The sequence below is a fragment of the Mycobacterium sp. 1274756.6 genome (assembly GCF_001668625.1).
Classification (GTDB): Bacteria; Actinomycetota; Actinomycetes; order Mycobacteriales; family Mycobacteriaceae; genus Mycobacterium.
This window is the reverse complement of record NZ_LZLJ01000083.1, coordinates 56631-113060: the sequence shown is the minus strand read 5'-3', so window position 1 is coordinate 113060 and position 56430 is coordinate 56631. Positions and strand designations below refer to the sequence as shown.

The window sequence follows — 56430 nt, the reverse complement described above, 5'->3', positions numbered from 1 at the left end:
CAGCCCGGCGGTCGGCAGCTGCTGGAACATCATCGATCGGTTGCTGGCGTACCCGGTGTCGTCCCCGCCCCACCACGGCGACGACGCCGACAGCGCCAGCAGGTGCGGGTAGTAGTTGAGCAGCGCGGAGATGATCGGCATCGCCTTGGACGCCGAGCGGATGCCGACGTGCACGTGCACACCCCAGATCAGCATCTGTCTGCCCCACCACTGGGTGCGCTTGATCAGCTCCGCGTAGCGCGGCGCGTCGGTGAGTTCCTGCGACGACCAGCGCGCGAACGGATGCGTTCCCGCACTGAACAATTCCATCCCGCGGTCGCGCACCACCTGCCGCGCCGTGCGCAGCGTCTCGCGCAGATCGGCCATGGCCTGCGGGGTGTCCTCGCAGATGTCGGTGACGATCTCGACGGTGTTGCGCAGCAACTCCTTGTGCACGCGCGGGTTCTCACCGATCTCGGCGATCACCTCGGCGGCCTCGTTGGACAGGTCGCGGGTGACCGCGTCGACGAGCGCGAACTCCCACTCCACCCCGATCGTGGGCCGCGGCGAACCGAGGAACCCGATCCGGGCGGGCGTGTGGTCGTCGGGAGTGTCAGCTCCCCGGGCTGATGACACCGCAGGCCACCCGCTGGCCGGCGTCGCCAGTCTTCATCGTGGTCTCGTCGGGGCCGGGGGTGCCGTCGATCTGGACGTACCGGTCGGCGGGGATGTTGGCGAAGTTGTCGTCCCCGGCGTGGATGATGATCGAGGTTCCGGCGCCGGCTTCCAGGTCCGCACGGCTGAACGCGTCGGTCGTGGTGACCAGCAGGCCCTGCCCGTCCTGGCGGATCTGCAGCGAGGTCAGGTCACCGCTGGCCGGGTGGCCGTGGTGGTCCGGAACCCGGAAATGCCCGCCCGCGGAAAGGAAGTCGCCCGGCTCCCCGCCGGCGGGAGCCACCGAGTCGGCCTCACATTTACCCACCTCGTGCAGGTGCAGGCCGTGGAAGCCCGGGGTCAGCTGCCCCTCCCCGGTGGTGCGGACGGTGATCTTGACGAAGTCCTCGGTGAAGTCGAACTGGGCGGTCGCGATCTGCGCGCCGTCGGGCCCGCGCAGCTCGGTGGTCACCACGTCGGACTGCGCCGCCTGCTCGTCGGGGGTCTCCGGCGCCGGTGACCCGGTCCAGATCGACGGCGCCGGCCCGGGGCCGTCGGCTTCCGGCTGGTGCGGGCTGCAGCCGCTGAGCAGCACGGCGGGGACCGCCAACGCGGCGGCGGCAAGCGGGGCAACTGTGTGACGACTGGGCTTAACCATGGGGAGAGCTTAGCGGGTCAACCGGCCACCACGACGATGACGCCCGGTGGTTGATCGGCCACGTCGGGGTCCTCGATGCGCGGCTCGACCGGCGCGTCGAGCAGTTTGCCGATCGCCTCGGCGGCCCGCTGCTCGTCGGCGTCATCGGGGGTGAAGTACACGGTGGTCTGCGACACGTCGGTCAACACCAGGTTGGTGACGTCAGTGACCTTGTAGTGCTCCTCACGCAACCGGTCGGCGGTGGCGCCGGCCAGCCCCTCCTGGTCGGTAATGTTGTACACCCGCACGTCGACGTCGGGGATGGCCGCTTCGGTCGTGGTGGTGGTGGTCGTGACGCTGCTGGTGGTGGTCGAGACCGCGTCCTCGTCGCCGGAGTCGCCCGACGTCAGCCACTGGAAGCCCAGCAGCAGGAAGATCACGCCGAGAAACAGCAGCACCATCACCATGGCGCGCAGCGGCAATCCGGAGGAATCCGGGACGTGGTCGTTCATCGCGCCCACTGTAACGGGGCGCGGGTGCGGCGGCGCAAACCTGTCCGCCGTCGCGGCGCGCTAGGGGAGTTCAAAGCCGAGCCGTCGGGCCGCCTTCGCCTTGAGTCGGGTGGCCCGCATCCGGCGCAGCCGCTTGACCAGCATCGGGTCGACGGCCAGGGCGTCGGGGCGCTCCACCAACGCGTTGAGCACCTGGTAGTAGCGGGTGGCCGACAGCCCGAACAGCTCTTTGATGGCTTCTTCCTTGGAGCCGGCGTACTTCCACCACTGCCGCTCGAAGGCCAGGATGTCGTGTTCACGGCGGGTCAAGCCGTCGATGGTTTCCGAGTCGTCTGCTGATCGATTAGTCCGCGCCATGGCGCCGTCCATCTCGTTGACCGGACCCTTCCCCACACTGGAATGACAACACTGTGTTTCGGCGCATATTCAATCACGTCCGAGCGGACTGGCCGGTAACCCGACCCCGCGAGTCGCCCGCGCCGGCGCGATTTAAGCTTGCGGCTCATGGCCGTCGTACCCATCCGCATCGTGGGCGATCCCGTCCTGCACACCCCGACCCGCCCGGTGCCGGTCGGCGATGACGGGGCGCTGCCCGCCGAGCTGGCCGACCTGATCACCGACATGTTCGACACCATGGACGCCGCCAACGGGGTCGGCTTGGCCGCCAACCAGATCGGCGTCGACCTGCGGGTGTTCGTCTACGACTGCGCCGAGGACCGCGGCCGGCCGACCCGCCGCCGCGGCGTCGTGGTCAACCCGGTGCTGGAGACGTCGCCGATCCCGGAGACCATGCCCGACCCGGAGCACGACGACGAGGGCTGCCTGTCGGTGCCCGGCGAGTCGTTCCCGACCGGGCGCGCCGACTGGGCGAAGGTGACCGGCCTCGATGCCGACGGCGCCCCCGTCGCCCTGGAGGGCAGCGGGCTGTTCGCCCGGATGCTGCAGCACGAGACCGGCCACCTCGACGGTTTCCTGTACCTGGACCGGCTGATCGGCCGGCACGCCCGCGCCGCCAAGCGCGCGGTGAAGAAGAACGGCTGGGGGGTGCCGGACCTGTCCTGGCTGCCCGGCGACGTGCCCGACCCGTTCGGCCACTGATGAGCGAGCTGCCCAGCGTCGGCACCCGGGTGGCGGTGCGGTTCCGGTTGCCGGCCGGCTCCGAGCCGCCGCTGAGCGACGCGGTCGGGCACCTGCTGGCGGTGGCGCCGGTGGTGCGGGTGCGCACCAAGACCGGCGAGGTCGTCGAGTTCTCCCCCGACGACGTGCTCACCGTGCGCCGACTGACCGATGTTCCGGTGCGCAATTCACAGATCCGCGCGGTGGAACATGCGGCGGCGCTGGCGTTTCCGGGAACCGAGCAACGTTGGCTGGACGGCTGGCTGCTGCGGGTCGGCGCCGGCGCCACGTTCCGGGCCAACTCGGCGATCCCGCTGGAGATGGGGGCGTCGTTCGCGGCGGTGCCGGCCATCGTCGACTTCTACGTCGAACGCGGCCGCACCCCGCTGTTCGCCGTCCCCGACCGGCTGGTGTCGATGCGCGACGACACCCCCGTCGAACGCGAGAACCGCACCTTGGTCACCGAGTTGCCCGCGACCCTGCCGCACCGCCCCGAGATCGCCCTGGCCGCCGACCCCGGCCCGGACTGGCTGGCCGGCTACGACCGCGACGTCCCGGTCGGCGAGCTCACCGCGGTGCTCGACGGGCAGGTCTGTTTCGCCGTCGGCCCCGCCGGCGCGGTGGCGCGGGCGGCGATCACCGCCGCCCCGGACGGCACCCGCTGGGTGGGGCTCTCCGACGTCCGCGTCGACGCCGGGCAACGCCGCCGCGGGCAGGCCTCGGCGGTCTGCGCGGCGCTGCTGGCCTGGGCCGTCGAGCACGGCGCAACCGACGGCTACGCCCAGGTCCGCGACGGCGACGACGCCGCGCTGGGGCTGTTCACCGGCCTGGGCTTCACCCCGCAGCACCGCCTCCGGTATGTGCGCACCGAGGCGATCTGGGCCGGGCCGACCACCCGGCGGCGCTGACATGACTCCCGACACGCTGCGGCTGGCCACCTGGAACGTGAACTCGATCCGCGCCCGGGTGGGCCGGGTGACCGACTGGCTGGCCCGCGCCGAGGTGGACGTGCTGGCCCTGCAGGAGACCAAGTGCACCGACGGCCAGTTCCCGGCGCTGCCGTTCGTCGAGCTCGGCTACGAGGTCGTCCACGTCGGGGTCAACCAGTGGAACGGGGTGGCGATCGCCTCCCGGGTGGGCCTGGCGGACGTACAGGTGGGTTTTCCCGATCAGCCGGGTTGGGCGGCCAAGCCCGACACCGACCCGGCCGTGGAGGCGCGGGCGCTGGCGGCGACCTGCGGCGGGGTGCGGACCTGGAGCCTGTATGTGCCCAACGGCCGCACCCTCGACGATCCGCACTACCGCTACAAGCTGGAGTGGCTGGCGGCGCTGCGCGCCAACGCCGAGCGCTGGCTGGCCGAGGACCCGTCGACGCCGATCGCGCTGGCCGGGGACTGGAACATCGCCCCGTTCGACGACGACGTGTGGAGCATGGAGTTCTTCGCCGGCGCCACCCACGTCTCCGAACCGGAACGCCGCGCCTTCCACGCGTTCACCGAGGCGGGGTTCACCGACGTGGTGCGCCCGTTCACCCCCGGCCCCGGCGTCTACACCTACTGGGACTACACCCAGCTGCGGTTCCCCAAGCGGCAGGGCATGCGCATCGATTTCATCCTCGGCTCCCCCGCCCTGGCCGCGCGGGTCACGCACGCCGAGATCGTGCGCGAGGAGCGCAAGGGCAAATCGCCCAGCGACCACGCGCCGGTCCTGGTGGAGCTGCGCCGCTGACACTCGCGCCGACCGGCTCCCTGCGCCGCAGGTGCAGCACGGTCGCGAATGAAGCTGTGCGGCGGTGTTTTCGCATTTTTCCGCCCTGGCTCTGCACTCGCGGCGGATAGGTCCCGCCTGCGGCGGCACCGGTGCGGCGCGCGAGAGTCTCGCGCGATGTCGCGAACCCGACTAGGCTGGATGGTCTTGCAGCTGAAGGGGAGCGTGATGGACATCCAAGGCGCACTGCGCAAGGTGGCCCGAACGGCGGGTCGGGCGGCGGACGCGACCACGATGGCGGCCGGAGCGGTGGGCGGCGCCGTCATCAACGGTGTCGTCGGCGGTGTCCGGGGCACGGTGAAGGGCACCGTCGCCGGGGTGCAGAGCGGGGTGGACAAGGGCAGCCATTCCACCCCGGTCGCCGCGGCGACCCTTGGCGCCCTCGGGGTGATCGGCTTGGTGGAGTGGCCGGTGCTGCTGGTCGTCGGCGGCGGCGCCCTGGCGCTGCGGCAGATCAAGCAGCAGCGGGCCGCGCAGGCCGCGGTGTCCTCGCCGTCTCAGCTGCGTGCGGTGCCCGGCGGTGACGCCGCCCCCCGCGCCGGCAACAGCGCCGCCCCGGCCAAGGCCGAGGGGCGCAAGGCAGCCGGCAGCAGGGCGCCCTCGGCCACCAAGGCGGCGGCGAAGGCCCCGGCCACGAAGACCGCCGCCAAGAAGTCGACTGCGCGCAAGTCGGCGGCGAAGAAGGCGCCCGCCAAGAAATCGGCGGCCAAGAAGTCCGCCGCCGCGAAAACCACCGCACCGGCGAAGACAACGGCGCCGGATAAGACCGACCCTCGGTAGATTTTGGCCATCAGTCGCTCATCAGCCGGCTCCGTTCCGTTTCGACTGGCCTTCTGGGGCTTCCAGACCTCGCTTCGACTCGCCGGCGCCTCGGTGACCGCCGCCGCGACCGCCGCCGCCACCGGCTTCGACCTGGCGACCCGGCCGGCCCGCGAGGCCGTCGACACCGTCTCGCGGGGCCTGACCGATGTGCTGGTCGGGCGGCGCAGCTGGCGGGGCAACGGCCGGGCCTGGATCGAGGTGCGCGGCCTGCACGGCAACCGCGGCCGCGAGCTGGGACCGGCTGTGGTGGCCGCGGTGCGCGAGATCCCCGGCGTCACGGCTGTGACCCTGAACTACCCGCTGTCCCGGCTGATCGTCACGCTCACCGCCGACGCGTCGCTGCGCCGGATCTGCGCGGTGATCACCGGTCTGGAACAGCAGTACCGCACCGCCACCGATGCCGACGTGCCCGCCACCAGCCTGCCCGGCGACGGCCTGCTGGCCGCCGCGCAGGCGGTCACCGCCGGCGCCAACACCGTCGGGTTCGGCGCCGCGTTGGCCGGCACCGTGCTGCGGCTCAAACCCCTGCCGCCCAGTGTGGAGGCGGCGGTCGCCGCCGTGGTCTACCAGCCGCGGCTGCGCGGCATGCTCGAGGACCGCATCGGCACCGCGGCCTCCGACGCCGTGCTCAACGTCGCCATGGCCGCCGCACACACGGTGACGTTGGCCCCCGCGGCGCTGCTGCTCGACGTGGCGATGGAGGCACTGGCCATCGGCGAACACCAGGCCGGGTTGCGGGCCTGGCACCGGCACGAACCGGCCCTGGCCCGCCACGGCGGCGACAGCCGGTCGCACCGGCCGGTCCGCCCGGTGCCCGAGCCGCCGGGACCGGTGGAACGCCACGGCGGGGTGGCCGCGCTGGTGCAGGCGCTGGGCACGGTCGCGGTCGCCGCCACCACCCGCAACCCCGACATGGCGGGCACGGCGGTGCTGGTGGCCGCGCCGAAGGCGGCCCGGGTGACCCGGGAGGCGTTCGCCGCCACCCTCGGCCGTGAACTCGCCGACCGGCACGACGTGCTGGGTTTGCAAGCCGACGCGCTGCGCCGCCTCGACCGGGTCGACACGCTGGTCATCGACCCGCGGGTGCTCTGCACCGACCGGCTGAAGGTCGTCGGGGTGCGCGGGGTCCCCGACCGGGACCTGGCCGCGGCATGGGATCGCGCCCAGGCCCGCCTCGACGACCCCGACCTGACCCCCGGCTGGCACTCCCTGGATCCCGACACCGCGCTGGAGGCGCTGTACCGGCCCGCCCACGACCCGCTGGCCGCCGTCCTGGTCGCCGAGGCGCGCAGCGCCGGCCTGGAGGTCGTCTCCGTCGACATCGACGTGCTCGACGACCTCGCACCCGCCTTCGACGAGATCGAACCGGCGGGGACGCGTCCGGTGGGCGATGCGCTGACCGACGTGGTGCGCGACCGCCAGGGCGCCGGTCGGCACGTGGCGGTGCTGTCGACCGAGGCGATCCGCGCGCTCTCGGCCGCCGACATCGGGCTCGGCGTATGCACCGATGCCGCGCTGCCGTGGTACGCCGACCTGCTGGTCGCCGACCTCGCCGGGGCGTGGCAGGTGATCCACGCCATCCCGGCGGCCCGGCTCGCCAGCCGCCGCGGCACCGAGATCGCCACCGGAGCCAGCGCGTTGGGCGCGCTGCTGATGCTGCCCGGGGTGCGCGGTTCCGGGCCCGGGCCGGTCACCAGCGGCGCGGCCGTCGGCTTCCTGTCCGGGTTCCTGCTGGCCCGGCGCACCGCCGCGGAGCCCACCCCGCAGCCGCCGCCGGTGCACGAGTGGCACGCCATGTCGGTGCAGCAGGTCCGCAGGCTGCTGCCCCCGCCCGAGCGCGGCGGACCCGACGACGCTCCCGGCTCGACCCTCGCCGGGCGGTTGCAGCCCGGCCTGGTGGCCGGCCGGCGGCTCATCGAGGCGAGCTCGCGGCCCCGCCGCGCCGCGTGGCAGTTCGCCGGGGCGGTGCGCGCCGAACTCGCCGACCCGCTGACCCCGATGCTGGCACTCGGTTCGGCGGCCAGCGCCATCCTGGGCTCGCCGGTCGACGCGATCATGGTGGGTTCGGTGCTCACCGGCAACGCGTTCCTGGCCGCCGGTCAACGGCTGCGCGCCGAGTCGAAGTTGAATCAGCTGCTGGCCCAGCAGATCCCGGCGGCGCGGCTGTACACGGCCGGCCCCGGCGGCGAGCCGGTCTACACCGAGATCGCCGCCGAGGACCTGCGGCCCGGCGACGTGATCGAGGTGCGTCCCGACGAGGTGGTGCCCGCCGACGCCCGGCTGATCGAGGCCGACGAGGTGGAGGTCGACGAGTCCTCGCTCACCGGCGAATCGATGCCGGTGGACAAGCAGGTCGCGGCCACCCCCGGCGCCGAACTCGCCGAACAGCTCTGCATGCTTTTCGCCGGCACCACCGTGATGACCGGCACCGCGCTGGCGCTGGTGACCGCGGTCGGTGCCGACACCCAGGTGCGGCGCGCCGCCGACCTGGCCGGTGACCGCAACGAAACCGTCGGCCTGCAGCACCAGCTGAGCCGGCTGACCAACCGGGCCTGGCCGGTGAGTCTGGGCGGAGGCGCCGCCGTCGGTCTGCTGGGGATGTTGCGCGGCAAGGGTTTGCGCCAGGCGGTGGCCTCCGGCATCGCGGTCACGGTGGCCGCGGTCCCCGAGGGCATGCCGCTGGTGGCCACCCTGGCCCAGCAGGCCTCGGCCCGGCGGCTGACCCGGCTCGGCGCGCTGGTGCGCATCCCGGGGTCGGTGGAGGCGCTCGGCCGCGTCGACGTGGTCTGCTTCGACAAGACCGGCACGCTCAGCGAGAACCGGCTGCGGGTCACCCGAGTGCACCCGGTCAACGGCAACGACGACGCCGAGGTGCTGCGCTGCGCCGAGGCCGCCACCCCGGTCCTCAACGGTCGTGCCCACGTCCACGCCACCGACACCGCCATCACCGACAAGGCGGTGTCGGTCAACGGCGGTGCGCCGCACACCGAGCCGCTGGCGCACCTGCCGTTCCGGCCGGGGCGGTCCTTCTCCGCGTCGGTGTCGGGCCGGGAGCTCACGGTCAAGGGCGCCCCGGAGGTGCTGCTGGCCGGGTGCACCACCCGCAGCGGGTCGCTGGCCGACATCGTCGACGGGATGGCCGCCGACGGCCTGCGGGTGATCGCGGTGGCCCGCCGCGAACTCGACGACGCCGGGCTCCGCGCCGCAGCCGACGACCCGGACAACCTGGTCGAGATGTGCGCCGAGGGGTTGGAGCTGACCGGGTTCCTCGGGCTGTCCGACACTCCCCGCCCGGAGTCGGCGGCGCTGCTGGCCGACCTGCGCGAGCACGGCCTGGGCATCCGCCTCATCACCGGTGACCATCCGATCACCGCCGCCGCCATCGCCCGCGACCTGGGCATGCCGGTGCGACCCGATCAGGTGATCAGCGGGGCGCAGTGGGATGCGTTGTCCCGCAAGGACCAGGAGCGCGCGGTCGGCCGCACCGTGATCTTCGCCCGGATGACCCCGGCGAACAAGGTGCAGATCGTCCAAACCCTGGAGCGCACCGGGCGGGTCTGCGCGATGGTCGGTGACGGCTCCAACGACGCCGCGGCGATCCGGGCCGCCACCGTCGGGGTCGGGGTGGTCAGCCGGGGCAGCGACCCGGCGCACAGCGTCTCCGACGTGGTGCTCGTCGACGGGCGGATCGAATCCCTGGTGGCCGCCGTGGAGGAGGGCCGCCAGCTGTGGCAGCGGGTGCAGGCGGCGGTGGCGGTGCTGCTCGGCGGCAACGCCGGGGAGGTCGCGTTCGCGACGCTGGGCACCGCGATCACCGGCAACTCCCCGCTGAACACCCGCCAGTTGCTGTTGGTGAACATGCTCACCGACGCGCTGCCGGCCGCCGCCCTGGCGGTCAGCCCGCCGCGCCACCCGATGTCGCACCAGACCCGCGGGCCCGACGAACGCCGGCTGTGGCGCGCGGTGGGGGTGCGGGGCGCCACCACCGCGGTGGCCGCCAGCTCGGCCTGGGCGTTGGCCTCGCTCACCGGGCGGCAGCAGCGAGCTTCGACGGTGGCGCTGGTGTCGCTGGTCTCGGCTCAGCTGGGCCAGACCCTGCTGGACTCCCGCGCGCCGCTGGTGGTGCTGACCGCCGGTGGCTCACTGGCGGTGATGGGGACGCTGATCAGCGTCCCCGGGCTCAGCCAGTTCCTCGGCTGTACTCCGCTGGGACCCATCGGGTGGGCGCAGGCCCTCGGGACGGCCGGGGTGGCTGTGGGTGCTGCCGCGGTGGTGCCGCGGCTGATCGGGCTGGCCGATCTACCCGCATCACCCCCGCCCGCCACAGCAGCGCATACGCGTGCTGCAGCGGAACGGTCAGAATCTCCGCAATCGTCAGAACCGCACGGTCGGCCGGGAGATCGGTCGTCGCCATATGTCCGACAATGACCGCAGTAGCCGACCCGGCGGCGAATCCTCCGTTACTGAAAGGCAAACGATGGTGGACAAGCAGTCGCGCCGTGAGGCGTCACACCGAGACGCGGTGCAGGAGATCCGCGAGGGCGAGTCGTTCGCGCTGAACCTGCCCGTGGTGGGCGAGGTCGCAGTGCCCCCGCCGGAGCAGTTGGCCTACTACGGCGGGTTGGCACTGCTGGCCACGTTCGAACTGATCGAATGGCCGGTCGCGCTGGTGATCGCCGCCGGCCACCTGATGGCCGCCAACCAGCGCAGCCGGATCCTGGAGGAACTCGGCAAGGCGATGGAAGAGGCCTGAGCCGCGCGGCTACCGGACGGTGAGGATCCCGGCCCGCCACGCCAGCGCGTACACCTGACGCAGCGGCACGCTGAGCAGCCGGGTGGCACCCTCGACCAGCGGGTCGCCGTCGCGGCGGTGCAGTTCGGCAAAACCGTTCACCGCGGCGCGAGCCGGGGTGGTTACGTCGCTGTATGCAATGGTCGCCATGATTGCCTCCTGGCCGGGAAAAACTGTGGGACGAGGTGGCGATGGCGTTGCGTTCCGGCGGTCAGCGCCGAGATGCGGCGGCCGAGCGCGGGGACGTAACGATCGCCCTGGGTCGGGATGGACTATCACCGGAGCTCATTTCGCCCCTCACCTCCTCTCGGCCATGGCACCGTGGTGCCGTCCGCGTGCGGTGCACATCAGGAGGCGAAACCCGGCTCACACCGGAAGAACCGCACCCCACTCGTTCGGGCTTTGGCACTGCACGGCGTGTCCGGAGACCGGAAGCCACTTGGGCTCAACCCTTAAGCCGGGAGGAGCTGTCCTGACCCGCGGCGTCTCTCGACGTTCAGGGTCAGTGGCCTATGTCCGTGCAGACGCCTCGCTTAACGAGGTGCTTGCGGTACCCATGGTGCACCAGGGCTCCGACCGGGGTCAACTACACCCCCGTTCACGCGGCTAATCCGCAGGTCGGCGGCGTGTCGGCGGGCGCGCCTCGCCGGGTCGCGCCGATCCCTGGGCAGCGGGCCGGCACTGGGATAGCGTGGGGCGTGCGCTCGGCACGTCGTCGGCGCACCACAACCGCACACCGCACGGGAGCGTCCAACGGAGGGCGCTGAGAGGACGGCTAGAGCCGTCGACCGTCTGAACCTGACCGGGTAATGCCGGCGTAGGGAGATGAAGATGACCGATCTGTCTGTTTCCGTGGACCCGGCCGTGACCACCGGCCCGATCCCCTACAGCACCAAGCACTACCGCGACCTGGACGGCGTGCCCGGGGCGAAGGTGCCGTTCCGTCGGGTGAACCTCACCAACGGGGAGCACTTCGACCTCTACGACACCTCCGGGCCCTACACCGACACCGACGCCACCATCGACCTGCACGCCGGCCTGCCGGCCCGCCCCGGGGTGGTCACCGACCGCGGGACCCAGCTGCAGCGGGCCCGCGCCGGGGAGATCACCGCGGAGATGGCGTTCATCGCCGCCCGCGAGGGCATGCCCGCCGAGCTGGTGCGCGACGAGGTCGCGCGCGGGCGGGCGGTGATCCCGGCCAACCACAAGCACCCCGAGATCGAACCGATGATCATCGGTAAGGCGTTCGCGGTGAAGGTGAACGCCAACATCGGCAACTCCGCGGTCACCTCCTCCATCGGCGAGGAGGTCGACAAGATGGTGTGGGCGATCCGGTGGGGCGCGGACACCATCATGGACCTGTCCACCGGCAAGGACATCCACGAGACCCGCGAGTGGATTCTGCGCAACTCGCCGGTTCCGGTGGGCACGGTGCCGATCTACCAGGCGTTGGAGAAGGTCAACGGCGACCCGGCGAAGCTGACCTGGGAGATCTACCGCGACACCGTCATCGAGCAGTGCGAGCAGGGCGTGGACTACATGACCGTGCACGCCGGCGTGCTGCTGCGCTATGTGCCGCTCACCGCCAAGCGGGTCACCGGGATCGTCTCGCGCGGCGGGTCGATCATGGCGGCGTGGTGCCTGGCGCATCACCAGGAGTCGTTCCTCTACACCAACTTCGCCGAGCTCTGCGAGATCCTGGCCCGCTACGACGTCACCTTCTCCCTGGGCGACGGGCTGCGCCCCGGCTCGATCGCCGACGCCAACGACGAGGCCCAGTTCGCCGAGCTGCGCACCCTGGGCGAGTTGACCAAGATCGCCAAATCCCATGGCGTGCAGGTGATGATCGAAGGTCCCGGGCACGTCCCGATGCACAAGATCGTCGAGAATGTGCGGCTGGAGGAGGAATGGTGCGAGGAGGCGCCGTTCTACACCCTCGGTCCGCTGGCCACCGACATCGCGCCGGCCTACGACCACATCACCTCCGCGATCGGCGCGGCGATCATCGCCCAGGCCGGCACCGCGATGCTCTGCTACGTCACCCCCAAGGAGCACCTGGGCTTGCCGGACCGTAAGGACGTCAAGGACGGCGTGATCGCCTACAAGATCGCCGCGCATGCCGCCGATCTGGCCAAGGGCCACCCGCACGCCCAGCGCCGCGACGACGAATTGTCCAAAGCCCGCTTCGAGTTCCGCTGGTATGACCAGTTCGCGCTCTCGCTGGACCCCGACACCGCGCGGGAGTACCACGACGAGACGCTGCCGGCCGAACCGGCGAAGTCGGCGCACTTCTGCTCGATGTGCGGCCCCAAGTTCTGCTCGATGCGGATCACCCAGGACGTGCGCGACTACGCCGCCGAGCACGGCCTGGAGACCGAGGAGGACATCGACGCCGCCATCGCCGCGGGCATGGCGGAGAAGTCGGCCGAGTTCGCCGAACACGGCAACCGGGTGTATCTGCCGCTGTCGCAGTGAGTTACCTGCCGCTGGCTGCGCCCCGGGCCACCCCGGCGCGGATCCTGACCATCGCCGGGTCGGACTCCGGTGGCGGCGCCGGGATCCAGGCGGACCTGCGCACCGCCGCGATGCTGGGCGTCCACGCCCTGGTCGCGGTGACCGCGGTGACGGTGCAGAATTCCGTCGGGGTGCGGCGGGTGCACCGGGTGCCCCCCGAGGTGGTCGGTGAGCAGATCGACGCGGTCGTCACCGACATCGGGCTACAGGCCGCCAAGACCGGCATGCTCGCCGCCCCGGAGATCATCGACGCGGTGGCCGCCACCTGGCGGCGCCTCGATCCGGGGGTGCCGCTGGTGGTCGACCCGGTCTGCGCGTCGATGCACGGTGATCCGCTGTTGGTGCCCGAGGCGCTCGATAGCCTGCGCGACACGCTGTTCCCGCTGGCCACGCTGGTCACGCCGAACCTCGACGAGGTGCGACTGCTGGTGGGCATCGACGTCGTCGACGCCGGCACCCAGCGGGACGCCGCCCGGGCGCTGCACGCGCTCGGGCCGGCGTGGGTGCTGGTCAAGGGCGGGCATCTGCGCTCGGCGACCGACAGCCCCGACCTGCTCTACGACGGCCGCGAGTTCGTCGAGTTCCCGGCCGCGCGGGTCGACACCGGCGACGACCACGGCGCCGGGGACACACTGGCCGCGGCCACCGCGGCCGCCCTCGCCCACGGCTTCACCGTCCCGGATGCGGTGGGCTTCGCGAAACGCTGGGTGACCGACTGCCTGCGCGCCGCCTATCCACTGGGCCACGGTCATGGCCCGGTCTCCCCGCTGTTTCGGTTGCAGCCGTGAACCTCTCGGCGATCGACGGGATCGCCCACCGTCCGGACCGAGCCCCCGCCGGCGTGGTCCTGTTGACCCACGGTGCCGGCGGGAATCGGGATTCGCCACTGCTGCAGCGGGTCTGCGAAGCGTGGGCCGCGTGCGGCTGGCTGGCCATCCGCTACAACCTGCCGTTCCGGCGGCGCCGGGTCAGCGGCCCGCCGTCGGGAAACGGGCAGGTCGACCGTGACGGCATCCTTGCGGCGACCGCGCTCGCCCGCGACCTCGCCGACGGCCCACTGGTGGCCGGGGGGCACTCCTACGGCGGCCGGCAGACCTCGATGGTGACCGGGGCGGTCCCGGTGGATCTGCTGACGTTATTCTCCTACCCACTGCACCCGCCGGGAAAGCCGGAGCGGGCCCGCACCGCCCATCTGCCCGACATCACCGTGCCGACCGTGTTCACCCACGGCGGCCGGGATCCCTTCGGCAGCCTGGCCGAGCTGCGCGAAGCGGCGGGTTTGATTCCTGCGGCGACCGAGATCGTCGAAATCGCCGACGCCCGACATGATCTGGCGTCGAAGACCCTCGACGTTCCGGAGCTGGCGGTCTCCGCCGCGCTGCGGTTACTGGGCCGCTGAACCCGGGTGCAGCCGCACGCTGCCGGCGATCACCTCGGCGGCGACCTTGGCGAGCTTGACGTTGGTCTCCTGGGAGACGCGCCGCAGCATGTCGAAGGCCTCGACATCGCTGACGCTGTTGAGCAGCATCAGCATCCCGATGGCCTTGCCGATCTCGCGATTGCTGTCCAGGCCGCGCTGCAACGTGGACACGTCCTCGCCGCGGATCACCGCGTTGACGGTCACCGAAGCGAACGCGGCCAACATGACGGCGCGTTCAGCGGCCGCGGTGTCGAAGGCATTCGGGGTGTCGCTGAACAGGTTCAGCGCCGCCTCCTTGCGGTCGTCGACCAGCAGCCGGAAGCCCATCGCCCCGCGCACCGGCGTCTCGGCCAGGATCCGCGTCGCCAACCGGGGCCAGGTGCTGTGCACCGCCAGGTCGGTGTCGATCTGGGCGGCCTCGTCCTCGATGGCGTCCAGGCAGGGCCCTTCACCGAGTTCGCGTTCCATCTCGTCGATGCGGCGTGCGATACCGTCGCTGGCTGCCGCGATCCGGTAGCGGCCGCCGCGGCGCATCAGGATGCTGGCGTGGTCGCAGGACGGCACCAGCAGGGTGGCGGCCACGCAGATCGCGGAGTAGACCTCGTCGATGCTGCTGCCGCGGTAGACGATCTCGGCCAGCGCTGCGAACACACCCGCCGGGTCAGCCCCGGTCGGTGCGCCGGGAACGGGTTCGCTCATCGACCGCCTATCCGCTGGGGTAATCGTCGTCGTCGAGGGGGACGCTTTGGTGCTGGTCGTAGACATCGGCCGGATTGGCTTCGGCGGAGCCCGTGTCGGGGTCGAACACGTCGTCGTGCTCGTCGTCGACGGCCATGGCCTGCTCGGCGATGTCGAGGTCGCTGGCGCTCGGAATCGGCTCGGTCATGGCTCCTCCCCTGCTCGGACTGCGTCGGCCCGTCCAGGTTACCCGGTCCCGACGACTACAAACTTACTCATGAGTAAGGTATCGTCGGCTTATGAGTGCCGAGCACGTCGATGCGGTCATCGTCGGCGCCGGGTTCGGGGGAATCGGGGCGGCGATCCAGCTGAGCCGGCTGGGCTACCGCGACATGGTGATCCTCGACCGGGAGAGCGATCTCGGCGGAACCTGGCACGTCAACCGCTATCCCGGGTTGGCGGTCGACATCCCCTCGACCACCTACTCCTACTGGTTCGAACCCAACCCGTACTGGTCTCGCCTGTTCGCCCCGGGCGAGGAGTTGAAACGCTATGCCGAGCATGTCGCCGACAAGTACGACGTGCGCGGGTACATGCGGTTCAACACCACCGTGGCGGGGGCCCGGTGGGATGAGGAGACCCGCCGGTGGCAGGTGAGCCTGGCTAACGGCGACGTGATCTCCACCCAGTTCCTGATCACCGCCACCGGGTTCCTCTCCCAGCCGCACACGCCGGAGATCGACGGGATCACCGATTTCGCCGGCCGCGTCATGCACACCACGGCGTGGGATGACGCGTTCGACTTCACCGGGAAACGGGTGGGGCTCATCGGCACCGGCGCCACCGCGGTCCAGCTGATTCCGGAGTTGGCGCGGCGGGCGGCGGACCTGACCGTCTACCAACGCACCCCGATCTGGGTGGTGCCGAAGATCGACTTCGCGATCCCGCCGGCGCTGCAGCGGCTGTTCGCGGCGGTACCGGCGGTCCACCGCGGATTCCGGTTCGTCACCGACACGCTGCTGGAGTTGTTGATGGTGACCGGGGTGCTGCGGTTCCGGCGGTTCCGCCGGTTGAACATCGCCGCCGCCGACGCCGCGAAACTGTTCCTGTTCGCCACCGTTCGCGACAGACGGTTGCGCGCCGCGCTGACGCCGGACTACGACTTCGGCTGCAAGCGTCCCACCTACTCCAACGACTACTACCGGTCGTTCACCAGGGCGAACGTGCATCTGCAGACCGCACCGATCCAGCGGATCGAATCCGACGGCATCGTCACCGCCGACGGGCAAAAGACCGGCATCGACGCGCTGGTGCTCGCGACCGGCTTCGACTTGTGGGACGCCAATTTCCCGGCCATCGAGATCATCGGGCGAGGCGGCCGCAGCCTGGGCAAGTGGTGGCGGGACAATCGGTTTCAGGCCTACCAGGGGGTGTCGATCCCGGCGTTCCCCAACTACCTCAGCCTGGCCAGCCCGTACGCGTTCTCCGGTCTGTCGTTCTTCAACACGATGGAGTACCAGATGCGTCACATCGACCGGCTCTTCGCCGAACTGCATCGCCGGGGTGCCGACACCTTCGAGGTGACCGAGGAGGCCAACGCCGCGTTCCTGGAGCGGATGACCGGGCTGCTCGACGATTCGGTGTTCTACGCCGGGGATTGCGCGACCTCACGCTCGTACTACTTCAACCACGACGGCGAGGCGACCCTGCTGCGGCCCACCTCCACCGCCGACGCGGTGGCCGACGGGTCCCGGTTTGCGTTGAGCGACTACCGGTTCGGCTGACCCGGCACACCGTCATTGACCCTGCGGTCATGGCGCTGCCCACTCGCGGTTTGACGAAAAACGGCGCCAACGATGCAGAGTCAACGCCGCGGTGCAGCCGGGTGGGTTCCGCGGTACCAGGCCTGCATATCCGCCAGCCGGTGGAGCGCACCGCCGTTGGCGAGCTCACCGCGGTTCCAGGGGTGCTCCCAGTAGAACCGCACCCAGTCCCGGAACGCCTGCGGTTCGGCTTTCTGGCCGGCGTAGTAGCGCAGGTCCTGAATGTACGGTGTTCTGCCGTCGGCGAGAACCAGGGTCAGCGGGCACATTCCGTTGGCATTCCAGGTGGTCAGCGGGGCTTCTTTCAAGCCGACCTGGATTTCCGGTGTGGAGTCGCGCAGGTCGCGGACCTCGGCCCACCGGCCCTGTTTGTCGAGGGTGCCGTCGGCGAAGACGAATCCCTCCGGGGTGAACAGCAGGTGGTGGCCGCCCCGCCGGTTGTTCTGAACGACGAAGAAAACCCAGAAGCCGATGGCACCGAGCGCCCAGAACACGCCGATCGCGCGGAGCGGTCCGGCATCCTCGGAGAAGAAGTCCAGCGATCCGGGGTCGAAGAACGCCACCGCCCCCGCGCCCACTCCCAGCATCGAAAAGCCCGAAATCATCAAGTTGCCGAAGGTGTTCGCGCCCTGCGGCATCCGCAATACCGTTCCGCGGCCATCGACGGACCAGCACGGTTCGAACAGCGACGGAACGAAGGTTGCGCCCAGTCCGACGATGAAGAACACCGCGCCGCCGACCAGCAGCACCGCCAGGCCGCCGCGACCGGAAAGCGCGGCGGCGACCGCGCCGATGAGCAGGCCGACGATGGTCGGGATCCCGCAGGTGACCAGAATGACCCATTTGGTGGTCTGTAAGGACTTGAGCTCACTGCCCGGCGGGCGAATTTGGGCGGCGGGATCGAACTGGGTCACCGGTGTAGTTTAACCGCGGGCTCGCGGGGCGTCGGGCGCCGAATTCGCCCGTCCGCTTCGTGTCCCTTGGGTGCGGTCCGCCGCGATACGCTCAGCGGATGCTCCCGCACGCCACGGAGAACCCAGCATGATGCCGACCGGTGGCGGTCCGGGCCCCGGCTACCCCGCTGTCGGCGAGCCGGCCACGGTCCGGCTGCCGCGGGTGGGGCCCGGCTATCCGCCCGAGGAGACGGCGACGGACGGGGGTCACCTCGGCAGCACACTGCTGGCATTGGGTCGGCCACTCATGGTTGTGGTCACGTTCGTGCTGGTCGAGCTGATGTTCATGGTCCTCGCGTTCAAATACGGCGAATACCTCGCGGGTTTCATGGTGCTGTTCCTCAACGCCGCTGTCGCCGGGATGGTCGCCATCGCATGGGCCCGGCACACCTCCGTCGCGCGCAGCAGTGTCGGCAGCGCCGGCCTGACCCTGCGGCCCGCCACCCGCGTGGATGTCTCGGTGCTCGTCGCCCTGGCGAGCGGGGCGCTCGGCTCGGGGCTGTTCGGCTACCTGCAGCTGACCACCGATCCGCAGCCCCAACTCGACAACATCGTGCTGCACTCCATCATGTTCGATACGTTCTCCCCGGCGCTCGGCACGGCCGTCCTGGCGGCGGTGACGGCGCCCCTGCTGGTCGCCCTGGTGACGGTTGCGGTGCGCGGCGGGGTCGGTGGGATCCGGTTCAACGCGGAGGGGTTCGCGTTCGACTCGGTGCTGCGGTCGGTGACGGGTCGCTGGGATGAGATCTTCGACATCACCGATTCGCCGTCCGGCGGGTTATCGTTCGCGCGGCGGCCGGTGACTGTGCAGCTGGTCGACGGCACATACCGCACGCTCCGCTCGCCCGGGCTGTACACCCCCGACGGCGATGTGCTGCGCGAAATGATGCGGTTCTATTGGCGAAACCCGGGCTACCGGACGGAATTGACCGACGTCCGGGCGCTCGACCGCTTCCGTGCCGCCACTGCGGCCGCGTCACACTGACCTGGCTCTACACCGGCGGGGTGCCCGGCAGCCGCATCACCAGTCGGGTGCCGCCCAGCGGGCTGTCCTCCAAAGCCGCGGCGCCGCCGTGCAGTTCGGCCTGCTGCGCCACCAGGGCGAGGCCGAGGCCCGAACCGGACCGGGACGCGGTCGAGCCACGGGAGAACCGCTCGAAGACCACTTCGCGTTCGTCCTCGGGCACGCCAGTCCCGTTGTCGTCGATCGTGATCTCCACACCGGCGGAAGAGCTCACCGCGTCCAGCTGGATCTCGGTGGCGTGGCCGTGCTTGACGGCGTTGGTGATCGCGTTGTCGATCACCAACCGCAACCCGGCCGGCAGGCCCAGCAGGAACACCCCGGCGGTGGGCACCAAGGTGACCTGCACATCCGGGTAGGAGCGCATCGCGTCGTGGGCGGCCCGGTCGAGCAACTCGGTGATGTCCAGCGGCACATAGTCTTCGTCGGTGGTGAGCTCCCCCTGAGCCAGCCGCTCCAGGGCGGAGAGGGTGAGCTCGATGCGGGTCTGGGTCCGCATGACGTCGCCGACCATCTCCTTGCGCTGTTCGATCGGCAGGTCCATGGTGGCCAGCACCTCGAGGTTGGTGCGCATCGCGGTCAGCGGGGTGCGCAGTTCGTGGGAGGCCACCGCGGCGAAGTCACGCGCCGATTCCAGTGCGGCCTTGGTGCGCTCCTGCGCCGTTCCGATGCGGGCCAGCATGCCCTCGACCGCCTCGCCGATCTCGACCGCCTCACGCACCCCGCGCACCTGCAGGTCGTCGGGGACCGACTGGGCGCTGATCGCGCGGGCCTGCTGGGCGAGCAGCCGGAACGGGTTGATCATGATCCGCCACATGATCCAGCCCACGATCACGGTGCCCACGATCACCCCGCCGCAGATCAGCAGCACCCGAAGGTGCAGTTCGTTGATCCGCTTCTTGGTGGCCGCCATCGGCGCACCCACGGCGACGGAGGCCTGGCCGGCTGCGAAGGTGCGCACCCGGTATTCGACGCCGTTGATGGTGGTGTTGTTGTAGCCGTTCTCGAACGCGGGCAGCACCACGTCGGCGGGCACCGACACGGTGATGCCGCCGATCCGGGCGGTGCGCACCACGCTGCCGTCCGGGGGTGGCAGGTCCGCGTCGTGGCGCTGACCGCTGCGCAGCAACGAGGAGATGTCGCCGAGGCTGCTCACCGAGTCCAGCCGCCGATCCAGTTGGTTGTACTGGTCGTTGGTCACCCCGACCCACACCCAGGCGCCCAACAGGATAACCAGCAGCACCACCGACAGCGCCGCCACGATCACGATCGTGCGCAGCGAGAGCACCGCCTGCATGGGCCGCAGGAAGCGGGTCATGGCGTGGCGAGGGTGTGCCGGGTCCGATTGTCGAAGGTCGCGACACCGTTCTTGCCGGTCACGTCCATCGCGTAGTGACCGACGACGTAGCCGACGCCGGGCCCCAGGATGCCCAGCGCGGTCTTGTTGATGTTCTCCAGCGTGTCGCCGGCCTTGTGGTAGTTCGGGTCGTAGGGCTCGCCGGCCTTGCCGCCCCACAGCTTGGCCTGTTCCTCGGTCATCTCGCCCTCGGCGCCGGAGAACAGCCCGCCGGACGGGATTCCGGCGCGGGTGAAGCCGTCGTAGTCCGAGCGGCCGTCGAAGGAGGTGTCGCGCGCGGCCTTGCCGGTCGCCTCCAGGTATGCCACCAGGGTGCGCTCGATGCCCGCCGAGCCCTCCGGCACGATCGGGCGGCCACGCTGATCCAGCGGCAGCGACTGATCGCCGTCGTAGGTGAAGTAGCCGGGGTTGGGGGAGGCGAGCATGTCGAAGTTGAGATACAGCGCGATGTTCTTCAACTCGGTCAGTTCCAGGGATTCGACGTAGCGCCGTGAACCGATCAGGCCGAGTTCCTCCGCGCCCCAGAATCCGAACCGCACCGCGTTCTTCACGTCGGGTGTCGCGCCCAACTGCACCGCGGTCTCCAGCACGGCAGCGACCCCGGATCCGTTGTCGTTGATGCCGGGCCCGTCGGGAACGCTGTCGAGGTGGGCCCCGACCATCACCACGTCGTCGGAGGCACCGGTCTGGGTCTGCGCGATGATGTTGCGGGAGTGGATCTCCCGAGTTTCGGCTTTCAGGGTGAGGGTGACCGGCCCGTGGTGGTCGCGCAGCTTGGCGCCCTCGGATTTGGTGACGCTGACCACCGGCAGCTTCACCTCGGTGTCCTCACCGAGGGTGCCGCCCATCTTCTCCTCGTCGACGTTGTCGGCGATGATGACCGCGATCGCACCGCGTTTGGCCGCGGCGGCCTCCTTCTCCGAGAATGGGCATTCGCCGCGGTCGACGAGCACCAGCGCACCGGTCACCTGCAGGCCGTCGTAGTCGGATTCGGTGCAGCCGGGCGAGTCGTCGTCGGCGCGCAGCGCCACCAGCGGCCCGGTCAGCCCCTTCTCCGGCGTGGGCAGGCTGAACTCCAGGGCGCGGACCTCGATCGGGGTTTCACCGACCGCCAGCTTGCCCGGCTCGGACTCGAAGACGCGGGCGTCGAACTCGGGGGTCTGAACCTGAAACCCGTTGTCTTTCAAGACTTTGACCACGTAGTCGACGCTGGCGTCATAACCGGGCGTGCCGGCGGCACGGTTGCCGTCGTTTTGGTCGGCGATCTCCTGCAGCTTGGTCAGGTGCGCCATCATCGCGTCGGTGGTCACCTGTTCACGCAGTTGGTTGGCGAACTGTTCGGACACCGATGCCGGTGGCACGGCGGCGCGTTGGCAGCCGCCGACCAGCGCGGCGACGGTGGCCACTCCGAGCACGGCGGTGAGCAGCTTCGACCTGGTGTTCATCGTGACCACGTTAGACGCTCCCGCTTCCCCTGCCACACATCAGCCACCCGCGCCGCGGTCGCACCGCTAGCTGGCGACCGAATTGAGCATGCTGTCGAGCAGGGTGGCGGCCTCGTCGGTCATCCCGTTGCCGCAGACCAGCGCCTCGAGCGCGGCGTTGCCGCGCGAGCCGATCGCGTGGGTGCACGCCCAGCCTTCGCCGCCCTCCTGATAGGCGATGGTGCGCGCGGTGTCTTCGCCGGTCTCGGTGGAGCCGATCATCCAGGTCTCATCGTCGTCGTTGCCGGAGAAGTACCGGTTCAGCGATTTGCGGGCGCAGCCCTGCCACTGCTGGGTGATCTTCTCCCGGAACTCGGCGGCGTCCGCGCTGGTCGGGAACGTCGCCGCCGCGGTGTCGATGATGACGTCCTTCTTCTCCATCCGGCGGGCCCGGATCGCGGTGTAACCGCTGCCCTCATAGACCGCGCCCTGGGAGACGTACGGGACGCTGATGCAATCCATGTCGGAGACCCGGTCGTCGTTCTCGAGCACGTAGACCGCCTGCCGGGTGTCCCTGATGTCCAGTCCGCTGATGTGCAGCGCGGTGTCGACGGTGCTGGCGGTGGGCAGGAGCCCTTCGAGGGCGGTGACGGCCACGGTAGGCGCCGGGGAACTGCTGGTGGTGACGTCGACGAGCGGCGCTGCGGTGTCGTCGTCACCGCCGGAACGTTTGGTCACCAGCACCACACCGACCACCAACGCGACAACCACGGTCAACGCGAGACCGACCAGCGCCGCGATCTTCCCGGTGGATCTGCCGCCCCCCGGTGGCGGACCCCACGGTGAGCCGGGCGGGTTGGTCGGCCAGCCCGCCGCGCCGGGCTGCGACGGCGACCAGCCGTAGGACTGCGACGGCGACCAGCCCGACGAACCCGGCCCCCACCCGGAGCCCTGCGGCGGGGCGTTCCAGCCGGGCGGCGGCGATGGCTGCGGGGGCGGTTGCGTCGGCGGCTGGGGCGGCTGCGGTGGCATCCCGCCGGAGGGCGACCAGCCGATCGGGGCGACCATCGTCGGGTCCTGCGGGGCCGCACCCGGTCCGGCGCGCCACTGCTGGGTGGGGTTGAATCGGTCGGGATCACCGCCGGGCCGGTTGCCCCCTTGCGGGGTGTGTTGGTCGGGCATCCTCACCGCCTTCCCCACGATGTCGTCAGATGTGCCGTGCCTTGAATTCAATCACGGTATACAGGGTGGGCCACACACGGGATTTTCCGCGCCACCGACCCACGTCAGGGGGTTTGTCACCCGATGCGTCAGTTGCGGCGTGTCCTCACCGGGCTCGGCGTGGCCTTGCTGATCGCCGGCTGCACCACGATGATCGACAGCCGGCCGGTCTCGGTCTACGCCGACCCGTTCAGCGTCGGCGGGCTGCCCGCCGTCGACGGGCCGAGCGGACTGCGCTCGGAGGCCGAACGACCGCTGGTGCAGGCCACCGGCAGCGACGGCGGCCCGGTGGACATGATCGCCCGTCAGGCCATCAGCGACATCGAGACCTTCTGGGCCGGCGCCTACCAGCAAACCTTCACCGGCACGTTTGAGCAGGTCGGTCAGCTGTTCTCCTGGGACGCGCGTCAGCCGCGCCCGACCCGTTTCTGTATGCACCCGACGTTCCGGTTCGCCAACGCCGTCTACTGCCTGCTGGACAACACCGTCGGCTGGGACCGCGGGATCATGATGCCGGTGTTGCGCGGCGCCTACGGCGACATGGCGATCACCATGGTGCTCGCCCACGAATACGGGCACGCGATCAGCCGGATGGCCAAGCTCACCACGCTCGACACGCCGGTGCTGGTGCGCGAGCAGCAGGCCGACTGCCTGGCCGGGGTGTACATGCGCTGGGTTGCCGAGGAGGACTCGCCGCGGTTCCGGCTGTCCACCGGCAACGGCCTCAACGACCTGCTGGCCGTGCTGGTCGGCATCCGCGACCCGCTGCTGATCGAGGGCGACAGCGTCGACGACGAGCACGGGTCGGCCTTCGAGCGCATCTCGGCGTTCCAGTTCGGGTTCAGCGAAGGCGCCCGCTCGTGCGGGCTGATCGACACCGACCAGATCGAGTCGCGTCGCCACGGGCTGCCGGTCGCGCTGCAGGAGGACGACACCGGCGAGTGGCCGGTCACCGCGGAGTCGGTGGCCACCATCGTCGACGAGCTCACCGCACGCCTGGCACCCGCCGAGCCCCCGGCGCTGAGCTTCGACACCGAACGGCCGTGCGGGGACGCCCGACCCAGCCCGCCGGCGTCGTACTGCCCGGAACGCAACGAGATCGTGGTGGACCTGCCGGAGCTGACCGAGTTGGGCACCCAACCCGAACCGGATGAGATGTCGTTCGAGTCGGCGCTGTCGCTGGCCGGCGACAACACCGCCTACTCGGTGCTGATGTCGCGCTACATGCTCGCCCTGCAGCACCAGCGCGGCGATCTCGCGCTCGACACCGCCCAGGCCGGCCTGCGCACCGCGTGCATGACCGGGTCGGCCACCGCCATGCTGGCTGAACCGTTCACCCGCGACGACGGGGTCACGATCACCTTGTCCGCCGGCGACCTGGACGAGGCGGTGACCGGGCTGCTCACCAACGGCATCGCGGCCAGCGACGTCAACGGCGATGCCGTACCGGCCGGCTTCGCCCGCATCGACGCGTTCCGTACCGGCGTGTACGGCGACATCGACCGTTGCATCCAGCGCTACCCGTGACGAAAGGCCGCCGATCGTGACCCGCCAAGACCCCGACGCCTCGCCGCCGATCTCCACCCGGCGCTCCCGGCGCGCACTGGTGCTGCTGGGGGTGGCGATCGGGCTGTTCATCGAGGTCGTGGCCGCCGTGGTGTGGCTGGTCGGGTTCCGCACCCCGGGCTACTTCGTCACCAACCGGGTCGACATCCACGACGTGCAGGACGGTGTGCAGCAGATCCTCACCGACACCGTCACCGGCTACGGCGCCACCAACGTCAAGGACATCACCTGCAACAAGGGTGAGAACCCGGTCGCGGAGAAGGGCGCCTCGTTCGGCTGCACGCTCACCATCCACGGGGTGCCGCGCCAGGTGGTGGTGACCTTCCTCGACGACGACGGCACCTACCAGGTGGGCCGCCCCACCTAGCGCTATCCCCAACCGGGGCGGGCGCTGAATTGTCGCCTCGGCATCGACTCACGATGCTTCTCGGCCATGGAGATACGACCCGTCCTGGGCAGTGAGGCACTGGCCCGCGGCCAGCTGACCCGCCACGGGCTGCGCACCCGCTTCCGCGCGGAGTTTCCCGACGTCTACGTGCCCCGCGACGCGCGGTTGACGCTGGTGCAGCGCACGCTGGCGGCCTGGCTGTGGTCGCGGCGCCGCGCCGTGGTCGCCGGCCGCGCCGCCGCGGCACTGCACGGCGTGAGCTGGCTGCACCCGGCCACCCCGATCGAGGTGTTCCACCACAACCCGTCGGCGCCGCGCGGGGTGATCGTGCGCCGGGAGAACCTGCCCGCCGGGGAGGTGCAGACCCTGGCGACGAGCTGCGGGCCGCTGCAGTTGACCACCCCGGCGCGCACCGCGTTCGATCTCGGCAGGCACCACCCCCTGTTCCCCGCGGTCGCGGCGATCGACGGCCTGCTGCGCGCGACCGGACTGGCCGTCGACGACATCTGCGCGGTGGCCGGCGGTCATGTCGGGGTGCGCGGATTGCGGGCGCTTGGCAGTGCGCTGCAGGTGGTGGATGCCGGGGCGCAGTCGCCGCGCGAATCCTGGCTGCGCCTGGTGCTGATCCGCGCCGGTCTGCCCCGCCCGCAGACCCAGATCCCGGTGGTCGCCCGCACCGGCCGTCGTCTCTACCTCGACATGGGCTGGCCGGTGTTCAAGGTCGCGGCGGAGTACGACGGCGACCACCACCGCAGCGACCGCGACCAGTGGGCGTATGACATCTGGCGCGCTGAGGAACTGAAATATCGGGGCTGGAATGTGGTCCGGGTCATCGCCGGCCATCGCGCCGAGGACATCGTGTTCCGGGTGTGCCAAGAACTCAAGGAGCGCGGCTACAAGCCGTAGCACTCTGGCCTGCCCGCGTCCCTGCCTCCGCTCTCGCCCCCGGCTCCCGCTTCTCCGCGAATGCAGTCCTGTGGCGGAAAATTCGCGGTTTTTCCGCCTTGGAACTTCACTCGCGCAAGCGTTTTCAGGCCAGATGCAGCTTCGGCCCCAGGGCGGGACAGCGTTGCACGAGCAGGTCGGTGGATTGCAGGTACAACTCCTGCGAACGTTGCAGTTTCGCCATGACGTCCGGCGGCGGCAACTCGCCCCAGGCGGTGGAGTCTTCGCGCTGAACCTCGAGGTTCAGCGCCGTGCTGTCGGCCCAGACGTCGAGGTGTTCAGCCAGCTCCGGCGACGACACGTCCCGAGCAGCCGAACGCAACGCCGCGACCATTTTGGCCTCCATGTCGGCGAGTGCCTGAAACTCGGCTTGGTAGAAGGTGCCCCGGTCGAACGAGTCGTTGGTGGCCGCCATCAGCGCGGCCCACTGCTGGCCGGCGTCCTCGATGATCGCGCAGTCACTGCGATGCCACAGCAGCCAACCGCCGGCCCCCAGACCGCTCACCACCAGCACCGCGGCGAGCACGGGCCGCAGCCGGTTCACCAATTCTTCTCCGGTGAGGACGCCCGCGCCCAGAACCGTTTCGGGATGCGCCCGGCGTGGCGGGCCAGGTGGCCGGCGTGGACGGCGCTGGCCATCGCCGCGGCCATCGCGGCGGGATCCGCGGCACGGGTCACCGCGGAGGCGAGCAGCACTGCGTCACAACCGAGCTCCATCGCCAGCGCGGCGTCGCTGGCGGTGCCGATCCCGGCGTCGAGGATCACCGGGACGCCGGCAGCGGCGACGATCATCTCGATGTTGTGCGGGTTGGTGATGCCCAGCCCGGTACCGATCGGGGAGCCCAGCGGCATCACCGCCGCGCACCCGGTGTCCTCCAACCGCTTGGCCAGCACCGGGTCGTCGTTGGTGTAGGGCAGCACCACAAATCCCTCGTCGACCAACTGCTCGGCCGCGCGCACCAATTCGACCGCGTCCGGCAGCAGGGTCCGCTCGTCGGCGATCACCTCGAGTTTGACCCAGTCGGTGCCGAGCGCCTCGCGCGCCAACTGCGCGGTGAGCACCGCTTCGGCGGCGCTGCGGCAGCCGGCGGTGTTGGGCAGCGGGGTGATGCCGAGCCGCCCCAGCAGATCGAGCATGCCGGTGCCGCCTTCGGCGTCGACGCGGCGCAGCGCCACCGTGGTCAGCTCGGTGCCGGAGGCGATCAGGGCCTCCTCGAGCGCGGCGAGGTTGGCCGCTCCCCCGGTGCCCATGATCAGTCGGGAGGAGAAGCTGCGTCCGCCGATCGTGAGTTTGTTGTCAGCCACCTTGCACCGCCGTGAGGATCTCGAGCCGCGCACCGTCGGAAAGGGTCTGGTGCCAGTCGGCTTTGGGTAACACCGAATAGTCCAGCGCCACGGCGATACCGCGGTCGGGGTAGCCCAGCGCGGACAGCAGGTCGGCGATCGTGGTCGTCGCGTCGACCTCGACCTGTTTGTCGTTGACCGTCACGATCATCACCGGACTCCCAGGGGAAGTAGTTCGGTCACCACGTGTTCGGCTGTCCACGCCGCCAGCAGGAAGCCGTTGCGGCCGTGCCCGGCCGCCACCACGGTGGTGTCGTCGAGGCGGTGGACCAGCGGCATGTTGTCGGCCGTCATCGGGCGCAGCCCGGCCGCACATTCGGCCAACTCGTATTCTCCCAGACCCGGCGCGACGGCGCACGCATCGTCGAGGAGGTCCCGCACCCCGGAGACCGCGGGCGCGGTGTCGCGGCCGTGCTCGTACTGGGTGGCGCCGACGACCACACCGTCGTCGCGCGGCACCAGATACACCTGCCGGCCGTGCACCCGAGCACGAATCACCCGCTGCGGCACCGGCATACACCCCTTGCGCCAGCGCAGCCGCAGCACCTCGCCCTTGACCGGACGGATCGGCAGCCCGGGCCACAGGGTGGGCGCGTCGATGCCGTTGGCGATCACCGTGGTGTCGGCGGCGACCTCCGACAGCGCCGCGACCGGGCCGGCGAACCGCACGCCCAGCTCACGGCAGGCGCTGCCCAGCGCTTCGACGAGGGCGCGGTTGTCGACGGCGAGTTCGGTGGGGGCGTGGAAACCGTGCCGGATGCCGCGGGCAAGCAGCGGCTCGACGTCGCGTGCAGCGCTCTCCCAGGTCACCGGGTGCCCCTGGGCGGAGAGCCAGTCGGCGACGGTGCGCAGGTCGGCCACGTCGGCGCGGTCCACCGCCACCACCAGCGATTCGCGGGCGGTGACGACCTCGGCGGGCAGCCCGTCGAGGAATTTCTCGTGCCACAGCGTCAGCGAGTCGAGTCCGAGGCGCAGCAGCCGGTCCTCCCCCGGCCAGCCCTCGCTGTGCGGGGTGAGCATGCCGCCGGCGACCCAGGATGCGCCGTGCCGCCCGTCGTGGTGCACGGTCACGGTGTGGCCGGCTTGGGCGGCGCGGCGGGCTACGGCAAGCCCGATGACGCCGCCGCCGATCACGGCCAGGTCGGTCATCTGCTGCTCCCTTCGCCGGCATGATCCGGATCAGGTGTGACGGTCAGGGCAGGCCGGCCTTCCGGGTGTGCCCACTCTCAGCCCCGCACCGGATCACCCGGGACTCCCGTGGTCTGTTCCCACGCTAGCCGCTAGCGTCGCAGTGTGCACGAACCCGCGACCCGGCTGGCCGCCTCCCGGCTGTACCTGTGTACCGACGCGCGCCGCGAGCGCGGCGATCTCGCCGAGTTTGCCGAGGCCGCCCTGGCCGGTGGGGTCGACATCATCCAGCTGCGCGACAAGGGCTCGCCCGGTGAGCAGCAGTTCGGTGCGCTGGAGGCCGCCGACGAGCTGGCTGCGCTGGTGGTGCTGGCCGAGGCGGCGGCGCGGCACGGCGCGTTGCTGGCCGTCAACGACCGCGCCGACATCGCCCGGGCGGCCGGCGCGGACGTGCTGCACCTGGGCCAGCGGGATCTGCCGCCGGCGACGGCCCGTGAGATCGTCGGCGCCGACACGGTGATCGGCCGCTCCACTCACGACGCCACCCAGCTGGCGGCGGCGATCGCCGAGGACATCGACTATTTCTGCGTCGGGCCGTGCTGGACCACGCCGACCAAACCGGGCCGGGCCGCCGCGGGCCTGGCCCTGGTGGAGCAGGCCGCCGCGACCGGCACCGACAAGCCGTGGTTCGCCATCGGCGGCATCTCCGAGGAGCGGCTACCGCAGGTCATCGCGGCCGGGGCGCGCCGGGTGGTGGTGGTGCGGGCGATCACCGCCGCCGATGATCCGCAGGCCGCGGCCCGACGCCTCCGCGCCGCACTCGAGTGACGAAGCCCCCCCGGCGAGTGAAGCCGTGGGGAGAGATCCGGCGCGTTTTGCCGCCGTAGCGCTTCACTCGCGAGGCGCGCTCGCGGTGGCGGTCCTCAGCGCCGTTCCCGCGACAGCAAAGGTTGTCGTAGTCGAGCACCGCGAACTCGACGTGGCTCACTCCGCGCCAGCGCATCGGCGTCTCCTTATCCCGGCAGCAGCTCCGAGATCGCCTCGCTGAGCCGCGAGGGTTGCAGGTCAGGTTCCCCGGCGGTGGCCCACAGGAACATCTCGGATTCGACGACGACGGTGCGTGGCAGGTGGCGGCGCCGTTCGTCGTCGGGGTCCAGCGGGACCGCGGCGACGGCGGTGCGCAGCCGCGGCCAGCTGCTCGCGAACCCGGAGTGCAGCGGCAGCTCGGTCACCTGCGGTTCGGGGACCCAGCGCAGTTCGGTGCTCTCCTGGTTGGGTTGCACGGCCAGCGGTTCGGTGGCGTCGGCGACCACGGTGGTGTAGGCCCAGGTGCCGACGTCGGCGGTGATCAGCGCGGCGCGGACCGCGACGAGGTGGGCGGGCACGCCGGCCTCTTCGCCGGCTTCACGCACCGCGGCCTGTTCCGGGGTTTCGTGGCTGTCGCGTGCGCCGCCGGGCAATGCCCAGGTGCCGCCCTGGTGGCTCCACCAGGCACGGTGTTGCAGCAGCACCGCCGGGGTGCCGTCGGCCAGCGGGGCGCGCAGCAGCAGCCCGGCTGCGCCGAAGCGCCCCCAATACCGCGCGCCGGTGGCCGAGAAGGCCCATCCGTCACCGTCGCCGCGCACCAGCCCAGCTTATGCGGGCGGTGACCCGGCCGGGTCGAAGCGACGCGTTCCGCTCGCCGGCGAGGGAGCTCGGGAGGTCCAGGCATTGGCATGGCCGAGCAGAATCTCGCCGGCCGGGGTGCGGTGCAGCAGCGCGATGTCGGTGCGCCCGGAGCGGTTGAGCATTCCGCCGATGTCGTCGAGGGAGAACGACGTGCGGGGCGCCACGATCCGGTACGGCAGGTCGGTGAGCAGCTCACCGGCGCGCAGGGTGAACGGGCGGGTGGCGACGCCCGGGCGGGTGCGCACCCCGATCTCGACCGTTTTCGGCCGCGCGCCGGTGGCCACCACGATGGCGGCGATGTCGGCCCACGGGATGCGGGTGCGCCGCAGCTGCCGGCCGCGCTGGATGAACCGCACCCCGTCGGCGTCGCCGTCGAAGAGGCTTTCGGCGTTGAGGATGGTCGCGAACAGCGCGAGCAGCGCTATCGGGATCACCAGACCGATCGTGACCGGCCCGAATCCTCCACTTGATGCCCCAACCAGGTTGCCGAGGGCCCAGCTGGCGCCCATCGCGCAGGTCGGCAGGACGGCCGCCTGGGCCAGCAACAACCACCTAGGCTGCGTCACCCGGAAACGCATTCGGGCGGTGGCCGCCCGCGCCCCGACCAATCCCGCCGCCCCGCAGGCCAGCCCGCCGAGCACCAGCAGCCACACCCACGGGGTGGCCAACCGCGGATGAAAGAAGCTGCCCAGCACGGCAGCGGTGAACCCGATCGCGGCCAGCGCAACGAACCCGTTGCGGTACCGGGTCGCCACCCGTTGCTCGGTCAGGGCCTGTGCGCGCTCCACCGGATCAATCTAATCCGGTCCCGGGCGGCGGGGTCGCAGCAATTGGGCGCCCGACACGAAAACCGCTACCTCCACAAACGGCATTCTCTTAGACTCTGCTTATACAGTTGGGGGCCAGCACAGCAGCCGATAGACGGGGGCTCGAACGCACGTGACCGTGGAGCTGGCGCATCCGTCGACCGAGCCGGAGGGGTCGACGTCGCCGAAACAGCCGGCCCACCCGTACTGGTGGTTTCTGACCACCACGCCCGGCAAGCTGGCCACCATCGGCATCGTGCTGTCGATGCTCGGGCTGGCCAGCGCGTTCGCCACCGCCACAACCATCGACCACCGGCAGCAGACGCTGACCACGGTGCTCAACCACACCGAGCCGCTCGCGTCGGCCGCCGGTCAGCTCTACACCGCGCTGTCGGTCGCCGACGCCGCCGCGGCCACCGCGTTCATCGCCCAGGCCGAGCCCGCCCCGGTGCGGCAACGCTACGAGCAGGCCATCATCGGCGCCGCCGACGCCGTGACCCGCTCCTCCAGCGGACTCACCGACGAGCACCTGATGGCGCTGCTGGGCCGGATCAACGCCGAACTCACCGTCTATACCGGGCTGGTGGAGATCGCCCGCACCAACAACCGGGCCGGCAACCCGGTGGGGGCGAGCTACCTGGCCGAGGCGTCCTCGCTGATGCAGGACACGATCCTGCCCGACGCGCAGAGCCTCTACGACGAGACCTCCGCGCGGGTCGACGCGGAGACCACCGCCTCCACCCGGGTGCCGGCGCCGGTGATCCTGGTCATCGCGGTCACCGTGCTGTTCGGGGCGTTCGCGCATCGCTGGCTGGCGGCGCGCACCCGCCGTCGGGTCAACCCGGGGCTGGTGGCCGGCGGGCTGGCTATCCTCGTGATGGTGATCTGGGTGGGCACGGCGCTGGCGATCTCCACCACCAGCAGCCGCAACGCCAAGAACACCTCCGCGGACTCGTTGAAGACCCTGACCAACCTGTCGATCGTGGCGCAGCAGGCCCGCGCGGAGGAGACGCTGTCGCTGGTCCGCCGCGGCGGGGAGCAGGCGCCCAAGCGCACCTTCTACGAGCACATCGACGCCATGCAGCACCAGCTCAACCAGTATCTGGACAACGACAACACCATCGACAAATCCGCGCTGGCCGACGCCGACGAACTGCTGGACCGCTGGCGGCACGCCAACTACCGGATCAACCAGTACATCGCGGTCGGCAACTACCAGGCGGCCACCCAGGTCGCGGTCGGGACCGGGGAGGGCGACTCCACCCCGGCGTTCGAGAAGCTCGACAACGCGCTGGGTCAGGCGATCGAGGAGAGCCGCGAGCAGTTGCGTGCCGAGATCACCGCCGCCCGCCGCGGCCTCTACGGCGCCACCGTCGGCGGGGCGGTGCTGTCGATCGCGGCGGCGATCGCGGTCGCGTTGGGCCTGTGGCCCCGGCTGGGTGAGTACCGATGAGGCGCCTGGGGGTGTTGCTGGCGGCCCTGTTGGTCACCGCGGGCTGCGGGCACTCCGATCACACCCCGGCGATCAGCTCACCGACCCTGCCGCCGCCCACCCCGGCCGGGATGGAGGAACTGGCGCCGCAGCCGCCGCTGGCCCCGGAAGCCAAACCGGACTGCGACGCCACGGCCAGCCTGCCGCCGTTTCGCACCAAGGCCGAAGCCGACGCCGCGGTCAAGGACATCCGGGACCGCGGCCGGCTCATCGTCGGGCTGGATGTCGGTTCGAACCTGCTGAGCTTCCGCGATCCAATCACCGGGGAGATCACCGGATTCGACGTCGACATCGCCGGCGAGGTCGCGCGCGACATCTTCGGTTCTCCTCTCCAGGTGGAGTACCGGATCCTGTCGTCGGCGGAGCGGGTCACCGCGCTGCAGGACAAGAAGGTCGACATCGTGGTGAAGTCGATGAGCATCACCTGCGAGCGGCGCAAGCACGTCAACTTCTCCACCGTCTATCTCACCGCCCACCAGCGGATCCTGATCCCGCGGGACTCCTCGATCGCCGAGGCGGCCGACCTGTCGGGCAAGCGGGTGTGTGTGGCCCGCGGGACCACGTCGCTGAACCGGGTCCGCCAGATCGCCCCGCCGCCGATCATCGTCTCGGTGATCACGTGGGCGGACTGCCTGGTGGCGTTGCAGCAGCGGCAGGTCGACGCCGTCTCCACCGACGACTCGATCCTGGCCGGGCTGGTCTCCCAGGACCCTTATCTCAACATCGTCGGACCGTATATGGGCGAGGAGCCCTACGGCATCGGCGTCAATCTGGAGAACACCGGGTTGGTGCGCTTCGTCAACGGCACCTTGGAGCGCATCCGCCGCGACGGCACCTGGAACACCCTCTATCGGCGTTGGCTGACCGTGCTCGGTCCCGCGCCCGCGCCTCCGGTTCCGAGGTATGTGCAGTCATGACGAGCCACGAGCACGACGGTCCCGAAGCCGACGAGGTGAGCACCGGCGGCCCGGCCACCCAGCCGGCGCAGGACTTGTTCGACTCCGCGTCGTTGCGGCCGATGGCCACCCAAGCGATCTACCGGCCGCCGTTCGACGACGAGGAGGACGACGCCGAAACCGCTGCGGCGCTGGAGTTCCTGCGTCCACGTCGGCACCGCCCCACCACCCGCCGGCTCGGCGGCGGGCTGGTGGTGATCCCGCGCGTGCCCGACACCGATCCCGAGTCGGCGTTGATGGTCAACCCGGTGGTGGCGGAGAACAAACGGTTCTGCTGGAACTGCGGGCAGCCGGTGGGTCGCTCCACCCCGGAGGTGCCGGCACCCAGCGAGGGCTGGTGTCAGCATTGCGGTAGCCCGTATTCGTTTCTGCCGCAACTGAACCCCGGCGATATCGTGGCCGGCCAGTACGAGATCAAGGGCTGTGTGGCGCACGGCGGGTTGGGCTGGGTGTACCTGGCCGTCGACCACAACGTCAACGAACGTCCGGTCGTGCTCAAAGGCCTGGTGCATTCCGGGGATGCCGAGGCTCAGGCGATCGCGATGGCCGAGCGCAAGTTCCTCGCCGAAGTGGTCCATCCCTCGATCGTCAAGATCTACAACTTCGTCGAGCATCACGACCGGCACGGCGATCCGGTCGGCTACATCGTGATGGAGTACGTCGGCGGCAAGTCGCTCAAGGAGTCCCGCGACAAGAAGCTGCCGGTGCCCGAGGCGATCGCCTACATGCTCGAGATCCTGCCGGCCCTGGGGTATCTGCACTCGATCGGTTTGGCCTACAACGACCTCAAACCGGAGAACATCATGCTCACCGAGGAGCAGCTCAAACTCATCGACCTCGGTGCGGTCTCCCGGATCAACTCCTACGGCTACCTTTACGGCACCCCGGGATATCAGGCGCCGGAGATCGTGCGCACCGGCCCGACGGTGGCCACCGACATCTATACGGTGGGGCGCACCCTGGCGGCGTTGACCCTGAAGCTGCGCACCCGGGGCGGTCGCTACGTCGAAGGGCTGCCCGACGACGACCCGGCGCTGACCCGTTACCCGTCCTACGCGCGGCTGCTGCGCCGGGCCATCGACCCCGACCCGACCCGACGGTTCATCTCCGCCGAGGAGATGTCGGGCCAGCTGCTCGGGGTGCTGCGGGAGGCGGTCGCCCAGGATTCCGGAGTGCCGCGCCCGGGGTTGTCGTCGAACTTCACCCGGTCGCGATCCACCTTCGGGGTTGCGCTGCTGTTGGCGCACACCGACGTTTACCGCGACGGGCGGGTGCACACCGAGACCCTCACCGCCCGCGAGATCGTCACCGCGCTGCAGGTGCCGCTGGTCGACAGCTCGGATGTGGCCGCGCCGGTGCTGTCGGCCACCGTGCTCTCCCAGCCGGTGCAGACACTGGACTCGCTGCGGGCGGTGCGCGACGGGGCACTGGACTCCGACGGAGTCGACCTGAGCGAATCGGTCGAGCTGCCGTTGATGGAGGTGCGTGCGCTGCTGGACCTCGAGGAGGTCGTCAAGGCCAGCGCGAAGCTCGAGGCGCTGGCCGAGCGGGTGGGCTGGCAATGGCGACTGGTGTGGTTCCGGGCGGTCGCCGCCCTGCTCAACGGCGACCACGACGCCGCGTTGAAGGATTTCACCGAAGTCCTCGACATCTTTCCCGGCGAGCTGGCCCCGAAACTGGCGTTGGCGGCCACCCACGAGATGGCCGGCAATGCCGAAGCGCGCAGTTTCTACCGCGCGGTGTGGGCCACCGACGATTCGGTGATCTCCGCCGGATTCGGGTTGGCCCGAGCCCAATCCAGCGACGGCGACCGGCTGGCGGCGGTGCGCACCCTCGATCAGGTGCCGGCCACCTCCCGCTACTTCACCACCGCCCGGCTCACCTCCGCCGTCACGCTGTTGTCGGGACGCAACCGCGACGAGATCACCGAGGAAGACATCCGCGATGCCGCGCGACGGGTGGAGGCGCTGCCGGAAACCGAACCGCGCGTCCTGCAGATCCGCGCGCTGGTGCTGGGTGCGGCCATGGACTGGCTGGAACACAACGACGCGTCGACCAACCACATCCTGGGCTTCCCGTTCACCGACCACGGCCTGCGGTTAGGGGTCGAGGCGGCGCTGCGCGGTCTGGCGCGCACCGCCCCGACCCGCGACCACCGGTATGCGCTGGTGGACATGGCGAACAAGGTGCGGCCGATTTCGACGTTCTAAGCGGCGCTTGTACGCCCTCCCGGCGCACCGGCGAAACGCAGCGTCGGGAGTCGGGTTCGCACATCCGCAAGTATCGCCTCGACGGCGCTGCAGGGCCGTGTCTCCCCTGAGATCGACAGCTGATCATCGTTAGAGGGCGATATTTTTGCGCTGTGTGGCGTTTTGCACGTCGATTCCAGGGACGTCCGTCGGTTCGCCGCTGCCCCGGGCCAGATCATCGCGACCCCCAGACCCGCGTCCCGCACGGCGGTCAGTCCGCCTACTCTCGCCCCGAAATACTCCCGCCGCGGGGGCGGTTGCCCCAGGCATGGCCTCCCCTGACCAGCAAGGCCCGCTGCGGGTCGCCGTCGATCAGAATCGCTGCGTCGGCGCCGGGTTCTGTGTGCGGCGTGCCTGGGCGGTGTTCGCGATGACCCCTGATGAAACGGTCACCCTGATCGGCGAAGACGGCGAAACGGTGGGCCCACTGGAGGTGCCCGAGGAGTACGCGGCGGCCGTCGAGCAGGCGGCGTTGGAATGCCCCTCACACGCCATCGCGGTCACCCGCGACGCCGCTGCCAGCCTGGTGGGCAAGGAGTGGGGCGACCGGTAGCCCTGAACCATCGGCTCGATGACCCGGAGACCTTCCGCACGACCCAAGTGCAGCTACCGGCGGGGGCGCTGCCCGATCAGCCCGAACCAGTAGTCCTCGGGAATCTCCGCCCCGGACCGCAGGATTCGGGCCAGTCCGACCGCCATGGCGATCCCGAGCAAGCCCAGTTCGAGTCCGGCCAGCGCGATCAGCCACCACAGCAGGGCCGTCAGCAGCGGCCACGGGGAGACGATTGCCAGGATCGGGGCGAACAAAAACCCGGTGCCGACATACCAGGCGGAGCCGGCCCGGTCGGCCTGCATCACCCAGCGCAGCCAGCCGGGCACCACGGCGTCGGTGGCCATCGGCGTCTCCTCTCTACCCGGTCACCGTCCGTTCGGCGGTGACGATCCCCAGCCAGTCGTCGGCCCGCGACCAGGCCGGATTCGGCTCGGAAAACCGGGCGATCAACCCGGCCGGCAACCGCGCCTCGGCGGCCCGTTGAGCGGCGTTGATCTGGGCGGTCAGGCTGGCCGTGGTGTCGAGGCGGCGACTCCGAACTGCGCGCCGGCCCGACAGAAGGGGACGGGGCGTCGCGATCACGCCCACAGTCTAACAAAACATACCGTTGTGCGGTATGTGTCGACCTCGGGTAGTTTCACGCCATGCCCCGCGAACGCACTCCCCAGCACGAGCGGCGCGCCCAGACCCGCGCGGCGCTGCTCCGCGCGGCCGGCCGGGTCTTCGCCGAACACGGCTATCACGACGCCACCCTGGAGCAGGTCTACCGCGGCGCCTGGGTGTCCCGCGGGGCGCTGTATCACTACTTCGGCTCCAAGCGGGAACTGTTCGCCGCGCTGTTGGCCGACCGGCTCGCCGATGCCGCTGCCGCTGCCGACTTTCAGAATCTGGGCGACGGCGCCGACCCGATCGGCCGGTTTCTGTACCGGGTCGGCCGCGACCCGCGCTGGCTGCCGCTGCTGCTGGATTTCCTGGCGCTGGGCGCCCGCGACGACGCCACCCGCGAGAGCGTGGTCAGCGAGTTCATCCGCCCCGCCCGCGAATTGGCCGGGGCCGCAACCGAACACCTCATCACCGACAACGCGCTGCTCAGCGGTGAAGAACTCGCCGTCGCCACCACCGCCCTGATCAACGGGCTGGCCATCGAGCGGGCCTTCGACCCCGACGCGGTGCCCGACGACCTGGGCGCGCGGGTGTTCGCCGCCCTGGCCGCCGGGTTGCAGGAATCCGGCTCAGGGCGCGGGGACTAGCTCGAGGCGTCTCCCGTTCGCGGGGCGATCGATCGCCAGCGTCGCGCCGTCCCCGCCGAACTGCGCCCCTGCCGGACCCGCAGCCGCCACGGTCGGGTCGGGCGCTTCCTCGCCCACCGGCGGCGTCACGGCCTGCCAGCGCGCCGGCAGCAACCGCGGCGCCACCGCGATCGCGCCGACGGCCGCACCCGACGAGGCCAGCGCCTGCGCCCAGCCCAGCGGGCCGACCGGGGTGCAGCCCAGCAGTTGGCTCACCCCGGGCAGGCTGATCGCGGCGGCGAACACCGCGAAGGAGCCGGTGGCGGTGAGCCACACCAGCGGGGCGTGCGAGTCGACCAGGGTCTGGGCCAACTCGGTGGTGACCAGGCTGATCAGCGCGACGGTGGCGGCACGCTGCGGGCGGCCGGTCAACCCCGCCATCGCCCAGGCCGCGCTGGCCGCCACCCCGGTGATGACGCCGCGCACCGCGACCGCGCGCACCAGCGCCGGCTCGTCGATACCGCCCACCACCCGATCCGCGGGGCCGGCCGGGGTGCTCACCGCCACCGAGGTGGCCGGCAGCGCGTCGGTGAGCATGTTCATCAGCAGCAGCTGCCGGTTGTTCAGCGGCGACGTGCCGGTGATGGCTGTGCCGATCACACCGAAGAGCACCTCCCCGATGTTTCCGCCGAGCAGCCCGGTCACCGCCAACTGCACGCCGCGCCACAACCGTCGGCCCTCGTCGATGGCGTCGGCCAGCGCGCCGATCCGCCCGTCGGTCAGCACGATGTCGGCGGTGGTGTGCGCCGAGTCGCTGCCGCGGGCCACCACGCCGAGGCCCACGCTGGCAGCCCGGATGGCCGCGGCGTCGTTGGCGCCGTCACCGACCATCGCGGTCACCCGCCCGCTGCGCTCCAGGGTCTGCACCACCTGCACCTTGTTCTCCGGTGACATGCGGGCGAAGATCACCCGGTCGGCCACCGCCTGCAGCTGCTCCTTGCGCGACAACGCGTTCCACTGCGACCCGGTGATCACCTGCTCCGAGGCGACGGCCATCCCCAGTTGGGCGGCGATGGCCGTGGCGGTGACCGGGTGGTCGCCGGTGATCAGCCGGATGTCGACGCCGCGGGTGGTGAGGTCGGCGAGCAGTCGGGGGGCCTCCTCGCGCGGCGTGTCGGCGATGCCGAGGAACCCCAGCAGGCTCAGCTCGGAGCCGCACAGTGTCTCGACACCGTCGGCGTCGTCGCGGGCGGTGCGTGCCTGCGCGGCGGTGAGCCGACGGCGCGCCACCGCGATCACCCGCAGCCCCTGGGCGGCGAGTTCGGCAATCTGGTCGTCGACGTCGGCGGGCGCGTCCTCGCACGCCGCCAGCACCACCTCCGGGGCGCCCTTGAGCACCAGGTCGCGCCCGGAGACGGAGGCGGAGAAGGCCCGCCCGGACCGGAACGGCACGTGCGCATCCGGTGTCAGCCACCGCTCGTCGGCGGGGAGCGCGGCGGCGGCTTCGATCACCGCCTGGTCGGTGGCGTGGGCGTGCGCGGCACCCTCGGGCGCCGGCGCAGCGTGCGCGGCGACGGCCAGGACGTCGTCGTCGCTGTGCCCGGCCACCGGGTGGATGCCGGTGACCCGCAGCCGGTTCTCGCTGAGCGTCCCGGTCTTGTCGAAGCAGACCACCTCGACCCGGCCGAGCGCTTCGACCGTGCGCGGGATCCGCACCAGCGCACCGACCTTGCTCAACCGCTGCCCGGAGGCGTGCTGGGCCAGGGTGGCCATCAGCGGCATGCCCTCGGGCACGGCGGCCACCGCCACCGCGATCGCGTTGCCCAGCGCCACCCGCAGGGTGCCGCCGCGCAACAGACCCAGCAGGCCCACCAGTGCGCCGCCGGCGGCGCTGGCCGGGAACGCCCGGCTCATCAGCGTGGACAGTTGGTGTTGCAACCCGACGACGGGCAGTTCCCCGGCCGCCAGTTCGGCGGCGCGGCGGGCCTGGGTTTCGGGGCCGACCGCGGTCACGATCGCCACCGCGGTCCCGGCGATCACCGTGGTGCCGGCGTAGAGCATGCAGCGCCGGTCGGCGAGTTCGGCGCCGGGCGTGGCGGCGGTCTGCTTGTCCACCGACAGCGATTCCCCGGTCAGCGAGGACTCGTCGACCTCCAGGTCGGTGGCCTCGATCAGCCGGGCGTCGGCGGGCACCACCTCGTTGCTGCGCACCTCGATGACGGCGCCCGGCAGCAGCGCCTCGGCGGGCACCTCGGCATAGCCGCCGGCTCCGACGGTGCGGGCGGGCGGGGCCTGCTGTGCCAGCAGGCGGGTGAGCCGGTTCTCGGCCTGCAGCTGCTGGCCCGCGGCGAGCATGCAGTTGCCGATCAGCACCGTGCTGACCATCATCGCGTCGACCGGCGAGCCCAGCATGGCCGTGGCGGCCGAGCACAGCCCGAGCACCGGCATCAACGGGTCGGAGAGTTCGGCGCGCACCGCGGTGAGGAACTGCCACACCATGTTCGGCTGCTCGGCCGACGGAGCGCGGAGTTCGCCGGTGGGCGCGGGCAGGATCTGGCGAACCTGGTCGACCGACATGGCGTGCCATTCCTGTGCGGGTGCGGGCCGCGGCGCCGACACCGCGGTGGCGCGCCGGGCCAGCAGGTAGCCGGAGACCACCCCGGCAGCCGCGCCGGCGGTGACCGGGCTGGGGCCGCGGCCGCCGCGCACGCCGGGCACCATCAACAACGCACCCAGGCTGGTCGCACCGGTGGAGATCGCGATACCGCGGTCGGTGGCCGACCGGGCGGCCGGCAGTGCGTGCAGGACCTGCCACACCCCGGCCAGATCCTGCACGATCAGGTCGGCCTGCCAGGGCGGGTCGTTCTCGGTCAGGACGCCGAGGCCGACGTCGGCGCTGCACAGTGCGGCAGCCGCGGTCGACGAGACCACCGCCACGGTGCGACCGTCCTGCTGGAGGGCGGCCAGGGCGCCGGCCAGCGCGATGTCGGGGTCGTCGTCGGCCGCGGCCAGGTCGTCGAAGCCCGGCCGCAGCTCACCGAGGAGGTCCACGTCCAGGGAGACCAGCTCCACCTCGGCCGCCCGCGCCTCGGCGATCAGGGCCGCGGCCAGCGGGTGCGCCGTCGGGGCCAGGAGCACCTCGACGCCGTCGTGGCCGGGCACCGGATGCCACCCGGGCTTGATCCCCTTGCCGGCCAGCATGTCCTGGGCCACGGGCCAGGCCGCAGCACGCCGGCTCGACGACGCGCCGCGCAGCTGCGCCACCCGCAGCCGATCGGTGCAGAGCACCCGCGGGTCGATCAGCACGGTGTCGACCCGGTCGAGTCGACGCAGCCCGTGCGGCTGCAAAACCAGTACGTCGTGCCGCTCGGCCAGGGTGCGACCCAGCGTGGCGGCGAAAGCCTCCGTCGTGGCGCGCAGCGCCTTGGGGGCGGCCACCACCACCGCGTTGGCGGCCTGGGCGGAGTTCCGGGTGAGCGCGCCGACCAGTCCCGCGCCGATCACCTGGGTGAACGCCATCTTGCTGGTGTAGCGCTGGGCGGGGCCGTCGGGCAGCGGCACCGGGCGCTGCGGCCGGTGTACCCGGGTGTGGTCGGCGGGCCGGGCCAGCCGCGGCTCGTGGTGGCGCCACGCCCGGGCGGCGGCCTGGTCTTCGGCGGCCTTGAGGCCCTGCATCGCGACGTCGACGGCCAGGGCGGCCGGGGACAGGGTGGCGATGCGGGCGCCGGTGCCCAGCAGCGACAGGACGGTGTCGGCCGGGCCGGTGCCGATCCGCTCGTGCAGCGCACGACGCAGCCACGGCTGGTAGTTGACGAACGTGCCGGCCGCATCCACCGCCAGGGGCGCGGCCGGCAGCCGCAACGCCCGCCCGGCCACCGCGATGGCGAACCCGGCGGCGTTGACGCCGACCATGACGCCGCGGGTGACCAACAGCAGGCCGTCGCCGGGCAGCGTGGTGCGCACGCCGCTGGGCTTGGCTTGGGCGTGGTCGGCCTCGTCGAGCAGCCGGCACAGCTCGCGCAGCGTGGGTGGGGCGGCGGGATCGAGTTCGACGACCACGCGCTCCAGCGGAGCGTTGAGGCTCGCCGAGACCACCCCGGGCCGGCTGCTCAGGGCGGCCAGGGTCCGTTCGCCGCGTTGGGCGCCGTCGGCGCCGGCCAGGCCGGCCACCTCGATCCAGGCGCGCTGGTCTCCGCGCCAGCAGCGGCGGGTCAGCGACATGCCCTCACCGGCCAGCGCATTGAGTCCTTCACGTACCGGCAGTGTCGCCAGCTGCACGCTGGCGGAGGCGATGTCGCCCACGGTCCCGGCGGCGGCAGCGGCGGTGCGAGTGGCGGCCTCGACGGCGCCGACGGTGGTCTGGATTCCCCAGCCGAGCGGGCGGAGCAGCAGCGGAGTTCGGCTCACGGTCAAGCAACCCATCGTGTGGTCGGGCGGTGGCAGGGCGGCCGGTCGACGGCGGTGGCCCTGCGCGCGGACGGTCCCATCCTGCGTTCATTTCGATGGTTGCGCAACTATCTAATTATTGCGTTGCGCGAAGTCCGGCTGTAGCACTAGGACAAGATGGACGTCGACGTAGCGAAACCCGAAGAACGGCCACCCGAAACGATGACTTCAGCAGACCCGCGTGATGAGCCGACAGCACCGCAGCTCGCCTCGGCCGCCGAGACGTTCGCGCTGCTCAGCAGCCCTGCTCGGTTACACGTCCTCTGGCTGGCCACCCAGGGGCCGCACGACGTGACCACCCTGGCCGGCCGCGCCGGTCTCGGCGTCGCCACCATGAGCCAGCACCTGACCAAGCTGCGGCTGGCCGGTTTGATCAGCGCGCGCCGTGAGGGACGTCACCACATCTACACCGTCGAGGACCCGCACATCATCGCCCTGCTGCAGCAGATCTTCGCCCACATCGCGCCCGACGGGAGCCTGGCGCCGGACCCGCCGCGCTGAGCGGCCCTACCCCACCACCGCCGCGCACGCCCGCGCGATCGCGAGCTCTTCGTTGGTGGGCACCACCAGCACGGTCACCGCGGAGGAGTCGGCGGAGATGCGCCGGGTCTGTCGAGATTCCGAGACGTTCCGCTCGTCGTCGACCTCGATGCCCAGCGCGGACAGCCCGCTCAGCGCATCGGCGCGCAGGCGCGCGTCGTTCTCCCCCACCCCGGCGGTGAAGCTGAGCACGTCGGCCCCGCCGAGCACGGCCAGATAGGCGCCGACGTACTTGCGTAGCCGATGGCAGTACACGGCATAGGCCAGGGCGGCGGCATCATCGCCGTCGTCGATACGGGAGTGGATCTCCCGGAAGTCCACCGCCCCACCGAGACCCAGCATGCCGGAGCGGCGGTTCAGCAGGGTGTCGATCTCGTCGACCGACAGTCCCGCCGTGCGGTGCAGGTACCCCAGCACACCCGGGTCGATGTCCCCGGAGCGGGTGCCCATCACCAGCCCCTCCATCGGGGTCAGGCCCATCGAGGTGTCCACCGGGCGGCCCCGGTCGATCGCCGAGGCCGACGCGCCGTTGCCCAGGTGCAACACGATCTGGCGCAGCGAATCATACGGCCGCCCGACGAACGCCGCCGCCTGCTGCGAAACGTACTCGTGGGATTGCCCGTGGAATCCGTAGCGGCGGATGTGCCACTTCTCAGCCAGGCCGGAGTCGATGGCGTAGCTGGCGGCCGCGGCCGGCAGGTCGTGGAAGAACGCGGTGTCGAACACCGCCACGTGCGGCAGCTCGGGCAGCAGCCGGCGCGCCACCTCCATCCCGAGCACCCCGGGCGGGTTATGCAGCGGCGCAAGGGGCTCCAACTCACGCATCGTCTCGATCAGCTCGTCGGTGACCAGCGTCGGCTCGACGAACTTGCGTCCGCCGTGCACAGCGCGGTGCCCGACGGCGATCAAGGTGCCGTCGTGCAGGTCGACGCCGTCGTCGGCGAGCCGGTCAAACGCGGTCCGCAACGCCGCTTCGTGGTCGGGGACCTCACCCTCCCCGATGCGCTCGACGAGCCCGTGCGCGCGAGTGTCCCCCGAAGCCGGTTCCACCAGAGCGTATTTCAGCGTCGAGGACCCGCAGTTGAGCACCAGGACCGTACTCTTCACCGCTCCTCCTGAGCTTGCACGGCCGTGATCGCAACCGTGTTGACGATGTCTTCGATCAGGGCACCGCGGGACAGGTCGTTGACCGGCTTGTTCAGCCCCTGCAGCACCGGGCCGACCGCGATCGCCCCGGCGGAGCGCTGCACCGCCTTGTAGGTGTTGTTGCCGGTGTTGAGGTCGGGGAAGATCAGTACGGTCGCCTTGCCCGCCACCTGGGAGTCGGGCATCTTGCCTTTGGCGACCGCGGCGTCGACCGCCGCGTCGTACTGGATCGGTCCTTCCACCAGTAACTGCGGGTTGCGTTCGCGCACCAGCGCGGTGGCGGTGCGGACCTTCTCCACATCCGCGCCCGACCCCGAGTCACCGGTCGAATACGACAGCATCGCCACCCGCGGGTCGATGCCGAACTGTGCGGCGGTGCGCGCCGAGGAGATCGCGATGTCGGCCAACTGCTCGGCGGTCGGGTCGGGCACGATCGCGCAATCCCCGTAAGCCAGCACCCGGTCGGCCAGCAGCATCAGGAAGATGCTGGAGACGGTGGAGACGTCCGGAGCGGGCCGAATGATCTCGAAGGCCGGGCGCACGGTGTGTGCGGTGGTGTGCGCCGCACCGGAGACCATGCCGTCGACGTACCCGTTGTAGACGAGCATCGTGCCGAAGTAGGACACGTCGCCCATCAACTCCAGCGCCCAGTCCGGGGAGATGTCCTTGTGTTTGCGCAACTCGGCGTACTGGGCGGCGAACTCCTCGCGCAGATCACTGGTGGCCGGGTCGATGACCTGCGCGTCGCCCAGGTCCACCCCCAGTTCGCTGGCCCGCGAACGGATTTCGTTCTCGTTCCCGAGGATGGTCAACTCAGCCACCTCGCGACGGAGCAGCCGGCCCGCGGCCTTGAGCACCCGGTCGTCGGTGCCCTCGGGCAACACGATGCGCTTGCGGTCCGCGCGTGCTCGATCCTGCAGCTGGTGAGTGAACATCTGCGGGGTGATCACCGACGGGATGGGGATCGACAGTCGGTCGAGCAGGTCGGTGACGTCGACGTGCTCTTCCATCAACGCCAGCGCGGTGTCGATCTTGCGCTGGGAGGCCGCGGTCACCCGGCCGCGCGCGGTCGCCGCTGCGCTGGCGGTGTCGAAGGTGCCCGCGTCGGTGGCGATGATCGGCAGCCGCAGCCCCAGCCCGGCAACCAGTTTTGCGATCGAGGGATGTAACTCGAAGCCACCGTTGAGGATCAGGCAGGACAGGGACGGGAACCCGTCGGCGGCGTGCGCGCTGGCCACCGCCAACACCACATCGGAGCGGTCGCCCGGGGTGATCACCGCCGCCCCGTCGCGCAACCGTTCCAGCACGTGGTCGGCGGTCATGCCGGCCACCGTCACACCCAGCACTTCGCGGTCGAGCAGCGCGGTGTCCCCGGAGACCACCTCGCCGCCGACCGCGGCGCGCAACTCGGTGACCGTCGGCGCGAACAGCAGCGGCTCGTCGGGCAGCACGTACTTCTTCACGCCGTCGTGTGCGGTGGTGTCGGCCAGGGCCGCGGTGAGTTCGTCCAGCTGCGCGGGATCGCAGCGGTTGGCCACCACCGCGGCGGTGTGGGCGTGCTGGTTGCCCAGTTCGGCCAGACACACGCTGATCACCTGCGCGACCTGTTCCGCGGTCCGGTTCTTCGCGCGCACCGCGAGCAGCACCGGGGCGCCCAGGTTCACCGCGATGCGGGCGTTGACGCTCAACTCCGCGGGGCTGGTGACGTCGGTGTAGTCCGATCCGACGATCACGACCGCGTCGCAGTCGGCGGCCATCGCGTGGTAGCGGTCCACGATGTCGGCGATCGCCGCGTCGGGATCCTCGTGCATCTGCCGGTAGGTCACCCCGACGCACTGCTGGTAGCCCAACCCCGCGGTGGTGTGGGCCAACAGCAGCTCCAGGATGTAGTCCCGATCCTCCCCGAGCCGGGTGATCGGGCGGAACACCCCCACCCGCGGCAGCGTCGCGGTGAGCCGGTGCAGCAGCCCCAACGCGATGGTGGACTTGCCGGTGTCGCCCTCGGGGGCGGCGACGTAGATGGCGCGCGCCGCGCCGTCGCCCGTAGTCACGCTCAGCCCAGGCGGCGCAGCCGCGGCGCCAGGTCGGTCTGGAACAGCCGCAAAAACCGCAACTGGTCATGGCCGGGCGCGTGGAAGACCAGGTGGTTGAGCCCGTAGCCGAGGTAGTCGGCGACCTTCTCCACCGCCTCGTCGGGGTCGGAGGCGACGATCCAGCGCTTGGCGACCTGCTCGATGGGCAGCGCGTCGGCGGCCTTCTCCATCTCGATCGGGTCGTCGATGGAGTGCTTCTGCTCGGCGGTGAGCGACAGCGGCGCCCAGAACCGGGTGTTCTCCAACGCGAGGTCGGGGTCGGGATCGTAGGAGATCTTGATCTCGATCATCTTGTCGATGGCGTCGGCGTCGCGCTCGGCGGCCGCCGCCCCCTCGGCCACCGCAGGCAGAAGTTTGTCTTTGTAGAGCTCCTCGCCCTTGCCGGAGGTGCAGATGAACCCGTCGCCGGCGCGGCCGGCGTACTTGGCGACGACCGGACCACCAGCGGCGATGTAGATCGGCACCCCGGCGTCGGGCACGTCGTAGATGGAGGCGCCCTCGGTGTGGTAGTAGTCGCCGTCGAAGTCGACCCGGTCACCCAGCCACAGCTCGCGCATCAGGCGCACCGACTCGCGCAGCCGGGCGAATCGTTCCTTGAACGCGGGCCACTCGCCGGTGAAGCCGGTGGCGATCTCGTTGAGCGCCTCCCCGGTACCCACGCCGAGGAACACCCGGTCGGGGTAGAGGCAGGCGAGGGTGGCGAACGCCTGCGCGATCACCGCCGGGTTGTAGCGGAACGTCGGGGTGAGTACCGAAGTCCCGACCGTCAGGTGCTTGGTGCGTTCGCCGACCGCGGCCAGCCAGGCCAGCGAGAACGGGGCGTGGCCGCCCTCGTGGCGCCACGGCTGGAAGTGGTCGCTGACGGTGGCGCTGTCCATGCCGTGCTCTTCGGCGGCCACCCCCAGTTCGACGAGTTCCCGGGGCCCGAACTGCTCGGCCGACGCCTTGTATCCCAGTCTCAACTCAGCCACGTGTCTATTTCTACCCCGTGCTTAGACTCTCCGATATGGCGCGGCTGATTCAGGTCACCGAGACCGTGTTTCTGGCCCACGGCGAGATGGTCAACTGGGTGCTGGTGGCCGACGACGCCGGGGTCATGCTGATCGACGCCGGCTACCCGGGCGACCGAGACGCGGTGCTCGCCTCGCTGCGCGAGGCCGGCTACGACGCCGCCGACGTGCGGGCGATCCTGCTCACCCACGCCCACATCGACCACCTGGGCTCGGCGATCTGGTTCGCCGAGCAGCACCGCACCCCGGTCTACTGCCACTACGACGAGGTGGGTCACGCCCGGCGGGAGTATTTGGAGCAGGCTTCGCCGCTGGATGTGGCGATGCGGCTGTGGCAGCCGCGGTGGGCGCTGTGGAGCCTGCACCTGGTCCGCGCCGGCGGCCTCAGCGGCGCGGGTATCCCATCGGTGCAGGCGTTGACCCCGCAGATCGCCGCCGACCTGCCCGGGGCGCCGCTGGCGGTGCCGTCGCCGGGGCACACCGGCGGGCACTGCTCGTACGTGGTGGACGGGGTACTGGTCAGCGGGGACGCCCTGGTGACCGGGCATCCGCTGCTGTCGCGCAGCGGACCGCAGGTGTTACCCGCGCTGTTCTCCCACGATCACGAGCAGGGCGTCCGCAGCCTGGCGGCGCTGGAGTTGCTCGACACCTCGCTGCTGGCCCCCGGGCACGGCCCGCTGTGGGAGGGGCCGATCCGCGAGGCCGTGGCCGCCGCCCGGGCACGACTGGGTTGACCCGGACCGGCCGTGGCCGGTGATGCGGGTGAGGCGCCCGAGACTCAGCATAGGTCTCAATATGATTACAACGTAAAGTAACGTTTCGATGAGGGATCGGGCCGCCCGGTAAGAAATCTCAGAGTTTCCCCCCGGCTCGGGCCGTCCCGGGCCCCTTTTCTGCGACACGCCTCACCTTTTTGTTGCGACAACGGTTTTCGTTTCCGCAGGCGTGGTGCTTCGCCGAGGTTGCCGACGAGAAGCTCTGCCGTACTTTGGGTTCCGGCGGGGGGAACACCACATTGTCAAGGGGGTACACAACCATGAGCACACACCGGATGCGACGTTATGCCGCCGGGACCGGTCTGGCCGGTCTGCTGGTGGCGGGAGCCGCCGCGGTGGCGCCGAGTGCGCTGGCCGCACCGGACTGCAGCCCGCAGGGGGTGCAGAACACGCTGAACTCGACCACGAGCGCCGCCCAGGCGTATCTGGCCGGGCACCCGGGCGCCAACGCGGTCGTGTCGTCGGCGATCAGCCAGCCGCGGCCGGAAGCAGCTGCCAACATCCGCAGCTACTTCACCGCGAACCCGAACGAGTATTTCGAGCTGCGCAACATCCTGGCACCGATCGGCGAGACCCAGCGCCAGTGCAACACCCAGGTGCTGAGCGGCCCGCTGGCCTCGGCCTACGACGAGTTCATGGCCGGCTGACCGGTTCGGCTCCCCGGCCCCGTCCGCGCTGTGCGGGCGGGGCCGGTCGCCGTTCAGCTCGGCTGCACCGCGATCGTCGCCACGCCGGCGGCCAACTCGGTGCGTTGCTCGCCGGCGTCGATGGCCAGCGTCGCCGGACCCGCCGAATCGGTGGCGGGCACCAGCACCGCGGTGTCGCCGGTGCGCAGGCTGCGTTTCTCCAGCACCGGACCCGGCTCGACCAGGCTCCATCCACCCGCGCCGTGCTTCCACACGGCCGGGACACCGCCGCCGTCGTCGGCCGCGGCGAACAGGGACCCGACGTCGCCCCACCACAGGTGGTCGATCGGTCCGCAACCGTCACCCACAGCGGACGTGCCGACGATGCCGCTGACCAGGTCGACCTGCACCACCGTGCTGGTCTCGCAGTCCGCGCCGGACGCGACATTCGTGGCGTAGGCCAGGCGGCCGTCGTCGGCGCTGAGTTGCGGCGCGCTGACCGCTCCGGTCGCGGGCACACCCAGGTCCTGAACCACCCGGTCGCTGCCCACCAGGTACAGGTGGGCGTGGCGCTCTGCGTCGCAAGGACATTCGGTGCGGGCGAGCAGCACACCGCCGGCGCTGACACCGAGTACCCGCACCTCGGGTTCCGGTCCCTCGGTACGCGGCGTGCCCGAGTCGGGCAGCTGGATGTTCTGGCGCAGTTCGGGTTCGGGACGGTCCGCCGCTAAGTCCATCCGCATCAGCCGATCCGGCGCCTCGAACCACACCACCGCGCTGGCGTCCTCGGCGACCGGGGTCTCCGACGCGGCCGGGAAGGCCCGCACGTCACCGTTCTGGCTGTCGATGACCACCAGGTGTCCGCCGCCTTCCACCGCGAAGGCGAACCTGCCGTCGGCGGTGAACTGTGCTCGGGCGGCGACGAAGTCACCGTCGACCCGGCCCGCCACCGCGGAGTTGTGCACCAGCGCGAACTCGTGGGCGGCGGTATACGCCAGGATCGACCGGGCCATCCCCGGCGCGCCGGGCGAACCGCCGGGTAGCTGACAGCCGGCGAGGATCAGTGCCAGGGCGACCGACAAGGCGTGGAAGGCGCGCGCCATGCGGCGATTCTAGGGTGCGCCCGGCTGTGCGGCGCTGCGACGCGCTAGCCGAAACTGATCAGCGGGATAGTCATCTCCACGGCGGTTTTCGCCCCGTGGAAGCCGATCATCTCCGAGATCTGCGGCGGCTCGTGAGCGGTCACCATGACCGCGCCCGCCCCGGTACAGGTGACGACCAGGTCGCCGATGCGCGGCAGGAACTCCTCGTCCACCGGACCGAACAGCCCGGCGTCGATCGCTTCCTCGCGGGTCTGCACGTCGGCGTAACCGGTCAGTCGCTCCGACCAGGCGGCCTGCACATCCGGTGCGGCGCCCGGCGCGGTGTGCAGGTAGCGCACCCGCGGTTCGCCGGCGACCACCCGCACCCCGGTGAGCAGCGCGGGCTCGGCGTCCAGGTCGATGCGGTCGGATTCCGTGATGTTCAGGCCACCGTGGTCGGCGGTGATCAGCAATGCTGCGTCGTCGGGCAGGCCGTCGAGCAGGCGGGCGACGACGGTGTCGGCGTAGGCGGCGGCCGCCCGCCACTGCGGCGAGCCGATCCCGAAGCGGTGCGCCGCGGTGTCCACCGCGCTGAGATAGCCGTACACCAGGCCCGGCCCGCGGTGCAGCGTGTCGAGCAGGACTTGGGCGTAGTCATCGCCGTTGCCGGTGCCGATCAACTCCGCCCCGCCGTAGGCCGCGGCCGTGAGGCCGGACTCCAGAAACGGTGCTGGCAACACCGCGCGCGCCGGGATGCCCGCGGCGTTGAGGCGGGCGAACCAGGTCGGCACCGGCTGCCAGCGGTGTGGCGGCGGGTCGTCGTGCCAGATGATGTGGATGAGCACCCTCTCGGTGCCCGGCACGTTGACGGTGAATCCGAGCACGCCGTGCTGACCGGGTGCGACACCGGTGCCCAGCGACACCAGGTTGGTCGGCGTGGTGGACGGGAACACGCACTCCAGGGTGTCCAGCCGTCCGGCGGTGCCGGCGGCCGCGGCCGCCAGGAGTGGCGCGTCGGCGGCGAGGTCGTCGAGTAGGTGCCTGCCCATGCCGTCGACCAGCAGCACCGCGATACGGCGTTTGCCGCCGAGGGTGTCGCCCAGCCCGATCGCGTCGGTGGCGCCGGGCGCGCCCAGCAGCGCCGCGGCCGCGGACAGGATGTCGCAGATGGTGGCGGCCATGGGGTCAGCCTGCCAGGCGCGTGGACGTCGTGCTGCGCTCTGCCGGTGCCGTCAGCCGTACCCCGGAAAATTACCGTCCGGACCCTCTCGGGGTTCGCCATAGGCTTCTCGGCGACGACCGCTCGGGAGGTGATGTGTCGCAGCCTTTGCCGCCGCCCGACCCGGCGGCGCCGGAGCCGCTGTTTCAGGTCCGGGTGATGAAACACACCGGGGCGCTGATCTTCTGGCACAACCAGCGCTGGACGGTCACCGGCACCCGTGACCAGTGCGAGGCCGCGATCGACGATGCGCAAAGCCACAACAAGACGGCCGGGTGGTGGAGCATCGCGTCGTTGCTGTTGTGGAACTGGGTGGCGCTCGCAACCAACCGGCGCGCCCGCGCGGATCTGTACGCGCAGGCCCGCTGGTACGCCGCCGGGACCGATCGGCCGGCGCCGGCGGCGAGGTCACGGTGGTGGCTGGCGATCCTGGTCCCGGTCGCAGTGCTGACGGTGCCGGTTTTGTTGCTCGCGCTCGTCGGCGCCCTCGCCGGTGACCGAGAGCCGGGCTTCTCCGAGCCCACGTCGTCGCTGCGCAGCGCCCCGGCACGCCCACTGGCCGGACTGCTGCTCAGCCCGGCCGAAGTCGCCGCGGCGCTGGGCATCGAGGCGGTCACCGACACCACGCCGACCGACCATCTCACCGTGCTGTACGGCGACCACATCGTCGACAACGACTGCGTCGCCGCCTTCTACCCCGCCACCACCGCCTTCTACGACAACACCGGCTGGACCGAGGTGCGCACCGCCCATATGCGCGACCCCGCCGACGGTCCATTGCGCCATTCCGCCGAGCAGGCCGTGTTGTCCTATCCCGGTTCGCCGCAGCGGATAGCCGACGCGGCGCGGCAAACCTGGCAAGCCTGCTCCGGTCGGACCATCAATGTCCGCGAAGTGACCGAACCCGACGGGGTCGACGCGCTGTGGCGGGTCGGTGAGTTCACCGAGGTCAACGGCGTTCTGACGCTGTCGCTGGCCGCGGAAGGGGGCGAGGGCTGGGGTTGCCGGCGCGGCCTGGCGGTGGCGGACACGATCGTCATCGATGTCCAGGCGTGCGGTCACGACCTGCCCGCCGAGGTGATCACCGCCCTGATCGACCCGATCCGCGCGAAGATCGGCTAGTCCGGCACGCCCCGGGCGGCGCTGCCGCCCTTGCCCGCGACCGCGACGATCTACGAGACTGAAGTCCGGATGGAAAACGCACTTGTCGTTGTCACCGGCGCCGGTTCGGGGATCGGTCGTGCCATCGCGCTGGGCTTCGCCGCTTCCGGCTGCCGGGTGGTGGCCGCCGACCTCAACGAGGCGGCGGCCGCGGCCACCGCCGCCCACGATGCCGAGCGCATCACCGCGCTGCCGGTCGATATCGCCGACCGGGCTGCCGTGGAGGCCTTGCGAGACCGGGTACACGCGGAACTGGGGACACCGCAGGTGCTGGTCAACGCCGCCGGGTGGGATGAAACCCGGCAGTTTCTGGACGCGACGCCGGAGTTCGCCGAGAAGGTGGTGGCGATCAACTACTTGGGTCCGGTCCACATGTGCAGCGCATTCCTGCCGGGCATGATCACCGCCGGCAGGGGTCGGGTGGTCAATCTGGCCAGCGACGCCGGACGGGTCGGCAGTGCCGGCGAGACCATCTACGCCGGCGCCAAAGGCGGAGTGATCGCCCTGACCAAATCGCTGGCCCGCGAGATGGCGCGGCACTCCATCACGGTCAACTGCGTCTGCCCCGGGCCCACCGACACTCCGCTTTTCGCCGCGCAACCGGAGAAACTCAAAGAGGCCCTGGTCAAAGCGATCCCGTTCCGCCGCCTGGCCCGCCCCGAGGAGGTCGCCGCGCCGGTGCTGTTCTTCGCCTCCGACGCGGCGTCGTTCATCACCGGCCAGGTGATCAGCGTCAGTGGCGGGCTGACCATGGCGGGGTAGAGTTCGCCCCCGACCTCCGGCCCCCGCCAACCGGCACCGCCATCCGCGCCGCGGCCCCGCGCCCTGATCCGTCGCCGCGATCACCGAGCGAGGGAAGTGTGCCGTTGCGTCCGCCTCTAAGCGACACCCCGTCCTAGTGACGGCGTTCAGGCGCATAGGGAGCCATCGTAAAACCACAGAAACCACAGGCACCCAACCGTTCTCGACCGTCTCAAAACGTCGCTGATACAGCGGTGCCCGGCTATCAGCGACAGCGTCGGCGACCCCCTCGGCGGCGGCCGAGGGCACCCGCGGGCGCGCGCCGAGGGGTGTCAGTGCCTCGTGCCACCGTGCCTCATGAACACGACACTGCACAGGATCAGGGCGCGGCAGGCGGCGCGGCAGAACGGCGCCGGCCGGGTCGTCACGGGTATCGAACTGCGCTACCTGCTGACCACATATCTGTTCGAACACGGTCAGACGACCGTCGCCGAATTGGCGGGTGCGCTTGCCGCCCAGGGTTTCGCGACGGCCGGGCGGCCGTCGAAGGCGATCTCCGATGCGCTGCGCTGGGAACGCGGCCGCGGCCGGGTGCGCAAGTGGAGTCGCGGACGCTACGGCCCCGGTTCGGTCCCGCGAGCCACCGAACATCGCATACACCGGCGCGTGCAGGCGTTACGCGAAGAGGTCGCCGATCCGGTGTCGCGGCGAGGTGGGCACCCCGATTCCAGCGACGCGTTGGGGCCGCTGTGACCACAGTGCCCCGCGGGGGGCGTGGTGCTGCGGTCGCCGTGCCAGATACCGAAAAATGGCACCAAATCCGGCTTTGTCGCGCAGAGGCGGACGCATCGACGCACACCTCGGAGCCGCGACGGCGTACCTGCTGGAGGCCAGCGCCAACCACGCCCGCCGGCCCCGCGCCAACCACGTACACCTGCCCCGCGCCTACCGCGCGCGCCGAATCCACCTTCTCGATCAAACCCAGCCCCAGTGAGACGATGAACCGGTGACTACTTCCGCGCCGCGCTTCGACCCGCTGGATCCGCTCGCTTTGGATGCCTCGCTCTCCGATGACGAGATCGCGGTGCGCGACACCGTGCGCCGGTTCTGCGCCGAGCACATCACCCCCCATGTGGCCGACTGGTTCGAAGCCGGCGACCTGCCGGGGGCTCGGGAGCTGGCCAGACAGTTCGGCGAACTCGGCCTGCTGGGCATGCACCTGCACGGCTACGGCTGCGGCGGCGCCTCGGCGGTGCACTACGGGCTGGCGTGCCTGGAACTCGAGGCCGCCGATTCCGGCATCCGGTCGCTGGTGAGCGTGCAGGGCTCGCTGGCCATGTTCTCCATCCACCACAACGGATCGGAGGACCAAAAACAGCAGTGGCTGCCGGGCATGGCCAAGGGCGAGATCCTCGGCTGCTTCGGACTCACCGAACCCGACGTCGGCTCCGACCCCGCCGCGATGACCACCCGGGCCCGCCGCGACGGCAGCGACTGGATCCTCACCGGCCGCAAGATGTGGATCACCAACGGCTCCATCGCCGACGTCGCCGTGGTGTGGGCGGCCACCGACGACGGCATCCGCGGGTTCATCGTGCCCACCGACGCCCCCGGCTTCACCGCCAACACCATCCACCGCAAGCTCTCGCTGCGAGCCTCGATCACCAGCGAACTCGTCCTCGACGAGGTGCGCCTGCCCGCCGACGCGCTCCTGCCCGGCGCGGAGGGACTCAAGGGTCCGCTGTCGAGTCTCTCCGAGGCGCGCTACGGCATCATCTGGGGCGCAATGGGTGCCGCCCGCTCGGCGTGGATCGCCGCCCGCGACTATGCCCGGGACCGCACCCAATTCGGTCGGCCGATCGCCGGATTCCAGCTCACCCAAGCCAAACTCGCCGACATGGCGGTCGAACTGCACAAGGGTCAGCTGCTCGCCTTACACCTGGGCCGGCTCAAAGACAGCGTCGGGCTCGCTCCGGCGCAGGTCAGTTTCGGCAAGCTCAACAACACCCGCGAAGCCCTACAGATCTGTCGCACCGCGCGCACCATTCTCGGCGGCAACGGCATCTCGCTGGAGTACCCGGTGATCCGCCACATGGTCAACCTCGAATCGGTGCTCACCTACGAAGGCACCCCCGAGATGCACCAACTCGTCCTCGGCCAAGCCTTCACCGGGCTGGCCGCCTTCCGGTGATCCACGGCACGTCGCCGCGGCTTTCCAACCGCAAGATAAGTGCGGTAACGTTCCCGAAGCTTAGCTCAGCGAAGCAACTGATCGTCGTCGGTGCGCAGAGGATGGATCGTGAACCGGGTGCTCAAACGGCTGTGGATACCACTGGTGTTCATCGTCGTGTTGTCCGTTTCCGGTCTGGTGGTCTCCCGGCTGCACAACGTGTTCGGCTCTGAAGACCCCAACGCCCGCGCCGGGCACGGCATCGAGATCGTCCAGTTCAACCCCAAGGTGGTCACCTACGAGGTCCTCGGCGCGCCGGGCACCGTGGTGAGCATCAACTACTGGGACGCCGAAGCCAACACCCACCAGGTCGACGGCGCGGTGCTGCCGTGGAGCTTCACCTTCAGCACCACGCTGCCCTCGGTCAGCCCCAACATCATGGTCCAGGGTGACAGCAGCGAGATCGGCTGCCGCGTCACCGTCGACGACATCGTGCGCGCCGAACAATACGCCCAGGGCAACAACGCCCAGACCTTCTGTGTGGTGAAATCCGCGTGACCCAGCACAGCGCCTACGGACCGGACAAGAAACGTCCGTTCTTCGCGCACATGCTGCGTATCTTCTGCATCCCGATCATCATCGGCTGGTTCGTCCTGACGGTCATCGTCAACGTGGTCGTCCCGCAACTCGAGGCGGTCGGTGAGGCACACTCGGCGCCGATGGCGCCGGCGGAAGCGCCGTCGATGATCGCCATGGCCCGCCTCGGCGACAACTTCCAGGAGTTCGACTCCAACAGCACCGTGATGGTCGTCATCGAGGGCGACGACGAGCTCGGCGACGCCGCCCACGAGTACTACGACGAGATCGTCGCCAAGCTGCGCGAGGACCCCGAACACGTCCAGCACATCCAGGACTTCTGGAGCGACCGGCTGACCGCCGCCGGGGTGCAGTCCTCCGACGGCAAAGCCGCCTACGTCATGCTCAACCTCGCCGGTCAGCAGGGCACCACGCTGGCCAACGAGTCGGTGGAGGCGGTCCGCGACGTCATCGCCGACACCGAAGCGCCGCCGGGCCTGACCGCGCACGTCGTCGGGTCGACCGCCCTGGCGACCGACATGCACATGATCGGCAACGCCAGCCTGGCCAAGATCACCCTGGCCACCCTCGGCGCGATCACGATCATGCTGCTGATCGTCTACCGCTCGGTGGTCACCACCCTGGTGCAGCTGTTCATGACCGGGATCGGGCTGGCCTGTTCCCGCGGCGTCGTCGCGCTGCTGGGCAACGCCGGCGTCATGGGGATGACGACGTTCGCCACCAACATCCTGACGATGCTGGCGATCGCCGCCGCCACCGACTACGGCATCTTCCTGATCGGCCGCTACCGCGAAGCCCGCATCCTCGGCGAGGACCGCGAAACCGCCTACTACACCACCGTGCGCAGCGTGACCCCGGTCGTGCTCGGCTCGGGCCTGACCATCGCCGGCGCGGCCTACTGCCTCAGCTTCACCCGCCTGCCCTACTTCAAGACCATGGGCGTTCCGGTCTCGATCGGGATGCTGGTGGTGGTCGCGGTCGCGCTCACCCTGGGGCCCGCGGTGCTCACCGTCGCCGCCCGGTTCGGCCTGCTCGAGCAGAAGCAGAAGCGACACGAGGGCCAGGTCAAGGGCACCCAGAGCCGGCTGTGGCGCAAGGTCGGCACCAGCGTGGTCCGCTGGCCGGGTCCGGTGCTGGCCGCCAGCGGCGTCATCGTGATGATCGGCATGGTCGCCCTGCCCGGCTACGAAACCAACTACAACGACCGCTACTACCTGCCCGACGACGCGCCGGTGAACATCGGCTACACCGCCGCCGAGCGGCACTTCACCCAGGCGCGGATGAACCCGGACATGTTGATGGTCGAAGCCGACCGGGACATGCGCAACCCGGCCGACATGCTCGTGCTCGACCGGGTGGCCAAGAACATCATCCGGCTGCCCGGCATCGCGATGGTCCAGAGCATCACCCGCCCGCTGGGCATCCCGATCCAGCACAGCTCGATCCCGTTCCAGCAGGGCATGCAGGGCAACATGCTGATGCAGAACATGGACTTCATCAAGGACCGGATGGCCGACATGCTCAAGATGGCCGACGAGCAGCAGGTCACCATCGACTACCTCGAGGACATGCTGCGGATCACCACCGGCCTGTCCAACACCACCAGCGACATGGCCGGCGTCACCGACGACATGGTGGCGGTCACCGACGAGATGCGCGACCACATCGCCGATTTCGACGATTTCTGGCGGCCGATGCGCAACTACTTCTACTGGGAGCCGCACTGCAACGCGATCCCGATCTGCTGGTCGCTGCGCAGCATCTTCGACGCCCTCGACGGCATCGACAAGATCGACGAGCAGTTCGGCT

Annotated in this window: 54 protein-coding genes, 1 pseudogene and 2 riboswitches (2 of these 57 running past the window's edge); of the genes and pseudogenes, 29 read left to right on the top strand and 26 right to left on the bottom strand. The window is 70.7% G+C overall.

The features are described from left to right. The 4 genes in view from A5643_RS13085 to napA are tightly spaced (at most 60 nt apart) and all read right to left on the bottom strand, a layout consistent with a single transcriptional unit that may run on beyond the window. A protein-coding gene (locus A5643_RS13085; RefSeq protein ID WP_082948942.1) for a glutamate--cysteine ligase crosses the window boundary here: on the bottom strand, positions 1–615 show its 5' portion. 540 nt of this gene lie to the left of the window's left edge; only the first 615 of its 1155 coding nucleotides appear in the window; its start codon is at positions 613–615; its stop codon lies beyond the left edge, outside the window. Then, a complete protein-coding gene (gene sodC / locus A5643_RS13080; RefSeq protein WP_066856092.1) occupies positions 593–1291 on the bottom strand; it encodes a superoxide dismutase[Cu-Zn] in 699 nt (232 codons plus the stop codon). Before sodC ends, A5643_RS13085 begins: the two co-directional genes overlap by 23 nt. A 17-nt stretch (positions 1292–1308) precedes the next feature. Continuing rightward, positions 1309–1782 carry a LytR C-terminal domain-containing protein gene (locus tag A5643_RS13075; protein ID WP_066856089.1) on the bottom strand — a complete coding sequence of 158 codons (474 nt, stop codon included), beginning with the start codon at positions 1780–1782 and terminating at the stop codon, positions 1309–1311. A 60-nt stretch (positions 1783–1842) separates the two neighbouring features. Beyond that, positions 1843–2151, bottom strand: coding sequence for a nucleoid-associated protein NapA (napA, locus tag A5643_RS13070; RefSeq protein ID WP_066856162.1), 309 nt, complete (start codon positions 2149–2151; stop codon positions 1843–1845). A gap of 135 nt (positions 2152–2286) precedes the next feature. Between napA and A5643_RS13065 the strand changes: the two genes are divergently transcribed. The 5 genes and pseudogenes from A5643_RS13065 to A5643_RS13045 all read left to right on the top strand — a co-directional run. Next, entirely contained in the window at positions 2287–2880 is a 594-nt protein-coding gene (locus A5643_RS13065; RefSeq protein WP_066856086.1) for a peptide deformylase, read from the top strand. Beyond that, complete coding sequence (locus A5643_RS13060; RefSeq protein ID WP_066856083.1) at positions 2880–3806, top strand: N-acetylglutamate synthase, CG3035 family; 927 nt, start codon at positions 2880–2882, stop codon at positions 3804–3806. Before A5643_RS13065 ends, A5643_RS13060 begins: the two co-directional genes overlap by 1 nt. Positions 3807–3822: 16 nt before the next feature. Beyond that, on the top strand, positions 3823–4626 hold the full coding sequence (locus tag A5643_RS13055; RefSeq protein ID WP_066856159.1) for an exodeoxyribonuclease III: 804 nt from the start codon (positions 3823–3825) through the stop codon (positions 4624–4626). Positions 4627–4812: 186 nt separating this feature from the next. Continuing rightward, entirely contained in the window at positions 4813–5445 is a 633-nt protein-coding gene (locus A5643_RS13050; protein ID WP_231995559.1) for a hypothetical protein, read from the top strand. Positions 5446–6072: 627 nt separating this feature from the next. After that, a pseudogene (locus A5643_RS13045) lies at positions 6073–9699 on the top strand (cation-translocating P-type ATPase); the annotation flags it as partial. Here the strand turns inward: A5643_RS13045 and A5643_RS18940 are convergent. After that, on the bottom strand, positions 9668–9901 hold the full coding sequence (locus A5643_RS18940; protein ID WP_353612573.1) for an Rv1535 domain-containing protein: 234 nt from the start codon (positions 9899–9901) through the stop codon (positions 9668–9670). The pseudogene A5643_RS13045 and the gene A5643_RS18940 overlap by 32 nt on opposite strands. A 63-nt stretch (positions 9902–9964) precedes the next feature. Between A5643_RS18940 and A5643_RS13040 the strand changes: the two genes are divergently transcribed. Continuing rightward, on the top strand, positions 9965–10240 hold the full coding sequence (locus tag A5643_RS13040; RefSeq protein WP_066856074.1) for a hypothetical protein: 276 nt from the start codon (positions 9965–9967) through the stop codon (positions 10238–10240). Positions 10241–10249: 9 nt separating this feature from the next. On the opposite strand, the gene A5643_RS13035 is transcribed toward A5643_RS13040, so the two are convergent. Further along, entirely contained in the window at positions 10250–10429 is a 180-nt protein-coding gene (locus A5643_RS13035; RefSeq protein WP_066856071.1) for an Rv1535 domain-containing protein, read from the bottom strand. A gap of 229 nt (positions 10430–10658) precedes the next feature. Next, positions 10659–10827: riboswitch (M-box (ykoK) riboswitch) on the bottom strand. A gap of 182 nt (positions 10828–11009) precedes the next feature. Then, positions 11010–11120, top strand: a riboswitch (TPP riboswitch). Here A5643_RS13035 and thiC point away from each other — a divergent pair. The 3 genes from thiC to A5643_RS13020 all read left to right on the top strand — a co-directional run bounded on the left by thiC (position 11111) and on the right by A5643_RS13020 (position 14192). Further along, entirely contained in the window at positions 11111–12754 is a 1644-nt protein-coding gene (thiC, locus tag A5643_RS13030; protein WP_066856156.1) for a phosphomethylpyrimidine synthase ThiC, read from the top strand. It overlaps the preceding riboswitch by 10 nt. Further along, positions 12751–13581, top strand: a complete 831-nt coding sequence (gene thiD / locus A5643_RS13025) for a bifunctional hydroxymethylpyrimidine kinase/phosphomethylpyrimidine kinase (RefSeq protein WP_066856068.1) — start codon at positions 12751–12753, stop codon at positions 13579–13581. The genes thiC and thiD overlap by 4 nt, the downstream gene beginning before the upstream one ends. Then, on the top strand, positions 13578–14192 hold the full coding sequence (locus A5643_RS13020) for an alpha/beta hydrolase family protein (protein WP_066856065.1): 615 nt from the start codon (positions 13578–13580) through the stop codon (positions 14190–14192). The genes thiD and A5643_RS13020 overlap by 4 nt, the downstream gene beginning before the upstream one ends. Here A5643_RS13020 and A5643_RS13015 read toward each other — a convergent pair. Next, positions 14178–14912, bottom strand: a complete 735-nt coding sequence (locus A5643_RS13015; RefSeq protein ID WP_066856061.1) for a GAF and ANTAR domain-containing protein — start codon at positions 14910–14912, stop codon at positions 14178–14180. The two genes, A5643_RS13020 and A5643_RS13015, sit on opposite strands and share 15 nt — an antisense overlap. A 7-nt stretch (positions 14913–14919) precedes the next feature. Beyond that, positions 14920–15099: an Rv3202a family protein gene (locus tag A5643_RS13010; protein WP_066856058.1), complete on the bottom strand. Its 180-nt coding sequence runs from the start codon at positions 15097–15099 to the stop codon at positions 14920–14922. Between the two features lie 91 nt (positions 15100–15190). Between A5643_RS13010 and A5643_RS13005 the strand changes: the two genes are divergently transcribed. Then, entirely contained in the window at positions 15191–16675 is a 1485-nt protein-coding gene (locus tag A5643_RS13005; RefSeq protein ID WP_066856055.1) for a flavin-containing monooxygenase, read from the top strand. Positions 16676–16755: 80 nt separating this feature from the next. Here A5643_RS13005 and A5643_RS13000 read toward each other — a convergent pair whose 3' ends face one another. Next, the gene (locus tag A5643_RS13000; protein ID WP_066856052.1) at positions 16756–17628 is read right to left on the bottom strand and encodes a hypothetical protein; all 873 of its coding nucleotides are present in this window, start codon (positions 17626–17628) and stop codon (positions 16756–16758) included. 127 nt (positions 17629–17755) lie between these two features. On the opposite strand from A5643_RS13000, the gene A5643_RS12995 reads away from it, so the two are divergent. Next, on the top strand, positions 17756–18652 hold the full coding sequence (locus A5643_RS12995; protein WP_066856049.1) for a hypothetical protein: 897 nt from the start codon (positions 17756–17758) through the stop codon (positions 18650–18652). Between the two features lie 7 nt (positions 18653–18659). On the opposite strand, the gene A5643_RS12990 is transcribed toward A5643_RS12995, so the two are convergent. The 3 genes from A5643_RS12990 to A5643_RS12980 all read right to left on the bottom strand — a co-directional run bounded on the left by A5643_RS12990 (position 18660) and on the right by A5643_RS12980 (position 22651). Further along, positions 18660–20006, bottom strand: coding sequence for a sensor histidine kinase (locus A5643_RS12990; protein ID WP_066856045.1), 1347 nt, complete (start codon positions 20004–20006; stop codon positions 18660–18662). After that, positions 20003–21490 carry a M28 family metallopeptidase gene (locus A5643_RS12985; RefSeq protein WP_066856153.1) on the bottom strand — a complete coding sequence of 496 codons (1488 nt, stop codon included), beginning with the start codon at positions 21488–21490 and terminating at the stop codon, positions 20003–20005. The genes A5643_RS12990 and A5643_RS12985 overlap by 4 nt, the downstream gene beginning before the upstream one ends. A gap of 66 nt (positions 21491–21556) precedes the next feature. Then, positions 21557–22651: a sensor domain-containing protein gene (locus A5643_RS12980; RefSeq protein ID WP_066856042.1), complete on the bottom strand. Its 1095-nt coding sequence runs from the start codon at positions 22649–22651 to the stop codon at positions 21557–21559. Positions 22652–22774: 123 nt separating this feature from the next. Here A5643_RS12980 and A5643_RS12975 point away from each other — a divergent pair, with 123 nt between their 5' ends. The 3 genes from A5643_RS12975 (at position 22775) to A5643_RS12965 (ending at position 25550) form a co-directional block, all read left to right on the top strand. Next, positions 22775–24217: a neutral zinc metallopeptidase gene (locus tag A5643_RS12975; RefSeq protein ID WP_066856039.1), complete on the top strand. Its 1443-nt coding sequence runs from the start codon at positions 22775–22777 to the stop codon at positions 24215–24217. A gap of 16 nt (positions 24218–24233) precedes the next feature. Beyond that, positions 24234–24623 carry a DUF4333 domain-containing protein gene (locus tag A5643_RS12970; protein WP_066856035.1) on the top strand — a complete coding sequence of 130 codons (390 nt, stop codon included), beginning with the start codon at positions 24234–24236 and terminating at the stop codon, positions 24621–24623. 66 nt (positions 24624–24689) lie between these two features. Then, positions 24690–25550 (top strand): type IV toxin-antitoxin system AbiEi family antitoxin, encoded by an 861-nt coding sequence (locus tag A5643_RS12965; protein WP_066856033.1) that lies wholly within the window; start codon positions 24690–24692, stop codon positions 25548–25550. Between the two features lie 124 nt (positions 25551–25674). Here A5643_RS12965 and A5643_RS12960 read toward each other — a convergent pair whose 3' ends face one another. The 4 genes from A5643_RS12960 to thiO are packed head-to-tail and all read right to left on the bottom strand — an operon-like array spanning position 25675 to position 28082. Next, positions 25675–26133, bottom strand: a complete 459-nt coding sequence (locus A5643_RS12960) for a hypothetical protein (RefSeq protein WP_066856030.1) — start codon at positions 26131–26133, stop codon at positions 25675–25677. Then, positions 26130–26894: a thiazole synthase gene (locus A5643_RS12955; protein ID WP_066856027.1), complete on the bottom strand. Its 765-nt coding sequence runs from the start codon at positions 26892–26894 to the stop codon at positions 26130–26132. Before A5643_RS12955 ends, A5643_RS12960 begins: the two co-directional genes overlap by 4 nt. Then, positions 26887–27084 (bottom strand): sulfur carrier protein ThiS, encoded by a 198-nt coding sequence (gene thiS, locus A5643_RS12950; protein WP_066856024.1) that lies wholly within the window; start codon positions 27082–27084, stop codon positions 26887–26889. Before thiS ends, A5643_RS12955 begins: the two co-directional genes overlap by 8 nt. Then, positions 27084–28082 (bottom strand): glycine oxidase ThiO, encoded by a 999-nt coding sequence (thiO, locus tag A5643_RS12945; protein WP_066856150.1) that lies wholly within the window; start codon positions 28080–28082, stop codon positions 27084–27086. Before thiO ends, thiS begins: the two co-directional genes overlap by 1 nt. Positions 28083–28226: 144 nt before the next feature. On the opposite strand from thiO, the gene thiE reads away from it, so the two are divergent. Beyond that, complete coding sequence (gene thiE / locus A5643_RS12940) at positions 28227–28889, top strand: thiamine phosphate synthase (protein ID WP_066856021.1); 663 nt, start codon at positions 28227–28229, stop codon at positions 28887–28889. Positions 28890–29074: 185 nt separating this feature from the next. Here the strand turns inward: thiE and A5643_RS12935 are convergent, their stop codons facing one another. Next, positions 29075–29686 (bottom strand): NUDIX hydrolase, encoded by a 612-nt coding sequence (locus A5643_RS12935; protein ID WP_066856018.1) that lies wholly within the window; start codon positions 29684–29686, stop codon positions 29075–29077. Positions 29687–29695: 9 nt separating this feature from the next. Next, complete coding sequence (locus A5643_RS12930) at positions 29696–30517, bottom strand: hypothetical protein (protein WP_066856016.1); 822 nt, start codon at positions 30515–30517, stop codon at positions 29696–29698. A gap of 151 nt (positions 30518–30668) precedes the next feature. On the opposite strand from A5643_RS12930, the gene glnX reads away from it, so the two are divergent. The 4 genes from glnX to A5643_RS12910 all read left to right on the top strand — a co-directional run bounded on the left by glnX (position 30669) and on the right by A5643_RS12910 (position 35785). After that, positions 30669–31988, top strand: a complete 1320-nt coding sequence (gene glnX, locus A5643_RS12925; protein WP_066856013.1) for a protein kinase G-activating protein GlnX — start codon at positions 30669–30671, stop codon at positions 31986–31988. Further along, the gene (locus tag A5643_RS12920) at positions 31985–32944 is read left to right on the top strand and encodes a glutamate ABC transporter substrate-binding protein (RefSeq protein ID WP_066856011.1); all 960 of its coding nucleotides are present in this window, start codon (positions 31985–31987) and stop codon (positions 32942–32944) included. Before glnX ends, A5643_RS12920 begins: the two co-directional genes overlap by 4 nt. Next, on the top strand, positions 32941–35193 hold the full coding sequence (locus tag A5643_RS12915; RefSeq protein WP_066856008.1) for a serine/threonine-protein kinase PknG: 2253 nt from the start codon (positions 32941–32943) through the stop codon (positions 35191–35193). Before A5643_RS12920 ends, A5643_RS12915 begins: the two co-directional genes overlap by 4 nt. 307 nt (positions 35194–35500) lie before the next feature. Continuing rightward, on the top strand, positions 35501–35785 hold the full coding sequence (locus A5643_RS12910; RefSeq protein WP_066856005.1) for a ferredoxin: 285 nt from the start codon (positions 35501–35503) through the stop codon (positions 35783–35785). A gap of 53 nt (positions 35786–35838) precedes the next feature. Here the strand turns inward: A5643_RS12910 and A5643_RS12905 are convergent, their stop codons facing one another. Together A5643_RS12905 and A5643_RS12900 are read right to left on the bottom strand one after the other, a co-directional pair. Beyond that, the gene (locus A5643_RS12905) at positions 35839–36129 is read right to left on the bottom strand and encodes a hypothetical protein (RefSeq protein WP_066856002.1); all 291 of its coding nucleotides are present in this window, start codon (positions 36127–36129) and stop codon (positions 35839–35841) included. Between the two features lie 13 nt (positions 36130–36142). Further along, positions 36143–36367: a hypothetical protein gene (locus A5643_RS12900; RefSeq protein ID WP_156628791.1), complete on the bottom strand. Its 225-nt coding sequence runs from the start codon at positions 36365–36367 to the stop codon at positions 36143–36145. A gap of 62 nt (positions 36368–36429) precedes the next feature. Between A5643_RS12900 and A5643_RS12895 the strand changes: the two genes are divergently transcribed. Next, positions 36430–37035, top strand: a complete 606-nt coding sequence (locus A5643_RS12895) for a TetR/AcrR family transcriptional regulator (protein WP_066855995.1) — start codon at positions 36430–36432, stop codon at positions 37033–37035. Here the strand turns inward: A5643_RS12895 and A5643_RS12890 are convergent. After that, entirely contained in the window at positions 37018–41436 is a 4419-nt protein-coding gene (locus A5643_RS12890; RefSeq protein ID WP_502686238.1) for a cation-translocating P-type ATPase, read from the bottom strand. The two genes, A5643_RS12895 and A5643_RS12890, sit on opposite strands and share 18 nt — an antisense overlap. Before the next feature lie 186 nt (positions 41437–41622). Here A5643_RS12890 and A5643_RS12885 point away from each other — a divergent pair, with 186 nt between their 5' ends. Then, positions 41623–41961, top strand: a complete 339-nt coding sequence (locus tag A5643_RS12885; protein ID WP_066855992.1) for an ArsR/SmtB family transcription factor — start codon at positions 41623–41625, stop codon at positions 41959–41961. Positions 41962–41967: 6 nt separating this feature from the next. Here A5643_RS12885 and A5643_RS12880 read toward each other — a convergent pair whose 3' ends face one another. From A5643_RS12880 to fgd, 3 genes are read right to left on the bottom strand one after another with little or no spacing between them, the layout of a single operon-like run. Then, positions 41968–43107, bottom strand: a complete 1140-nt coding sequence (locus A5643_RS12880; protein ID WP_066855989.1) for an acetate kinase — start codon at positions 43105–43107, stop codon at positions 41968–41970. Then, entirely contained in the window at positions 43104–45197 is a 2094-nt protein-coding gene (gene pta / locus A5643_RS12875) for a phosphate acetyltransferase (RefSeq protein ID WP_066855986.1), read from the bottom strand. Before pta ends, A5643_RS12880 begins: the two co-directional genes overlap by 4 nt. A 2-nt stretch (positions 45198–45199) precedes the next feature. Next, the gene (gene fgd / locus A5643_RS12870) at positions 45200–46210 is read right to left on the bottom strand and encodes a glucose-6-phosphate dehydrogenase (coenzyme-F420) (protein ID WP_066855984.1); all 1011 of its coding nucleotides are present in this window, start codon (positions 46208–46210) and stop codon (positions 45200–45202) included. Positions 46211–46245: 35 nt separating this feature from the next. On the opposite strand from fgd, the gene A5643_RS12865 reads away from it, so the two are divergent. Then, on the top strand, positions 46246–46983 hold the full coding sequence (locus A5643_RS12865) for an MBL fold metallo-hydrolase (RefSeq protein ID WP_066855982.1): 738 nt from the start codon (positions 46246–46248) through the stop codon (positions 46981–46983). 302 nt (positions 46984–47285) lie between these two features. Further along, a complete protein-coding gene (locus A5643_RS12860) occupies positions 47286–47672 on the top strand; it encodes a heme-binding protein (RefSeq protein WP_066855979.1) in 387 nt (128 codons plus the stop codon). Between the two features lie 53 nt (positions 47673–47725). Here A5643_RS12860 and A5643_RS12855 read toward each other — a convergent pair whose 3' ends face one another. Beyond that, on the bottom strand, positions 47726–48754 hold the full coding sequence (locus tag A5643_RS12855; protein WP_066855976.1) for a hypothetical protein: 1029 nt from the start codon (positions 48752–48754) through the stop codon (positions 47726–47728). Between the two features lie 44 nt (positions 48755–48798). Then, positions 48799–49914, bottom strand: a complete 1116-nt coding sequence (locus tag A5643_RS12850) for an alkaline phosphatase family protein (protein ID WP_066855973.1) — start codon at positions 49912–49914, stop codon at positions 48799–48801. A gap of 134 nt (positions 49915–50048) precedes the next feature. On the opposite strand from A5643_RS12850, the gene A5643_RS12845 reads away from it, so the two are divergent. From A5643_RS12845 to A5643_RS12820, 6 genes are all read left to right on the top strand, one after another. Next, positions 50049–51074, top strand: a complete 1026-nt coding sequence (locus A5643_RS12845; RefSeq protein ID WP_156628790.1) for a sensor domain-containing protein — start codon at positions 50049–50051, stop codon at positions 51072–51074. Between the two features lie 69 nt (positions 51075–51143). Then, positions 51144–51875, top strand: a complete 732-nt coding sequence (locus A5643_RS12840; RefSeq protein WP_066856147.1) for an SDR family NAD(P)-dependent oxidoreductase — start codon at positions 51144–51146, stop codon at positions 51873–51875. Between the two features lie 357 nt (positions 51876–52232). Further along, on the top strand, positions 52233–52607 hold the full coding sequence (locus A5643_RS12835) for a hypothetical protein (RefSeq protein ID WP_066856145.1): 375 nt from the start codon (positions 52233–52235) through the stop codon (positions 52605–52607). A gap of 253 nt (positions 52608–52860) precedes the next feature. Then, complete coding sequence (locus tag A5643_RS12830; protein WP_066855967.1) at positions 52861–54045, top strand: acyl-CoA dehydrogenase; 1185 nt, start codon at positions 52861–52863, stop codon at positions 54043–54045. Positions 54046–54153: 108 nt separating this feature from the next. Beyond that, entirely contained in the window at positions 54154–54582 is a 429-nt protein-coding gene (locus A5643_RS12825; RefSeq protein ID WP_197497726.1) for an MmpS family transport accessory protein, read from the top strand. Between the two features lie 50 nt (positions 54583–54632). After that, positions 54633–56430 carry the 5' portion of an MMPL/RND family transporter gene (locus tag A5643_RS12820; RefSeq protein WP_082948947.1) on the top strand. 1040 nt of this gene lie beyond the right edge of the window, so the window shows 1798 of its 2838 coding nt (coding positions 1–1798); its start codon is at positions 54633–54635; its stop codon lies beyond the right edge, outside the window.

Excerpts from the sequence above, each read along its gene's own strand:
- A5643_RS12885 (WP_066855992.1), top strand. The coding sequence starts at position 41,623 with ATGACTTCAGCAGACCCGCGTGATGAGCCGACAGCACCGCAGCTCGCC.
- sodC (WP_066856092.1), bottom strand. The coding sequence starts at position 1,291 with ATGGTTAAGCCCAGTCGTCACACAGTTGCCCCGCTTGCCGCCGCCGCG.
- A5643_RS12855 (WP_066855976.1), bottom strand. The coding sequence starts at position 48,754 with ATGGCGCGCGCCTTCCACGCCTTGTCGGTCGCCCTGGCACTGATCCTC.
- A5643_RS13015 (WP_066856061.1), bottom strand. The coding sequence starts at position 14,912 with ATGAGCGAACCCGTTCCCGGCGCACCGACCGGGGCTGACCCGGCGGGT.
- A5643_RS12975 (WP_066856039.1), top strand. The coding sequence starts at position 22,775 with ATGCGTCAGTTGCGGCGTGTCCTCACCGGGCTCGGCGTGGCCTTGCTG.
- A5643_RS12995 (WP_066856049.1), top strand. The coding sequence starts at position 17,756 with ATGATGCCGACCGGTGGCGGTCCGGGCCCCGGCTACCCCGCTGTCGGC.
- A5643_RS12850 (WP_066855973.1), bottom strand. The coding sequence starts at position 49,914 with ATGGCCGCCACCATCTGCGACATCCTGTCCGCGGCCGCGGCGCTGCTG.
- A5643_RS12895 (WP_066855995.1), top strand. The coding sequence starts at position 36,430 with ATGCCCCGCGAACGCACTCCCCAGCACGAGCGGCGCGCCCAGACCCGC.
- thiC (WP_066856156.1), top strand. The coding sequence starts at position 11,111 with ATGACCGATCTGTCTGTTTCCGTGGACCCGGCCGTGACCACCGGCCCG.
- A5643_RS12990 (WP_066856045.1), bottom strand. The coding sequence starts at position 20,006 with ATGACCCGCTTCCTGCGGCCCATGCAGGCGGTGCTCTCGCTGCGCACG.
- thiS (WP_066856024.1), bottom strand. The coding sequence starts at position 27,084 with ATGATCGTGACGGTCAACGACAAACAGGTCGAGGTCGACGCGACGACC.
- A5643_RS12905 (WP_066856002.1), bottom strand. The coding sequence starts at position 36,129 with ATGGCCACCGACGCCGTGGTGCCCGGCTGGCTGCGCTGGGTGATGCAG.
- A5643_RS12865 (WP_066855982.1), top strand. The coding sequence starts at position 46,246 with ATGGCGCGGCTGATTCAGGTCACCGAGACCGTGTTTCTGGCCCACGGC.
- A5643_RS12980 (WP_066856042.1), bottom strand. The coding sequence starts at position 22,651 with ATGCCCGACCAACACACCCCGCAAGGGGGCAACCGGCCCGGCGGTGAT.
- A5643_RS12890 (WP_502686238.1), bottom strand. The coding sequence starts at position 41,436 with ATGGGTTGCTTGACCGTGAGCCGAACTCCGCTGCTGCTCCGCCCGCTC.
- A5643_RS12860 (WP_066855979.1), top strand. The coding sequence starts at position 47,286 with ATGAGCACACACCGGATGCGACGTTATGCCGCCGGGACCGGTCTGGCC.
- A5643_RS12915 (WP_066856008.1), top strand. The coding sequence starts at position 32,941 with ATGACGAGCCACGAGCACGACGGTCCCGAAGCCGACGAGGTGAGCACC.
- A5643_RS12840 (WP_066856147.1), top strand. The coding sequence starts at position 51,144 with ATGGAAAACGCACTTGTCGTTGTCACCGGCGCCGGTTCGGGGATCGGT.
- A5643_RS13075 (WP_066856089.1), bottom strand. The coding sequence starts at position 1,782 with ATGAACGACCACGTCCCGGATTCCTCCGGATTGCCGCTGCGCGCCATG.
- A5643_RS18940 (WP_353612573.1), bottom strand. The coding sequence starts at position 9,901 with ATGGCGACGACCGATCTCCCGGCCGACCGTGCGGTTCTGACGATTGCG.
- thiO (WP_066856150.1), bottom strand. The coding sequence starts at position 28,082 with ATGACCGACCTGGCCGTGATCGGCGGCGGCGTCATCGGGCTTGCCGTA.
- A5643_RS13035 (WP_066856071.1), bottom strand. The coding sequence starts at position 10,429 with ATGGCGACCATTGCATACAGCGACGTAACCACCCCGGCTCGCGCCGCG.
- A5643_RS12910 (WP_066856005.1), top strand. The coding sequence starts at position 35,501 with ATGGCCTCCCCTGACCAGCAAGGCCCGCTGCGGGTCGCCGTCGATCAG.
- A5643_RS13060 (WP_066856083.1), top strand. The coding sequence starts at position 2,880 with ATGAGCGAGCTGCCCAGCGTCGGCACCCGGGTGGCGGTGCGGTTCCGG.
- A5643_RS13005 (WP_066856055.1), top strand. The coding sequence starts at position 15,191 with ATGAGTGCCGAGCACGTCGATGCGGTCATCGTCGGCGCCGGGTTCGGG.
- A5643_RS13010 (WP_066856058.1), bottom strand. The coding sequence starts at position 15,099 with ATGACCGAGCCGATTCCGAGCGCCAGCGACCTCGACATCGCCGAGCAG.
- A5643_RS13040 (WP_066856074.1), top strand. The coding sequence starts at position 9,965 with ATGGTGGACAAGCAGTCGCGCCGTGAGGCGTCACACCGAGACGCGGTG.
- A5643_RS12985 (WP_066856153.1), bottom strand. The coding sequence starts at position 21,490 with ATGAACACCAGGTCGAAGCTGCTCACCGCCGTGCTCGGAGTGGCCACC.
- A5643_RS12965 (WP_066856033.1), top strand. The coding sequence starts at position 24,690 with ATGGAGATACGACCCGTCCTGGGCAGTGAGGCACTGGCCCGCGGCCAG.
- A5643_RS13065 (WP_066856086.1), top strand. The coding sequence starts at position 2,287 with ATGGCCGTCGTACCCATCCGCATCGTGGGCGATCCCGTCCTGCACACC.
- napA (WP_066856162.1), bottom strand. The coding sequence starts at position 2,151 with ATGGACGGCGCCATGGCGCGGACTAATCGATCAGCAGACGACTCGGAA.
- A5643_RS12920 (WP_066856011.1), top strand. The coding sequence starts at position 31,985 with ATGAGGCGCCTGGGGGTGTTGCTGGCGGCCCTGTTGGTCACCGCGGGC.